Origin of the sequence: Kineococcus halophytocola, assembly GCF_041276425.1 — a bacterium.
GTDB classification, from domain to species: Bacteria; Actinomycetota; Actinomycetes; order Actinomycetales; family Kineococcaceae; genus Kineococcus; species Kineococcus halophytocola.
Genome location: NZ_JBGFTU010000008.1, coordinates 1 through 57,671 on the forward strand (window position 1 = coordinate 1; position 57,671 = coordinate 57,671).

Annotated in this window: 49 protein-coding genes and 1 rRNA gene (1 of these 50 running past the window's edge); 33 read left to right on the forward strand and 17 right to left on the reverse strand. The window is 74.4% G+C overall.

Annotated elements, in window-relative coordinates:
- The first annotated feature begins 67 nt into the window (after positions 1-67).
- Positions 68-184, forward strand: a 5S ribosomal RNA gene (gene rrf / locus AB2L27_RS08180).
- A 415-nt stretch (positions 185-599) separates the two neighbouring features.
- Here rrf and AB2L27_RS08185 read toward each other — a convergent pair.
- A complete protein-coding gene (locus AB2L27_RS08185) occupies positions 600-1,967 on the reverse strand; it encodes an ISL3 family transposase (RefSeq protein WP_370440990.1) in 1,368 nt (455 codons plus the stop codon).
- 128 nt (positions 1,968-2,095) lie between these two features.
- Between AB2L27_RS08185 and AB2L27_RS08190 the strand changes: the two genes are divergently transcribed.
- A complete protein-coding gene (locus AB2L27_RS08190) occupies positions 2,096-2,632 on the forward strand; it encodes a hypothetical protein (RefSeq protein ID WP_370440991.1) in 537 nt (178 codons plus the stop codon).
- A gap of 3 nt (positions 2,633-2,635) precedes the next feature.
- Here the strand turns inward: AB2L27_RS08190 and AB2L27_RS08195 are convergent, their stop codons facing one another.
- Positions 2,636-4,414 carry an ABC transporter ATP-binding protein gene (locus AB2L27_RS08195; protein WP_370440992.1) on the reverse strand — a complete coding sequence of 593 codons (1,779 nt, stop codon included), beginning with the start codon at positions 4,412-4,414 and terminating at the stop codon, positions 2,636-2,638.
- Positions 4,411-6,237, reverse strand: coding sequence for an ABC transporter ATP-binding protein (locus AB2L27_RS08200; protein ID WP_370440993.1), 1,827 nt, complete (start codon positions 6,235-6,237; stop codon positions 4,411-4,413). The genes AB2L27_RS08195 and AB2L27_RS08200 overlap by 4 nt, the downstream gene beginning before the upstream one ends.
- Positions 6,238-6,484: 247 nt before the next feature.
- Between AB2L27_RS08200 and AB2L27_RS08205 the strand changes: the two genes are divergently transcribed.
- The 6 genes from AB2L27_RS08205 (at position 6,485) to AB2L27_RS08230 (ending at position 13,187) form a co-directional block, all read left to right on the forward strand.
- Positions 6,485-7,186 (forward strand): GntR family transcriptional regulator, encoded by a 702-nt coding sequence (locus AB2L27_RS08205; protein WP_370440994.1) that lies wholly within the window; start codon positions 6,485-6,487, stop codon positions 7,184-7,186.
- 64 nt (positions 7,187-7,250) lie between these two features.
- Positions 7,251-8,975: a GH39 family glycosyl hydrolase gene (locus AB2L27_RS08210; RefSeq protein WP_370440995.1), complete on the forward strand. Its 1,725-nt coding sequence runs from the start codon at positions 7,251-7,253 to the stop codon at positions 8,973-8,975.
- Positions 8,972-9,805 carry an aldo/keto reductase gene (locus tag AB2L27_RS08215; protein WP_370440996.1) on the forward strand — a complete coding sequence of 278 codons (834 nt, stop codon included), beginning with the start codon at positions 8,972-8,974 and terminating at the stop codon, positions 9,803-9,805. Before AB2L27_RS08210 ends, AB2L27_RS08215 begins: the two co-directional genes overlap by 4 nt.
- 13 nt (positions 9,806-9,818) lie before the next feature.
- Positions 9,819-10,793 carry a carbohydrate ABC transporter permease gene (locus AB2L27_RS08220; RefSeq protein ID WP_370440997.1) on the forward strand — a complete coding sequence of 325 codons (975 nt, stop codon included), beginning with the start codon at positions 9,819-9,821 and terminating at the stop codon, positions 10,791-10,793.
- Positions 10,790-11,680, forward strand: coding sequence for a carbohydrate ABC transporter permease (locus AB2L27_RS08225; protein ID WP_370440998.1), 891 nt, complete (start codon positions 10,790-10,792; stop codon positions 11,678-11,680). The genes AB2L27_RS08220 and AB2L27_RS08225 overlap by 4 nt, the downstream gene beginning before the upstream one ends.
- Positions 11,681-11,753: 73 nt before the next feature.
- Complete coding sequence (locus tag AB2L27_RS08230; protein ID WP_370440999.1) at positions 11,754-13,187, forward strand: ABC transporter substrate-binding protein; 1,434 nt, start codon at positions 11,754-11,756, stop codon at positions 13,185-13,187.
- Between the two features lie 25 nt (positions 13,188-13,212).
- Here AB2L27_RS08230 and AB2L27_RS08235 read toward each other — a convergent pair whose 3' ends face one another.
- Positions 13,213-14,385, reverse strand: a complete 1,173-nt coding sequence (locus AB2L27_RS08235) for a zinc-dependent alcohol dehydrogenase (RefSeq protein WP_370441000.1) — start codon at positions 14,383-14,385, stop codon at positions 13,213-13,215.
- Positions 14,385-14,939: a hypothetical protein gene (locus tag AB2L27_RS08240; protein ID WP_370441001.1), complete on the reverse strand. Its 555-nt coding sequence runs from the start codon at positions 14,937-14,939 to the stop codon at positions 14,385-14,387. Before AB2L27_RS08240 ends, AB2L27_RS08235 begins: the two co-directional genes overlap by 1 nt.
- A 201-nt stretch (positions 14,940-15,140) precedes the next feature.
- Here AB2L27_RS08240 and AB2L27_RS08245 point away from each other — a divergent pair, with 201 nt between their 5' ends.
- From AB2L27_RS08245 to AB2L27_RS08255, 3 genes are all read left to right on the forward strand, one after another.
- Positions 15,141-15,269 carry an antitoxin gene (locus AB2L27_RS08245; RefSeq protein ID WP_370441159.1) on the forward strand — a complete coding sequence of 43 codons (129 nt, stop codon included), beginning with the start codon at positions 15,141-15,143 and terminating at the stop codon, positions 15,267-15,269.
- 130 nt (positions 15,270-15,399) lie between these two features.
- Positions 15,400-16,332, forward strand: a complete 933-nt coding sequence (locus AB2L27_RS08250; RefSeq protein WP_370441002.1) for a hypothetical protein — start codon at positions 15,400-15,402, stop codon at positions 16,330-16,332.
- 75 nt (positions 16,333-16,407) lie between these two features.
- Entirely contained in the window at positions 16,408-17,637 is a 1,230-nt protein-coding gene (locus tag AB2L27_RS08255; RefSeq protein ID WP_370441003.1) for a hypothetical protein, read from the forward strand.
- 6 nt (positions 17,638-17,643) lie between these two features.
- Here AB2L27_RS08255 and AB2L27_RS08260 read toward each other — a convergent pair whose 3' ends face one another.
- The gene (locus AB2L27_RS08260) at positions 17,644-18,321 is read right to left on the reverse strand and encodes a calcium-binding protein (protein WP_370441004.1); all 678 of its coding nucleotides are present in this window, start codon (positions 18,319-18,321) and stop codon (positions 17,644-17,646) included.
- A gap of 75 nt (positions 18,322-18,396) precedes the next feature.
- Here AB2L27_RS08260 and AB2L27_RS08265 point away from each other — a divergent pair, with 75 nt between their 5' ends.
- Positions 18,397-19,926 carry a hypothetical protein gene (locus AB2L27_RS08265; RefSeq protein ID WP_370441005.1) on the forward strand — a complete coding sequence of 510 codons (1,530 nt, stop codon included), beginning with the start codon at positions 18,397-18,399 and terminating at the stop codon, positions 19,924-19,926.
- Here AB2L27_RS08265 and AB2L27_RS08270 read toward each other — a convergent pair.
- From AB2L27_RS08270 to AB2L27_RS08280, 3 genes are read right to left on the reverse strand one after another with little or no spacing between them, the layout of a single operon-like run.
- On the reverse strand, positions 19,904-20,707 hold the full coding sequence (locus AB2L27_RS08270) for a 3-keto-alpha-glucoside-1,2-lyase-like domain-containing protein (RefSeq protein WP_370441006.1): 804 nt from the start codon (positions 20,705-20,707) through the stop codon (positions 19,904-19,906). The two genes, AB2L27_RS08265 and AB2L27_RS08270, sit on opposite strands and share 23 nt — an antisense overlap.
- Positions 20,700-22,484 (reverse strand): DUF2334 domain-containing protein, encoded by a 1,785-nt coding sequence (locus AB2L27_RS08275; RefSeq protein WP_370441007.1) that lies wholly within the window; start codon positions 22,482-22,484, stop codon positions 20,700-20,702. Before AB2L27_RS08275 ends, AB2L27_RS08270 begins: the two co-directional genes overlap by 8 nt.
- Positions 22,485-22,534: 50 nt before the next feature.
- Positions 22,535-24,301 carry an SIS domain-containing protein gene (locus AB2L27_RS08280; protein WP_370441008.1) on the reverse strand — a complete coding sequence of 589 codons (1,767 nt, stop codon included), beginning with the start codon at positions 24,299-24,301 and terminating at the stop codon, positions 22,535-22,537.
- Between the two features lie 389 nt (positions 24,302-24,690).
- Between AB2L27_RS08280 and AB2L27_RS08285 the strand changes: the two genes are divergently transcribed.
- The 3 genes from AB2L27_RS08285 to AB2L27_RS08295 are packed head-to-tail and all read left to right on the forward strand — an operon-like array spanning position 24,691 to position 27,526.
- Entirely contained in the window at positions 24,691-25,065 is a 375-nt protein-coding gene (locus AB2L27_RS08285; RefSeq protein WP_370441009.1) for a hypothetical protein, read from the forward strand.
- Entirely contained in the window at positions 25,062-26,246 is a 1,185-nt protein-coding gene (wecB, locus tag AB2L27_RS08290; RefSeq protein ID WP_370441010.1) for a non-hydrolyzing UDP-N-acetylglucosamine 2-epimerase, read from the forward strand. Before AB2L27_RS08285 ends, wecB begins: the two co-directional genes overlap by 4 nt.
- A gap of 5 nt (positions 26,247-26,251) precedes the next feature.
- Positions 26,252-27,526, forward strand: a complete 1,275-nt coding sequence (locus AB2L27_RS08295; RefSeq protein WP_370441160.1) for a glycosyltransferase family 2 protein — start codon at positions 26,252-26,254, stop codon at positions 27,524-27,526.
- A gap of 63 nt (positions 27,527-27,589) precedes the next feature.
- On the opposite strand, the gene AB2L27_RS08300 is transcribed toward AB2L27_RS08295, so the two are convergent.
- Positions 27,590-28,483, reverse strand: a complete 894-nt coding sequence (locus AB2L27_RS08300) for a LysR family transcriptional regulator (RefSeq protein ID WP_370441011.1) — start codon at positions 28,481-28,483, stop codon at positions 27,590-27,592.
- 179 nt (positions 28,484-28,662) lie between these two features.
- On the opposite strand from AB2L27_RS08300, the gene AB2L27_RS08305 reads away from it, so the two are divergent.
- From AB2L27_RS08305 to AB2L27_RS08315, 3 genes are all read left to right on the forward strand, one after another.
- Positions 28,663-29,970: an MFS transporter gene (locus tag AB2L27_RS08305; protein ID WP_370441012.1), complete on the forward strand. Its 1,308-nt coding sequence runs from the start codon at positions 28,663-28,665 to the stop codon at positions 29,968-29,970.
- A 149-nt stretch (positions 29,971-30,119) separates the two neighbouring features.
- The gene (locus tag AB2L27_RS08310; protein WP_370441013.1) at positions 30,120-31,370 is read left to right on the forward strand and encodes an RNase A-like domain-containing protein; all 1,251 of its coding nucleotides are present in this window, start codon (positions 30,120-30,122) and stop codon (positions 31,368-31,370) included.
- 71 nt (positions 31,371-31,441) lie between these two features.
- Entirely contained in the window at positions 31,442-32,245 is an 804-nt protein-coding gene (locus tag AB2L27_RS08315; RefSeq protein ID WP_370441014.1) for a hypothetical protein, read from the forward strand.
- A gap of 16 nt (positions 32,246-32,261) precedes the next feature.
- On the opposite strand, the gene AB2L27_RS08320 is transcribed toward AB2L27_RS08315, so the two are convergent.
- On the reverse strand, positions 32,262-33,527 hold the full coding sequence (locus AB2L27_RS08320) for a glycoside hydrolase family 32 protein (RefSeq protein ID WP_370441015.1): 1,266 nt from the start codon (positions 33,525-33,527) through the stop codon (positions 32,262-32,264).
- A gap of 52 nt (positions 33,528-33,579) precedes the next feature.
- Between AB2L27_RS08320 and AB2L27_RS08325 the strand changes: the two genes are divergently transcribed.
- Positions 33,580-34,326, forward strand: coding sequence for an SDR family NAD(P)-dependent oxidoreductase (locus AB2L27_RS08325; RefSeq protein WP_370441016.1), 747 nt, complete (start codon positions 33,580-33,582; stop codon positions 34,324-34,326).
- A gap of 15 nt (positions 34,327-34,341) precedes the next feature.
- Here AB2L27_RS08325 and add read toward each other — a convergent pair whose 3' ends face one another.
- Complete coding sequence (add, locus tag AB2L27_RS08330; RefSeq protein WP_370441017.1) at positions 34,342-35,364, reverse strand: adenosine deaminase; 1,023 nt, start codon at positions 35,362-35,364, stop codon at positions 34,342-34,344.
- 171 nt (positions 35,365-35,535) lie between these two features.
- Between add and AB2L27_RS08335 the strand changes: the two genes are divergently transcribed.
- Together AB2L27_RS08335 and AB2L27_RS08340 are read left to right on the forward strand one after the other, a co-directional pair.
- Complete coding sequence (locus AB2L27_RS08335; RefSeq protein WP_370441018.1) at positions 35,536-36,528, forward strand: alpha/beta hydrolase fold domain-containing protein; 993 nt, start codon at positions 35,536-35,538, stop codon at positions 36,526-36,528.
- Positions 36,529-36,579: 51 nt separating this feature from the next.
- Entirely contained in the window at positions 36,580-37,401 is an 822-nt protein-coding gene (locus tag AB2L27_RS08340; RefSeq protein WP_370441019.1) for an aldo/keto reductase, read from the forward strand.
- 1 nt (position 37,402) lies between these two features.
- Here AB2L27_RS08340 and AB2L27_RS08345 read toward each other — a convergent pair whose 3' ends face one another.
- Positions 37,403-37,771 carry an ATP-binding protein gene (locus AB2L27_RS08345; protein ID WP_370441020.1) on the reverse strand — a complete coding sequence of 123 codons (369 nt, stop codon included), beginning with the start codon at positions 37,769-37,771 and terminating at the stop codon, positions 37,403-37,405.
- 136 nt (positions 37,772-37,907) lie between these two features.
- Here AB2L27_RS08345 and AB2L27_RS08350 point away from each other — a divergent pair, with 136 nt between their 5' ends.
- Entirely contained in the window at positions 37,908-39,644 is a 1,737-nt protein-coding gene (locus AB2L27_RS08350; RefSeq protein WP_370441021.1) for a GAF domain-containing SpoIIE family protein phosphatase, read from the forward strand.
- Between the two features lie 43 nt (positions 39,645-39,687).
- Here AB2L27_RS08350 and AB2L27_RS08355 read toward each other — a convergent pair whose 3' ends face one another.
- Positions 39,688-40,137 carry a VOC family protein gene (locus AB2L27_RS08355; protein ID WP_370441022.1) on the reverse strand — a complete coding sequence of 150 codons (450 nt, stop codon included), beginning with the start codon at positions 40,135-40,137 and terminating at the stop codon, positions 39,688-39,690.
- A gap of 60 nt (positions 40,138-40,197) precedes the next feature.
- Here AB2L27_RS08355 and AB2L27_RS08360 point away from each other — a divergent pair, with 60 nt between their 5' ends.
- Entirely contained in the window at positions 40,198-41,121 is a 924-nt protein-coding gene (locus tag AB2L27_RS08360; protein WP_370441023.1) for a P1 family peptidase, read from the forward strand.
- Between the two features lie 12 nt (positions 41,122-41,133).
- Here the strand turns inward: AB2L27_RS08360 and AB2L27_RS08365 are convergent, their stop codons facing one another.
- Together AB2L27_RS08365 and AB2L27_RS08370 are read right to left on the reverse strand one after the other, a co-directional pair.
- Positions 41,134-42,996: a diguanylate cyclase domain-containing protein gene (locus AB2L27_RS08365; protein ID WP_370441024.1), complete on the reverse strand. Its 1,863-nt coding sequence runs from the start codon at positions 42,994-42,996 to the stop codon at positions 41,134-41,136.
- 164 nt (positions 42,997-43,160) lie between these two features.
- Positions 43,161-43,478, reverse strand: coding sequence for a PAS domain-containing protein (locus AB2L27_RS08370; protein WP_370441025.1), 318 nt, complete (start codon positions 43,476-43,478; stop codon positions 43,161-43,163).
- Positions 43,479-43,599: 121 nt separating this feature from the next.
- Here AB2L27_RS08370 and AB2L27_RS08375 point away from each other — a divergent pair, with 121 nt between their 5' ends.
- The 9 genes from AB2L27_RS08375 to rplI all read left to right on the forward strand — a co-directional run bounded on the left by AB2L27_RS08375 (position 43,600) and on the right by rplI (position 54,534).
- A complete protein-coding gene (locus AB2L27_RS08375) occupies positions 43,600-45,855 on the forward strand; it encodes a molybdopterin-dependent oxidoreductase (RefSeq protein WP_370441026.1) in 2,256 nt (751 codons plus the stop codon).
- Positions 45,856-45,914: 59 nt separating this feature from the next.
- Complete coding sequence (locus AB2L27_RS08380; protein ID WP_370441027.1) at positions 45,915-46,568, forward strand: GNAT family N-acetyltransferase; 654 nt, start codon at positions 45,915-45,917, stop codon at positions 46,566-46,568.
- A gap of 147 nt (positions 46,569-46,715) precedes the next feature.
- Positions 46,716-48,617, forward strand: coding sequence for a serine/threonine-protein kinase (locus AB2L27_RS08385; RefSeq protein ID WP_370441028.1), 1,902 nt, complete (start codon positions 46,716-46,718; stop codon positions 48,615-48,617).
- A gap of 235 nt (positions 48,618-48,852) precedes the next feature.
- Positions 48,853-51,219 (forward strand): transglycosylase domain-containing protein, encoded by a 2,367-nt coding sequence (locus AB2L27_RS08390; RefSeq protein WP_370441029.1) that lies wholly within the window; start codon positions 48,853-48,855, stop codon positions 51,217-51,219.
- 14 nt (positions 51,220-51,233) lie between these two features.
- Positions 51,234-52,664, forward strand: coding sequence for a glycosyltransferase 87 family protein (locus tag AB2L27_RS08395; protein WP_370441030.1), 1,431 nt, complete (start codon positions 51,234-51,236; stop codon positions 52,662-52,664).
- A gap of 227 nt (positions 52,665-52,891) precedes the next feature.
- Entirely contained in the window at positions 52,892-53,188 is a 297-nt protein-coding gene (gene rpsF, locus AB2L27_RS08400) for a 30S ribosomal protein S6 (protein WP_366170110.1), read from the forward strand.
- On the forward strand, positions 53,188-53,766 hold the full coding sequence (locus AB2L27_RS08405; protein ID WP_370441031.1) for a single-stranded DNA-binding protein: 579 nt from the start codon (positions 53,188-53,190) through the stop codon (positions 53,764-53,766). The genes rpsF and AB2L27_RS08405 overlap by 1 nt, the downstream gene beginning before the upstream one ends.
- A 64-nt stretch (positions 53,767-53,830) precedes the next feature.
- The gene (rpsR, locus tag AB2L27_RS08410) at positions 53,831-54,067 is read left to right on the forward strand and encodes a 30S ribosomal protein S18 (RefSeq protein WP_012085900.1); all 237 of its coding nucleotides are present in this window, start codon (positions 53,831-53,833) and stop codon (positions 54,065-54,067) included.
- Between the two features lie 14 nt (positions 54,068-54,081).
- On the forward strand, positions 54,082-54,534 hold the full coding sequence (gene rplI, locus AB2L27_RS08415) for a 50S ribosomal protein L9 (RefSeq protein ID WP_370441032.1): 453 nt from the start codon (positions 54,082-54,084) through the stop codon (positions 54,532-54,534).
- A 94-nt stretch (positions 54,535-54,628) separates the two neighbouring features.
- Here the strand turns inward: rplI and AB2L27_RS08420 are convergent, their stop codons facing one another.
- Complete coding sequence (locus tag AB2L27_RS08420) at positions 54,629-55,954, reverse strand: MATE family efflux transporter (protein ID WP_370441033.1); 1,326 nt, start codon at positions 55,952-55,954, stop codon at positions 54,629-54,631.
- 476 nt (positions 55,955-56,430) lie between these two features.
- On the opposite strand from AB2L27_RS08420, the gene dnaB reads away from it, so the two are divergent.
- A protein-coding gene (dnaB, locus tag AB2L27_RS08425; protein ID WP_370441161.1) for a replicative DNA helicase crosses the window boundary here: on the forward strand, positions 56,431-57,671 show its beginning. The gene runs 2,446 nt beyond the window's last position; the window shows 1,241 of its 3,687 coding nt (coding positions 1-1,241); it begins with the start codon at positions 56,431-56,433; the stop codon falls past the right edge of the window.

The following is a 57,671-nucleotide window of genomic DNA, read 5'->3' on the forward strand; positions in this document are numbered from 1 at the left end:
CGAGTGTTTCGCGTCCATTGTGTGGTTCTCGGGAGAGAACCCTTGTGTTCGATCCTGGCCTGTGTGGTCCGGTGGTCATAGCGGTGGGGAAACGCCCGGTCTCATTCCGAACCCGGAAGCTAAGCCCGCCTGCGCCGATGGTACTGCTCGGGAGACTGGGTGGGAGAGTAGGTCACCGCCGGCCACTCATCTTTGGTGAGTGAGTACGTGGTGGAGGGGAGTGGCACCGCCTGCGGGCGGGGCTGCTCCCCTCTTCTGCGTTCTCAGGGATTTCGGATGCGGCGCGACTACTAGCAGCGGTGGTTTCGTCCCGCAGTACCGGCTCATCGTCCTACCGGATGTCCTCGCGGCTATCGTCCCCCTCGTGGCCGCCTTCTTCGTCGTGCAGCAAGTCCTGACCGACTACGCCGAGCAGGTGGTCCGCTGATGGGACGGACCGTCGCACGCGCCGCCCGGCCGGAGGAGCAGGAGGAGACCGGCGCCCTGGTGGGGGCTGCCTTCTCCGCCGACCACTCGCGACGCCGCGCGTCGGACGGTCCCGGCACTGAGCGGTTCCTGCACCGGGTGGTGGCGGACGAGGACACCGGCGAAGTGGCTCTTCACGATCGAGGGTGTAGCCGGGGTCTGAACCCTCCGGCCTCCAGCAGGCTGCGGGCGATGTAGTTCGTGAGGTTGCGGAACCCCAGGGCCGACCCGCGCAGGTGCTCCAGTCGCCCGTTGATGGCCTCGGTGGGGCCGTTGCTGGTGCCAGGCCGGTCGAAGTAGGCCAGGACGTCAGCGGCGCGCTGGTTCAGCGTCCGCCCCAGTCGGCGGACCTCACGCAGTGCAGTCGGGATCCGGCCTCGCAGCGAGTCGATGAGCTCGCCCATCGCGGTCCTGCCGGCCGCGCGGTCGGGGTGGCGGTAGGCGGCGATCATGCGCTGGTAGACCGCCCAGGTCGCTTCGACCTCGACGTGGTCGTCCCCGCCGGCGCCGTGGCCGAACAAGGCCCGCAGTCGGGTCCTCTGCCGGTCGGTGAGCAGGTCGGAGCCGGTATGCAGGACCCGCCGTGCTCGATAGAGGGGGTCGTCCTTGCGGCCTCGGTGGCCGTGCAGTTCTTGCTGCCGGCGTCGGCGGACGTCGTCGTCCCCCGCGAGCGGGAGGTGCCCCCAGGCTTGCCCGGCCAGGCGCACGACGTGGAAGGGGTCCATCACCGTCACCGCGTCGGGCAGGTGCGTGGTGGCGGCGTTCTTGAAGCCGGTGAACCCTGGGGGCACCTCCCGCTTGCGGGGGACCATGGCGACGACCTCGACGGCATCGCGCCAGTCCTTCGGTCGAGCCTGCAGCCAGGTGGAGAACGCCTGCTCAGAGCGGCCTTCGACCATGTCCAGCAGCCGGGCTGGACCTGTGCCGCAGCGGATCGGGGTCAAGTCGATGATGACGGTGACGTACTTGTCGCCGAAGCGGGTGTGCCGCCAGACGTGCTCATCCACGCCGATCGCGCTGACCTCGTCGAAGCGGTGCGGGTCGGCGATGAGGACCCGTCGTCCTTCGGCCAGGACGGCGTCGTTGGCGCAGTTCCAGCTCACAGCCAGGGCCTCGGCGATGCGGGCGATGGTGAGGTGCTGGCAGACGATCGCGGTCAGCGCCCACCGCAAGCCACCCCGGGACAGCTTCGCGCGAGGTTCAGCTGCGGCGGTGGTGTCTTGACGCCAGGTGAGGCCGCAGCCGGTGCAGCGGTAGCGGCGGACCCGCACGTGCAAGATGGTGGGCCGCCACCCGAACGGGGCGTGGGCCAGGTGGCGGATCACGGTGCCGATGGGGCGGCCCTGACAGCCGCAACGGTGGCACCAGTCATCGGGCTCGAGGACCCGGCAGTCCAGAACGGCCCGGCCTGGTTCGAGGCGTTGGCCGGTGACGATCAGACCGAGGTCGTCCAGACCGGTGAAGGTCGTCAGGTCAGGGGTGGTGAAGGTAGCGTCGGGCACGTCGAGGTCTTTCAGATGGTGCTGGCGTAGGAACCTCCATCATCAGGGAGGCCTCGACCCCTACTCCGACGCGGTTCCGGTCAGCCCGCTACACCCTCGATCGTGAAGAGCCGGTTAACCTGCCTGCCGTGAACGACATCCCCGGTCTGTCCCGCAGCGCGTTCGGCTCGACGTCCTTCGGCGGCGCCGAGGAGAGCGACCGGCTCATCACCTCGGCGGACAACCTGCTGGGCAAGGCCTCCCGTGCGCTCGAGGCCGGGGACGAGGAGAAGGCCCGTCGTCTCGTCGAGCGGGCGATGGCCCTGCCCGTCGACGAGCACGAGGGCGTCCACCCCGCCTGGTGGTCGTCGCACATGGCGTTGCACACGCTCGTGGTCGACGCGATCGAGGAGTCCGAGGAGAACGACCACCGGTGGTTGTCCGCCGCGGAGGCGGTCCTGTCCGGCGACGACGGTCCCGGCGCGGTGTCGCTGCGGGGAACGCTCGGCAGCGCGGGGGAGAGCGTCGGCCTCACGCCGCACGAGGCCCGCCGGTGCACCGAGCTGGGTGCCGGGCACTCCGAGGACGACCGCTGGGACGCCCCCGCGTCGGAGATCACGGCCGCCGCCGTGCTGGACGTGCTGCGCGTCGCGCAGACCTACCGGGAACAGCTGACCGCGTCCTGACGGTCAGCCGTTCTGCGCCGTCCACGCGGCGTGCAGCCGCGAGTACGGGCCGCCGGCGTGGGCGAGTTCCCTCGCCGGGCCCACCTCCACGACGCGACCGGAGTCCACGACGACGACCGTGTCCGCGGCCTCGGCCGTCGACAACCGGTGCGCGATGGCCACCGAGGTGCGGCCGGACAGGACCCCTTCCAGCGCCCGCTGCAACCGGACCTCCGTCGCCGGGTCCACCGACGACGTCGCCTCGTCGAGGACGAGCAGGTCCGGGTCGGCGAGGTGGGCGCGGGCCAGGGCCACGAGCTGGCGCTCGCCCGCGGACAACCGTTCCCCCCGCTGGCCCACGGGAGTTCCCAGACCCTCGGGCAGACCGTCCAGCCAGGCGGTCAGGCCGAGGTCGGCGAACGCCTCCCGGACGTCGGCGTCGGTGGCTCCGGGGCGCCCGCGCCGCACGTTGTCGCCGACGGTGGTGTCGAAGAGGAAACCCTCCTGCGGGACGGCGACGACGCGGCGGTGCAGTTCGGCCGAGGGCAGGTCGCGCGCGTCGACGCCGGACAGCAGGACCTGACCCTCGACCGGGTCGACGAGCCGCGTGATGAGCCGGGACAGCGTTGTCTTGCCCGAGCCCGTCTCCCCGACGACCGCGGTGCGCGACCCGGCCGGGAAGTGCAACGTCACCCCGGCCAGGACGACCGCGGCCGACCCCGGGTAGGAGTACGCGACGTCCTGCACCCGCACGTCGACCGGCCCGTGCGGCAGTTCGCGGGGTTCGGCCGGTTCGGGCACCGAGACGGGGGTGTCGATGAGGTCCACGACGCGCCGCCAGCCGGCCAGGGCGTTCTGCAGCTCGTTGAGCACCTCGGTGGCGGCCTGCACGGGCCCGACCCACAACTGCGCCAGGAACAGGAACGCCAGCAACCGCCCCAGGGTGATGTCCCCGTCGATCCCCAGCAGCGTGCCGACGACGATGACGAGCGCCACGACCAGGCCGGAGACGAACACCCCGGAGGAGAACGTCACGGCCGTCGCGGTCTGCGCCTTCACGGCCTGCTTGCGGTGCGCCTCGATCGCGGCGTCGATCCGCGTCCACGACCGTTCCGAGGCGGCGTGCGCGCGGATCACGTCGGCGCCGACGACGGTCTCGGACACCGCGGCGAGCAGGTCGCCCATCCGGACCCGGACCGCCTGGTAGGCGCGGGTCACCGGCCGCTGCAACCGCTGCCGCGCCAGCACGAGCGGCACGAAGCAGCCGAGGACGACGAGGGCGAGCTGCCAGGAGTAGAAGAACATCACCGCCGTGGCGAGCAGCACCTGCCCGGCGGACAGCACGAGCACGAGCATCCCGGTCTGCAGGAACGTCGAGATCGTGTCGACGTCGCTCGTCACCCGGCTCACGAGGGACCCGCGGCGCTCGCCGCTCTGGGTGAGGACGGCGAGGTCGTGGACGTGGCGGAACGCCCGCACGCGCAGGCTCGCCAGCCCCGCCTCCGTCGCGCGGAACAACCGGACGTTGACGATCCACGCCGTGCCCGCCGTCACGAGGACGACGAGCGCGGCGACGGCGCACAGCAGGACGATGCGCCCGACGTCCGGGCCACCCTCGGCCTGCACGCCGGTGTCGACGGTCTGCTGCACGGCGACGGGCACGGCGAGCTTGCCGAGCGTCGTCGCGGCGGCGATGGCCAGGGTGACGCCGATGCCCTCGGCGAACTCCGGGGTGAGTTCCCGGGCCCGCGCGATGACGCCCCGGTCGACGGTGCTGGTCTGGACGCTGGTCTGGACGCTCACGCGACACCCTCCTCGGCGGCCCGGTCCGCGGCGGCGCAGGCGTAGGCGGTGACCAGTTCCCGGTACCCCTCGTCGCGGGCGGCGACCTCGTCGGCGGGCCCGCGGTCCACGACCCGGCCGTGGTCGAGGTGCACCACCTCGTCGGCCAGGGCGATGGTGGCCGGGCGGTAGGCGACGACCACGACGGTGGTGCCGGTGCCGGACTCCTCCAGGCCGTCCAGGACGGCGCGTTCGACGGCCGGGTCCAGGGCGCTGGTGGCGTCGTCGAGCACGAGCAGGCGGGGTTGGCGCACGAGCGCGCGGGCCAGGGCCAGGCGCTGGCGCTGGCCGCCGGACAACGTCGAACCCCGCTCGCCGACGAGCTCGTCGAGGCCGTGGGGGAGGGCGGCGACGAAACCGTCGGCGCGGGCCAGCCGCAGCGCCTGCCAGACCTCCTCGTCGGAGACCTCCAGGCCGAGGGCGACGTTGCCGCGGATGGAGTCGTCGAAGACGAACGTCGACTGCGGGACGAGGGCGGCGGCCCCGGCCACCTGCCCCTCGGCCAGGCGGCGGACGTCGACGCCGTCGAGGAGCACGTCCCCGGAGGTGGGGTCCACGAGCCGGACGAGCAGCCCGGCCAGGGTCGACTTGCCCGACCCGGTGCCCCCGACGACGGCGACGGTGGCGCCGGCGGCCACGTCGAGGGTGACGTCGGTGAGGACCGGCGGCGGCTCGGGGTGGGTGACCCCGGGCTCGGCGAGCGGGTCCGCGGCGGGGGCGGGGTGGCGGTAGGACAGGCCCGTCGCGGTGACGGTGAGCGGCCCACCGGCCGGCGCCGGGTGCGTGCCCCACTCCGTGCGCGCCTCCTCCTGCAGCACGTCCTGCACGCGCGTGTCGCCGGCGACGGTGCGGGGCAGGTCGGCCAGCAGCCAGCCGAAGGAGCGGACGGGGAAGGCCAGCAGGCTCAGCAGGTAGGCGATCTGGACCAGGTCCCCGACGTCGGTGGCCCCCGAGGCGACGCGCGCGGACCCCACCACCAGGACCAGCAGGGTGCCGAGGGAGGGCAGCGCCTCGATGACGGGGTCGAACGCGCCGCGCGTGCGGCCGGCGGCGACGTTGGCGTCGCGCAGGCGCTCGGCGTCGGCGCGGAAGCGGGTGACCTCGTCGTCGGCCAGGCCGAGGGTCTTGACGACCAGGGCGCCCTCGAAGCTCTCGTGGGCGGTGGCCGAGACCTCCCCGCGCAGGCGCTGCACGTTCACGACGAGGGGGGACATCCGGCGCTGGTAGACGATGTTCGAGGCCAGCAGGGCCGGCACGACGAGCAGCCCGACGGCGGCGAGGACCGGGTCGGCGGCGACCATGGCGAGGCCTGCGAACAGGATGAGCACGGCCGTGCCGAGGGCGAACGGCAGGACCATCGTGGCCTGCCACGTCGCCTCGACGTCCGAGCTCGCCGTGGCCAGCAACCGGCCCGCGGGGTGGGCGTGGTGCCAGGACAGGGGCAGGTCGAGGTAGCGGCGCGCGAGCAGGCGCCGGTACCGCGCCTGCAGCGCGAAGGTGAAGGCGCCGCCGAAGATCCGGCGCAGCAGCACCGAGCCGACGAGGACCAGGGTCACGCTCATGAGCGTGGCGCCCGCGAGCCAGACGTCGCGGGCGGTGACCGACCCCGAGCCCGTGAGGGCGGGGACGACGACGTCGCTCGTCACCCGGCCCACGAGGAAACCCGAGAGGGCGTTGCCGCCGCCGAAGATCACCGAACCGACGATCGCGATGCGGAAGGGGCGGGGCTCCTCGCGGATCCCCCGGGCCAGTGTTCGCACGCCGTCGAGGAACGTTCCACTCACTGCCTGAGCCTTTCACAGGGAAAGCGCTTCCGCTCCGGCGACGAGGTCGCGGTCCGGGTGCGCGGTCGGGCGAGGAGGTCGAATGAACCCCTTGACCATCGATCGTGCACGATCTACGGTCGATGACATCACGAACGGCTCGACGAGGAGCAGGCGCCGACGGCGACGCCCGAGGAGGTGAGGACCGTGCCGCACCCCGCAGGACCCCTGGTCACGACCACGACCACCCTCAGGAAGGCTGTCTACGATGACGTCCGTGGAGCAGACGAGGACCCGGCGGGCACCGGCGCCCAGCCGCCAGATGCTCGCCGACCACGTCTACGACGCCGTGCTGGACCTCCTCATCGACGGCGAGCTCAAGGCCGGCGCGGCCCTGGGCATCGACGGCCTGGCCCGCGAGTTCGGCGTCTCCCAGACCCCCGTGCGCGAGGCTCTGGCCCGGCTGGAGTCCACCGGGCTCGTGCGGCGCACCGCGCTCAAGGGGTACCGGGTGGCGCCCGTGGCGACCCCGGAGGAACTCGTCCGCCTCATGCAGGCCCGGCTCGTCCTGGAGCCGGCGCTCGCGGAGATGGCGGCCACCCGCCTCACCCTGCAGGTCCTGGGCGATCTCGAGCAGGCCGTGCGCGACCTGGCCACCGCCCCGCTGGGGCCCTCGTTCCACGAGTTCCGCGAGTACTGGGCGGCCGACGAACGCTTCCACCGCATCATCGCCGAGGCCACCGGCAACGAGTTCCTCCTGTCGGCCTACCGGGCCCTCGGCGGTCAGATCCAGCGCTTCCGCCTCTTTGGCGGCGGGGGCGTCACCGACTCCGAGCACTGCGTCGCCGAGCACACCCGCGTCCTCGACGGCCTGCGCACCGGCGACCCCGCCACCGCCCGGGCGGCGATGGCCGCCCACATCACCGAGGCGCGCGAGCGCGCCCTCGGGGCGTACGACGCCCCCGCCTGAACCACCCCCTCACCCCGAGCGTCCGGTCGTCCCGCGCGGCTGGACCCTGCCCGGAAGGCGAACCATGAGCACCGGCACCACGCACAACCCCGGACTGTCCTCCGACACCAACCACTTCCCCCGCTCGGCGCCGAGCGACCCGGCCGCCCCGCACGTGGAGTCCGCCACCGTCGTCGTCGACGCGGCCAGCGACCGCGGACCGCTCACCCGGCTGTGGGAGAGCATCGGCTACGACGAGATCAACTGGACGTACACCCCGACCGGGCGGACGTTGCTGAACACCTTCGGCGAGCTGTCCCCGCGACCGTTCCTCGTCCGCCCGCACTACGTGTTCTGCTCCGGCACCGGTTTCGGCCTCCCGCACTGGGGCAGCGGGAACGTCTACCACGAGGACGCCGACGGGAACCCGTCCTACGACTTCACCATCGCCGACCAGACCTACGACGCCATCGTCGGGGCCGGCCACCACGTCCTCATGGAGATCGCCTTCACCCCGCGCGACCTCCTGCCGCCGGAGGCCGACGAGCTCGCCGTCGTCCCGAGCCCCACCGTCTACAGCAACTACGAGGCCGGGGCCTGGGCCTACCCGCCGAGGGACTACGAGAAGTGGCGCGGGCTCGTCGCCGCCCACGTGCAGCACTGCGTCGAGCGCTACGGCGTCGCCGAGGTGCGCGAGTGGCTGTTCGAGCTGTGGAACGAACCGGACATCTTCTACTGGAAGGGCACCCCGGAGCAGTTCTGCGACCTGTACCGGGTCACCGCCGAGGCCGTGCGCAGCGTCCTGCCCGACGCGAAGGTCGGTGGCCCCGCGGTGACCGGCGGCGGGGTGGAGTTCCTGCGGACCTTCCTGACGTACACCTCCGAGCACGACGTCGCCCTCGACTTCGTCTCCTTCCACACCAAGGGGTCGGCGTTCACCCCCTGGCGCGTCTACGGGCCCACGGGCGGGCCGGCGCCGGAGAAGCAGAACCCCTCGACGCACAAGATGCTCTACGAGATCCGCCGCATGCAGCGCGTCGTCGCGGAGTTCCCGCAGTACCACGGTCTGCCCGCCGTCGTCGACGAGTGCGACGCCGGTGTCCCGGCGCACTACAGCGTCTACGACAACGCGAACTTCCAGTTCCAGAACACCGAGTACTACCCGGTGTTCCAGGTGAAGCTGTTCAAGAAGATCCTCGACCTCAACGAGACCGAGACCGTCACCGTCGAGCAGGCGACGTCCTGGAGCTTCTACTTCGAGGGGGAGCGGTACTTCGAGGGGACCCGCGCGTTCCTCACCGCCGGGGGGATCGAGAAACCCCTGCTCAACGCCTACCGCATGGTCTCCCGCCTCGGTGGCCGGCGCCTGACCGCGACCTCGGACGCCATGAGCCCGCCGGCGGACCTCGACGCCGGCGACGGGCGCAGCATGGGCGAGGAGGTCGACACCCTGGCCTCGGCCGACGCCGCGGGCCGCGTCGGCGTCCTGCTCTGGCGGCACACCGACGACCAGTACCACGAGGACACCCGGTCCACCCCCGTCGCGCTGCGCGTGGAGAACCTGCCCGACGGCACGTACTCGCTGCACCACCACCGCATCGACGCCACCCACAGCAACGCCCACACCGCGTGGCGGGACCTCGGCAGCCCGCAGGACCCGACGCCGGAGCAACTGGCCGCCGTCAAGGCCCGGCAGGGCCTGGAGGAGCTCGAACCCGCCCGCGACGTCACCGTCAGCGGCGGCACGTTCGCGGCCACCGTCGAGCTCCCGCTGCCGTCGGTCTCCCTCCTCGTGCTGGAACCGCGGTGACCGCCCCGGAACTGGACGCCGTCCGGCTGCTGGACGGCGTCGCGGTCCCGCAGCTCGGGGTCGGGGTGTTCCAGGTCCCGCCGCAGGACGCGCAGCGCGTCGTCGAGGACGCCCTCGACCTGGGCTACCGGCACGTCGACACCGCGGCCGCGTACGTCAACGAGGCCGGGGTCGGGGCGGCCCTGGCCGCCAGCGGCCTGCCCCGCGAGGACGTGTTCGTCACCTCCAAGCTGCGCAACGGCGACCAGGGGTACGACTCGGCCCTGCGCGCCTACGACGACACGTGCGCCCGGCTGGGCCTGGACCAGCTCGACCTGTACCTGGTGCACTGGCCGAACCCGGCCGCCGGCCGCTACGCCGACAGCTGGCGGGCCCTGCGGCGGCTGCACGACGAGGGACGGGTCCGGGCGGTGGGTGTCTCGAACTTCCTCGTCGAGCACCTCGACGCCCTGGACGGGGTCCCGGCGGTCAACCAGGTCGAACTGCACCCCACGTACCAGCAGCGCGACCTCGTCGCGGCCTGCCGGGACCGCGGGATCGTCGTGGAGGCGTACTCCCCGCTGGGGCAGGGCGCCGACCTCGCCGACCCCGTCGTCGTCGGCACCGCCGAACGTCACGGCGTCACCCCCGCCCAGGTGGTCCTGGCCTGGCACCTGCAGTCCGGGCACGTCGTCATCCCCAAGTCCAGCCGCCGGGAGCGGCTGGCCGAGAACCTGGCCGCCGCCGAGCTGGTCCTCACCGAGGACGAGCTGGCCGCGGTGGGCTCCCTGGACCGGGGCCACCGGACCGGCGGGGACCCGGCCACCTTCTCGCTCAGCCAGATCCGGTAGGGAGGAGAACCCGATGGCGAGAACGATCAGCCCACCCCCGGCCGTGGCCCCCACGGACCTCGCGACCTCAGGACGCCGCCGGCGCGGGATCGACACCCGCCGCCAGACCCTCTGGATCTGGGCGTTCCTCACCCCCACCGTCGTCCTGTACGGCCTGTACACGCTGTACCCCATCGTGGCCAGCTACTGGTACTCCCTGGTGGAGTGGAACGGGTTCTCCTCCGGTCAGCGGTTCGTCGGCATCAGCAACTACCAGGCGGTCCTGGCCGACCCGGCGTTCTGGTCGTCGGTGCGGATCACCCTGGTCTTCATGCTGCTGGTCGCCCCGGCCCGCATCCTGCTGAGCCTGCTGCTGGCCATGCTGCTCAACTCCCCGAAGCTGCCGCTGCGGAACCTGTTCCGCACCGTCTACTTCCTGCCCGTCGTCACCACGACCGCCATCGTCGGGGTCGTCATGCAGTTCGTCTTCGACCCCGCCAGCGGACCGTTCACCGCCTTCCTCAAGGCCCTCGGCGCCGACAGCGGGATCGACTTCCTCGGCGACTCCGGGACGGCGCTGGCCACGGCCGCCGCGGTGTACGTCTGGAAGTTCTTCGGCATCACGATGGTCTACTGGCTCGCCGCGCTGCAGACGATCCCGGCCGACCTGTACGAGGCGGCCCGCATCGACGGCGCCGGGGCGTTCGGCATCTTCCGGTACCTCACGCTGCCGCTGCTCATGCCGTTCCTGCTCATCATCACCGTCCTGACCGTCGAGGACACGTTCCACGCCTTCGACCTCATGCAGACGATGACCGGTGGCGGGCCGTTCTTCTCCACCGAGATCATCGAGATCTACATCTACCGCTGGGCGTTCAGCGCCTCCATCCCGCAGCTCGGCTTCGCCTCCGCGGCCGCCGTCCTGTTCGGGCTGTTCGTCATGGTCGTCGGGGCGCTGCAGGCGTGGGCGCTCGTCGTGGCCCGTCGCGGCCGGAAGGAGCTCTCGTGACCACGCTCACCCGTCCCGCTCCGACCCCGACCCCGGCCGGGGACTCCCTCGGCCGCCGGGTGGCGCGCCGTGCCCCCTGGTGGGGGGTCCTGGTGCTGCTGGCCGTCCTGGCCGTGGTGTGGGTCTACCCCTTCGTGTGGATGGTCTCGGCCTCCCTGAAGAGCTCCCTGGAGGTCTTCACGGCCGGGCTCGGGCTCGTGCCGGAGGAGTTCGCCTGGGAGAACTACTCCCGCGCCTGGACCGACGCGAACTTCGGCCGCTACATGGTGAACACCGTGATCCTCACGGTCTCGACCGTCGCCATCGTCGTCGTCCGCTGCGCGCTCGCCGGGTACGTCCTGGGCCGGTACCGGTTCCGCGGCCAGAAGCTCGTCCTCGGGATCCTCGTCGCGACCCTGTTCGTCCCGACCGGCTACACGATCATCCCCATCGTCAAGCTGTCGATGGAGCTGGGGCTGCTGAACTCCCTCACCGGGATGGTCCTGGCGCTGTCCGGGGCGGCGAACGTGTCCGCCATCCTCATCTACGCCGGGTACTTCCGGCAGCTGCCCAAGGAGCTGGAGGAGGCGGCGACGGTCGACGGGGCCGGTTTCGGGCGCGTGTTCTTCCAGATCATGCTGCCGCTGTCCATGCCCGTCACCGCCACCGTGGCGCTGCTGACGTTCCTCGCCACCTGGAACGCGTTCTTCCTGCCCCTCGTCTTCTCCTTCAGCGACCCGGACCTGCGGACCCTGTCGGTCGGCATGCAGGCCTTCGTGGGGGAGAACGCCACCGACTGGTCCGGCATGGCCGCCGCCGGTGTCATCTCGATCCTGCCCATCGTCGCGCTGTTCCTCTTCCTCCAGCGGTACTTCGTGGAGGGCATCGCCGGAGCCGTCAAGTCCTGAACCACGCGATACCCCACGCGACACCCGACGCGACACCCCACCCGCACGACCACTCTCGACGAGGAGAACCGTCATGCCCCAGATCTCGCGCCGTTCGCTGCTCGCCGGCGGCGGTGGCCTGTCCGCCCTGGCCCTGCTCACCGCCTGCGGAGGCGGCAGCGGCGGCGGCCCCGGAGCCGCCGCGTCCCTGCGGTGGTGGGACCACTTCAGCGCCCTGCAGAAGTTCCACGCGCAGTGGGCGCAGGAGCAGTCCCAGGAGCTCGGGGTCGCCATCGAGTACACCTACAACGACGTCACCCGCTCCACCGAGGCCCTGCAGCTGGCCAACCAGAGCCGGCAACTGCCCGACATCTACAGCAACGTCGTCGGGTTGCCGCTGCCTGCGCTGGTCGAGGAGGGGTGGCTGCACGAGATCACGCTGTCCGACCAGGCCCGGGCAGCGCTGCCGGAGGGGGCCTACGCCGAGGGCATCACGACGATCGACGGCAAGCTCTACGGCCTGCCCCTGTTCGCCTACCAGCAGTACGCGGCGGCGCACTGGTTCAACGTCGACGTCGTCAGCGCCGCGGGGCTGGACCCCGAGGCGCCCCCGGCGTCCTACGACGAGTACCGGGCCAACCTGGAGAAGATCAAGGGGTCCGGCGACGTGGCCCCCATGGTGCTGGCCCTGGGCGGGGTGGCCCGCATGCGCGAGCAGATCGACGACCTGGCCCAGGCCGCCGGGTTCCCCGGGTTCCAGGGGGCGACGTACACGACGGGGGAGTTCGCCTACGACGACGACACCTACGTCAACGCGATCGAGTTCTGGAAGGAGCTGAACGACTCCGGGCTCATCCTCCCCGGCAGCGGCAGCCTCACCGTCGCCGACGCCCGCACCCGCTGGGCCTCCGGTGTGGCCGCCTACTTCCCCGACGGGCCCTGGTGCGCCGGTGGGGCCAGGAACGTCGTCCCCTCCTTCGTCGACACGATGGGGGTCGGACCGATCCTCACCCCCGACGGGTCGGAACCGACGACGTACCGCGGGACGCCGGCGGCGCAGTTCTTCATCGCCGGGAACACCGCGAACCCCGAGCAGGCGAACGCCGTCATCGAGTCCATGACGACGACGGAGTACCAGAAGGGCCTGGCCGCCGGCATGGACCAGCCGCCCTTCGACCTGTCGGTCGTGCAGTCCGCCGACGTCGTCGAACCGTACAAGCAGTTGTGCAGCTGGTTCGCCGACACCGTCAAGCGGGCACCGGAACCCATCGTCCGCAACCCCGCGATCGCGCAGGTGCAGGCCGCCCAGAAGCCCGTCAGCCCGCACCTGGGCGACATCGTCCAGGGGTACCTGGGCGGGGACGTCACCGACCTGCGCAGCGCGCTGCGCGACCTCAACGCCCGCTCGAACGCCGACCGGGACCAGGCCATCGCCGCCGCCACCGCGGCCGGGGCGCAGGTGTCCACGGCCGACTACGCCTTCCCGGACTGGCAGCCCGGGCAGGACTGGGAGCGCCCGGCGTCGTGATCGGAGCCGTGGCCGGAGCCGGGGGTCAGGAGGGGGAGAAGACGGCGCGCAGGCAGCCGTCCTCCTTCTCCTTGAAGATCCGGTAACCCTCCACCGCGTCCTCCAGCGGCATCCGGTGGGTGGCCAGGAACGAGGTCCGCAGCTCGCCGTCGGCCAGGTGGCGCAGCAGGCGCGGGACGTACCGCTGCCCGTGCTGCTGCGCCGCCCGGATCGTCAGCCCCTTGTTGAGGACGACGCCCGTGGGGAAGGAGTCGGTGAGCCCGTAGACGCCGAGCACCGCCACCACGCCGCCCTTGCGGCAGGCCAGGACGGCCTCGCGCAGCGGGGTGGCCCGGTCGGTCTCGGCGCGCACGGCCTGCTTGGCGCGGTCCACGACGCTCTGCAGCCCCGTGCCGTGGCCCTCCATCCCGACGGCCTCCACGACCGCGTCCGGTCCCCGGCCCCCGGTGGTCTCGCGCAACGCCTCCTGCACGCTGTCCGTGTCGGAGTAGTCGATCGTCTCGGCGCCCACGTGGTCGCGGGCGGCAGCCAGCCGTTCGGGCAGGCGGTCGACGACGATGACGCGCTCGGCCCCCAGGATCTTCGCGCCGGCCGCGGCCATGAGGCCGACGGCGCCGGCACCGAACACGGCGACGGTGTCGCCGGGGGAGACGTCGCAGAAGTCGGCGCCCATGAACCCCGTCGGGACGGCGTCGGAGACGAACAGCGCGGACAGGTCGTCCACGCCGTCGGGGACGGGGAAGCAGTTCACGTCGGCGAAGGGGACGCGCACGAACTGCGCGTGCGAGCCGGCGTAGCCGCCGAAGGGGTGGGTGTAGCCGTAGATGCCGGCCGAGGGGTAGCCGAGCAGGGGTTGCTGCGCCGCGGCGTTCGGGTTCGTCGTGTCGCACAGGGAGTACATCTGCCGGTCGCAGTACCAGCAGTTCCCGCAGGCGATGAAGGACGGGACGACGACGCGGTCCCCGACCTTCCGCTCGTGCACCTCCGGGCCGGCCTCGACGATCGTCCCCAGGAACTCGTGGCCGAACACGTCGCCCTCGCGCATGCCCGGCAGGTAGCCGTCGATGAAGTGCAGGTCCGAGCCGCACGTCGTCGTCAGGGACACCTCCAGGACGACGTCGCGGGGGTTGAGGACGTGGGGGTCGGGGACGGTCTCGACGGCGAGGTCGTTGACGCCGTTCCACACGAGGGCGCGCATCAGCGGTCCTCCTCCCGGGTCGTGGGCTGGGGGCCGAGGGTCGGGATCTCGCCGGTCTGCAGCAGGGCCCGCAACCGGTAGAGGACCGTGAACTCGGCGGTGCCGCCGGGCAGCTGCGACCGCGCGCGGACCTGCGAGCGCGTCCCGTCCGGCGTGGGGGTGACGGTGAACTCGGCCCACACCTCGACGGCCCGTGCGGTCCCGCCCTCGGTGTCGTCCTCGGGTTCGGCGACGTCCTCGGGGGTGGTCCGGGCGAAGGTGAGGCCGTCGACGGACTCCGAGAGCGTCGTGACGACGTGGTCGGCACCGAGGGCCCAGGTGTACCGGGACCCCTCGGCCGACACCGTGCCGACGTCCCCGAGCAGTCGCGACAGCACCTCGGGGTCGCGCAGCGCGGCGAGCACGCGTTCGGCCGGGCGTTCCACCGTGAGCGTCTGGGAGGACGACGCCGGTCCCGTCCCACCGCCGTCACCGTCGTCGCTGCGGTGGACGTGGGCCAGGGCGCGGGTGGCCGCGTCGCGGGCGCCGGCCAGGACGGTGCGGGGCAGGGCCACGGGATCCTCCAGGGGCGGGTCGGGACGGCGGACCGGCGCCGGTCCGCACCGGTTCCGACGCTACGACCTGCGGGGGGCGGCCGCAGCGCGGAGTTCGGGCTGCGGGGTTCGGGGTGCGGTCCGGCCGGGACGGCCCAGACTCGAGACCGTCAGCACCTGACCGACGAGGACGAGGAGAGCACCGTGCCCGACCTGGGGAACATGGGCGAGAAGGCCAGCGACGCCGCCATCGACAAGGCCGGTGACGCCGTGGACGACAAGACCGGTCACCAGCACGAGGAGCAGGTCGACAAGGCCCAGCAGGCCGCCGACGACAAGATCGGCCAGTGAGGACGTCCCGCTGACGACCCGCTGACGACCCGGTGTCCACGGACCCGGCGCACCGCCGGGCCTGTGGACAACTGCGGGGGTCGTCCGCGCGGCGGCCCTACGGTGAGGTTCCGCCGACGAAGGGGGACCCGTGGCCGAGCAGCGCACCGTGCGCGAGGTGGACCGCAGTTTCGCGCAGTGGCTGGCCGGGCAGTTCCCGCACCTGGGGGCCGAGGACCTCGCCGCGCACCTGCGCACCTGGCGCGAGTCGCGCCGCGACCTGCTGCGCGCCCGCGGTGAGGAGGGCACCGACCGCGTCGTCACCGCCCTCGACCCGGCCGACGTGACGACGCTCGTGCGCCACGCCCACCGGCGGGCCGAGCTCGACGGCCTGGACCGCCGGGCGGAGTCCGGCGACGTGTGCGGCCTGTGGACCCGGTACGTCACCTTCCTGCAGGAACAGCACGCCTGGACCGGCGAGGACGCCGGTCGCGACGCGCTCCGGTCGGCCCTGGCGGGTTCCCGTCGCACCGGTCTGCTGGGACGCGGGGCGCACACCGCCCGGCTGAGCCTGCCGGTGGAACTCGGCCCGCTGCGCCGCACGCCCGTGGTGCGCGGGGCCGAGGAGGTGCTGCGGGGCAGGGCCGCCGGCGACCCCCGGCTGCTGGCGCAGCTCACCGACCTGGGGTTCCTGGGGGCCGACGGCCGGCGCGGTCCGCTGTGGCCCACGTGGGACGCCCCGCGCGAGGTGGACGCCGCCTTCGCCCGGCGCCGTCTGGTGGTCGCCGAACTCACCCGCCTCCTGCGTCCCGCACCGGCCGCGGCCCGCGCGCTGGCGCTGGCCACGTCCCACGTCCCCGCCGAGGCGGCGGCCGGGGGGCGCCGCTGGCGGGACCTCGTCGCCGCGGGGCGGGTGGACGAGCTCGTGGCCACCGGGGTCGTCCCCGGCCGCAGCCCCTGGCGGGTGGCCCGCGGCCTGCAGCTGTCCGTCCACGTCGCCCTCACGCGGCTGGCCGACGACGGCACCCTCGACCTGGACGACGTCCCCGACCTCGACGACGTGCCCGTCCCCGTGGCGAGCTGACCGTTCGCGCGATCCTCACGCCACGGGCCCCGGCACCGGTGGAGGTGACCGGGGCCGGGGTGGCAGGCTGACGGGGTGGACGACTCCCTCGACGCGCTGCCCGACGAGACCTCCGGCCCCCACGCCCTGGGCCGGCAGGCGATGGCCGACCTCCGGGAGCCGTTCACCGCCTGGCTGGAGGAGAACGTGCACGTCGACGAGGAGGTCGGTCCCGAGGCGGTCGTGGAGGCCCTCACCGTCGGGGCCGGTGGCCTGCTGACGCTGCGGCCGCAGGCCCGGCTCACGCGCCTGACCCCCGAGGACGTCGACGTGCTCATCACGCAGGTGGTGCCGGCGATGGTCGAGGACGTCGGCACCGACGACCCCGAGGAGATGGCCGCGGACCTGCTGGCCGTCTGGTGGCAGTTGCTGACCTTCCTGGGGGAGACGGGCCGCTGGCAGGGCACCGCCGGCGACCTCGAGACCGACCTCGTGCTCGTCGCCGGTGAGCCGCCGGAGCTGGCCGAGGTGCTCGCGGCCGCGGCCGGGGACGTGGAGGAGGGCGAGGAGGACCAGACCGTCCTGGCCTCCTTCCCGGTGCGGGCCGCGCAGGCCGTCCTCGCCCACGTCGGCGACGGGCTGGAGGTGCCCGACGACGCCGAGCTGGCCGGTGACGACGTCACCGCCGTCCTCGCCGCCTTCGAGCACCCCGTCCCCGTCACCGTTGACGCCGAGGGTGAACCGCAGGCGCTGGAGGACGTGCCGTGGCTGCGCCAGGTCGTCCTGCTCATGCTCGACCTGGACCTGCTCGACGGGGAGGACGAGACGCTGCTCGTCCCCGGCGTCGAGGCCGACGGCTGGCTCGAGCCCACCCCCGAACCGCGCGAGCTGCGCCGTCAGCTCGTCGGGCGCTTCGTGCTGGAGGACCCGGCGACCCTCGACGAGGGGTTCTCCGTCGCCGAGGCCGTCCTGCCGACCGTCCTGGCCTCGGCGATGACGGGTGAGCCCTTCGACGACACCACCCTCGACGCCCTGGTCGGGGACGGCGCCGTCCTCGGCCCGGCCGCCGGGGTGGCCGTGGAGGAGCTGAAGGAGCGGCTGTCCGACCTCGGGGTCCTCGGGATCCTGTCCGAGCGGGCGCCGTGGACGATCGCGCGCGGGTTCTGGCCCGCGATCGCCGCCACCGTGGGCGAGGAGGAGGACGACGACCTGCTCGGTGGCCTGTTCGGGGACTCCGAACCCCACTGGCTCGAAGGCGTCATGGGCCAGCTCGGGCTCGGGGACGAGCAGGTCCGGCAGATCCGCGGGCTGCTCGGGGGCCGCTGAGGGGCCTCAGGGCAGCGGGGTGGCGGTGAGGTCACCGAACTCCACCTCGGCGTCCTCGCTGTACACACCCACCGACCCGCCCGGGTACGGGGAGTCGGTGTCGGTGAACTCGACCACCGCGGCGCCGTCGACGTCGACCGTGACCGTGGCGCCGACCTGGCGCACCACGACGTCGTGCGCGCGTCCGCCCTCCGCCGGAGAGGGCCCCGTCGCGAGGAACCGCTGGGCCCCGGGCCACCGGGGATCGGCTTTGCCCAGTTCCCAGCCGTTCGGCTTGAGGACGAAGTAGTAGAAGCGCTGCGGGCCCTCGTAGTGCCACACGACCCAGCCGACCTCCCACGGGTTCGGGGCCGTCCCCGTCCGCAGCTGCCGCAGCGTGTGCATCCGCACGCTGAACCGCACGTCGCGGTACGACCCGACCGAGACCACCAGCCCCGCGTGCGTCACCCCGGCCCTGGCCGCCGGGCGCGGGGACAGGGTGATCGACGACCCGTCGGAGGTGGTGCGGCCCTCGCCGTCGAAGACCGCGCGCCACGGCCCGTGCCGCGACCCGTCGACCCAGCGGTCCGGCCGACCGGACCACCACGTCCAGCCGCCGGCCACGCCCAGGGCGAGCACGGCCACCAGGGCGACGGCGACGGGTGTCCGCGGCCGTCGCCGGGAGGCAGGACGCGACCCGAGCACCGGCGGATCGTTCCACGCGCGTGCCAGACTGTCACCGGACGCGGGCACGTGACCCGCCGACGGGGGGAGGGCCCCGTGGACCGCAGGACCGCACTGGGGCTCGCCGCGCTCGCGGGCCCGGCGGTGTGGGCCGTCACCGGGTGCGCCGGCGACCGGCCCACGGACGGGCGGGGGTCGGACCGGGCGGCGGCCCCGGTGGGTGCCGGCCGGCTGGAGTTCGACGTCCGCGACGCCGGCGGCCGCGTGCTGACCTGGGAGGAGTTCCGCGCCCGGCAGTCCAACGGGGCCGGGGACGACGGTGCCTCCGACCTGCTCGTCGACGCGACCACCTTGCAGGTGGTCACGCCGTGGCCGCTGGAGGAGGGCGCCGGGACGTTCGCCCTGGACCGTCCGGCCGGGGACGTCTCGCTCGCCCTGGCCTGGCCCACCGCCGACGGGTACCACCAGCTGCTGCTGGACCTGCCCGCCCCGGGTCGTCACGAGTTCTCCGAGACCGCCGCCGAGCAGGCCGCCGCCGAGCTCGAGCGGCACGTGGCCGGCCGCGACGGGTACGTGCCCTCGGCGCCGGTGCAGGAGGTGCGGTCGCGCGCCGCGCTCCTGCTCCGGCGGTGCCGGGCCGAGACCGACCCCGCTCGCCGCGGAGGGCTCGCGGTGGAGGCGTTCGAGGCGTTCACGCGGGCCCAGCTCCTGGTCCAGGAGGAGTCCGGGCGCCGGCGCGCCGCGGCCGGTTCCCCCGTCCTCGGGGTGACGTTCGACGACCCCTCCCGGCACGACGCCCTGCCCGCCGTCCGCGCCCTCGACCCCGGTGGTGACGTCCAGGTCCGGCTGGTGTTCGACGCGGCCGAGGGGCCGCACGGGTACCGCGCGGACGTCGAGGCCGCCCGGGCGGCCGGGGTCGCGGTCGTGGGGCAGTTCCTCGACTCCTCCCAGTCCGCCGGCGTCGGTGAACGGGAGTGGCGGCAGCGGGTCGCCGACTACGTGCGGGTCCTGCCGGGCGTGACGACGTGGGAGGTCGGCAACGAGGTCAACGGGGCGTGGGCGGGCCCGGCCGCGGCGGCCCGCACCCGCTGGGCCGCGCGGTACGTGAAGGAGAACTCCGCGGCGCGGACCCTGGTCACGCTGTACTGGCAGATGGGGGAGGGGGAACCGGACGAGCAGGTCTTCACCTGGGCCGCGGCGAACCTGCCCGACGCCGCTGACATCGACGACGTCGGGTTGTCGGTCTACCCCGAGGAGCACCCGCTCGGGGTGTCGCTCGACCGGGTGCTGCGAACCCTGCGCCGCGCCTACCCCGACCAGCGGTTGCTGATCACCGAGCTCGGGTACGGCGCCGAGGACCTCCGGCCGATCTGGTGGTGGGGCGCCCCGGACGACACCGCCGCCGGTCGCCTGCAGGTGGCCCGGTTCTACTCCGCGGCCGTCAACGGCCTCGGCGACGGGGGCACGTTCTGGTGGTACTTCCTGCAGGAGGCGTTGCCACCGTCCCCCTTGCACGACGCCCTGCGCCGTCCCGGCGCGGGGACCGGGGTGGCCCCGGCGGCGTGGCGGGTCCCGCGGCGGACGCGCCGTCTCCGGGACGACGTCAGGACAGGTCCGCAGGCCTGATCCGCACCCGGGAGAACTCGACCCGCGCGTCCTCGGAGTACAACCCGACAGCGCCGCGCAGCTGGGGGTCGTCGTCGGTGAAGGTGACCACGGGGGCGGTGTCGACCCACACGTCGATCGTGGCCCCCAGCTGGCGGACCCGGACGTCGTGGGCCCGGCCCGCGTCGGCCGGGCGGGGCCCGGTGGCCAGGAACCGCTGCCCGCCGGGCTCGGCGGGGTCGACCTTCCCCAGCTCCCACCCGTTGGGTTTCACGGCGAAGTAGTAGAACCGCGTGCTCGTCACGGCCCCGGTGCGGACCCCGGGGCGGAGGTCGGCCTCGCGCAGGTGCCACACGAGCCAGCCCACCTCCCAGGGGTTGGGCGGTGACCCCGTCCGGGACTGCGCGACCGTGCGCACCCGGGCGCTCAGGTCCACGTCGCCGTACACGGCGGTCGAGACGACCAGCCCGGCGTGCGTCTCGCCGGGCTCGGTGGCGGCCTTCGGGTCCAGGGTGGTGGTGGACCCGTCGGACACCGTCTGCCCCTGCCCGTCGAACACGGCGATCCAGTCCCCGTGGACGGATCCGTCGACCCAGCGGCGCGGGGGGTCTGAACACCACCACCGGGCCGCGACGGTGCCGAGCGCCGCCACCGCCGCGAGCACCACCACGACCACCACCGTGACCACCACGAGGGACCGGCGCCGACGACGGCGCCGGCGCGGGGGAGGCGGCGGCACGACCCGCAGTTCGGTGCCACCCCCGCCCCCGCACACCCCGCCGGGCACGGCGGGGTCAGACACTGCCGGCGGCCACGAAGGTGTAGCCCAGCGCCTTGATGCCGGTGACGACCTCGCGCAGGTGACCCGTGCCGAGGTAGGGGTGGTAGAAGAAGCTGGCGAAACCGTCGCGGACCACGAGGTTCGCCTCGGCCGTCGCGACGAGGTCTGCGGGCAGCCGCGCCGGGTGGGTGTTGAACGGCTCGGGTTCGACGTTGCCGACGCACTCGGGGACGACCTTGGTGCCGTACAGGTCCCGCACCGGGTAGGGGAAGTACTGCCCGTTCAGCCGGGTGGTGTCCACCCCTCCCGTCAAGAGCCCCCCGAAGTACAGGCCGCGTTCGTAGCGGGTCGAGAACCGGGCCGCGACGGCGCGGTAGTCGGTGGGACTGCCGGCGTAGTGCGGGAACTCGAAGATCGTCGGCGTGCCGAGCCCGGCGGCGGAGAACTGCATGCGCGCGGCGTCCAGGCGCGCGGTGCACCAGGCCGTGGAGTCGGGGGGGACCGGACCGTCGTAGACGACGCGGTCGGTGGCGTCGACGTGGGCCAGGAAGAACTCGAAGTCGTTGGCGCTCACACCGTCGTAGGGGTTGGGGGTGGTGCCGAACTGGTGGGTCCACCCGTGCATGAGCAGGGTCCCGCCCTTGGACCTGGCGTACTTCAGCGCCGAGACGACCGCCGGGCGCTGGGTCATCGTGTAGTCCTGCGGGGCACCCCCGCTGAACACCCCCTGCGGGTCCACGTACCGGGTGTAGACGGCCACCGAGAAGGGGACCCGCTGGGAGGAGAGGTAGTCCACGACGGCGCGCAGCTCGGCGGGGTCGGCGTCGGGACCGACGTCCTCGATGCGGACCAGCGCCCGGTGCCGGGTGGGGGTGGCCGGGGCCAGGGCGTCGAACAGCAGGTCGGCGAAGGCGAGGTAGCGGTCCCCGTGGTCGACGTAGGCGAAAGGGACCTCGCCGAGGTAGGTGAAGTTCCCCGCGCGGACTGCCCAGGGGAAGGTGCTGCCGTCGGGACGGTTCGCGGTGGCCAGGACGGTGGCCCTGGTGGGGTCGACGACCGTGACGTCCATGATGCCGGACTGGTTGACGGTGTCCCGGCGCAACGTCTTCCCCTTGTAGGTGACGGCCGCGACGGCGCTGGTGTCGAACTGGTTCCACGTCCAGCCCGTGCGCGCGGTGAAACCCGGGTCGGCGGCCGTGAGCCGCCAGATGTTGTCGTAGACCCAGATGACCGGCTTGGTGGTGGCGAGGACGTCGGTGAGGAAGGCCGCGGGGAGATCCTCGTCGTAGGTGGACCCGATGTACACCAGGGCCGAGTACGACGACAGCGTCCCGGCGGTGTACGTCCGCGCGGGGATCGCGGTCCAGCCGCCGAAGTGCGAGACGAGGTTGGCGGTCTGCTGCGCGTACAGCTCCCCCAGCCAGCCCCACGAGCCGCTGTCGTCGTACACGACGAGGGTGGTCGTCGCGGTGCTCAGACCGGTCCCCGTGGCGGCACCGACCTCGGCGGACCGCAGGGAGGCGCGGGGCGGTGCGGGTGGCGCGGGCAGCTGGCTCGTGGCCGGGGTCCGGTCCGCGCGACCGCCGCCGCGGGGCCTGCGCTCTCGCGGTGGCGGGGGCGCGGGCAACGTGGCGGCCCGGTCGAGCGAGTGCCCCCGTCCGCGACGACGGGGACCGGCCGCGGTGGCGGGCGGGGGCAGCGTGAGGCCGAGGGCGGCGGCCAGGCCGGTGGCCCCGGCCGCGCGCAGGGCGTCGCGACGCCCCCAGGCCGGCCGGTGCAGCGGGTTGTCGTGGGACACGGGGTCCTCCTCGGTCTCGGGCGGTGCGGGAACCGTCCTGCGGGGGCGGGTCAGACGGTGACGGGGGTGGCGGGGGTGGCGGGGGTGGCGGCCGGGGCGGCCAGGTGGTGCGCGAGCCGGCGCAGGGCCACGGTGGACTCCAGGGGACCCCAGGGGTGGGGACCGGAGCGCAGGACGGGGAACGCGCACCCCCCGTCGCGGCCGACGCGCAGCACGTCGGCGCCCCGGGCCGAGACCTCGTGGACGACGGGGTCCGGGGCGGGTGCTCCGTCCTCCACGACGACGACCGGCGTACCGGGCCCGACGAGCGCGAGGAGGCCGTGCTCCAGTTCTCCCGAGGGGTGGCACTGGACCCAGTGGTGGGTGAGCTCACCGAGGTCCAGCGCCGCCTGGGCGGCGTGGGGCAGCGCGGCACCTCGGCCGACGACCAGCAGGCCCGGGCGGGTGGCGAGCCGGGCGGCCAGGCGCGGGGCCAGGTCGTGGGCGACGACGTCGGCGGTGTCCGCCGCGAGGTGCAGCGCCTCGGGGACGGCGAGGAGTTCCTCGAGCAGCGGCGACAGGACCGCCCGGGGCCAGCGCGCCCGGCTGACGGCCGCGGACAGCCCCAGGAACACCCCGGCCAGGACCTGCGCGGTGAACGTCTCCGACGCGTCCGCCGTCGGCCCCGGCCCGCCGAGGTCCAGGACGGCGTCCGCACGCCGGGCCAGCGGCGAGCCGGGTGCGTCCGTCACCACCAGCAGCGGGCCCCGGCCGCCGCGGTGCGCGGCGTCGGCGTCGAGGGCGCTCAGGACGGCGGCGGTCTCCCCCGAGGGGGAGCAGGCGATCGTGGTTTCCCCCGGGCGGGTCGACTCGGGGTCGTGCTCGGAGGCCGCGGTCACCACGCAGTCGATCCCGCCGAACCGCCGCAGGACCCGGGCCGCGGCGTCCGCGGCGTTCCGCGCTGAACCGCAGGCCAGGAAGCGGACCCGTTCGGGAACGGGCAGACCGAGCCGCTCCCAGACGGTTCCCGACCGCACGGCCGGGAACCACTCGCCGATCTGCCGGGCGACCGCACCGGCCTGCGCTTCAGCCGGGTCGCCGGGCGCGGGCGGCCGCGGTGGTCGTGCCGTCCTCGTGCGGGGCCGGTGCACGGGGCGTTCGTGGTGGTCGAACCACCGGACCCCGCCGTCGTGGCCGTCGTGGCCGTCGTGGAACTCGACGAGGTCGTCGTCGTGCAGGAAACCCACCGCGTCGCAGCACCCGGCGAGCGCGGCGAACTCGCTGGACGCCACCGGACCGGCGGCGTCGAACCCGACGACGAGCGGGCAACCGCGCGCCGTCAGGACCAGGCGGTCGTGACCGGCGGCCAGGACCGCCAGGGCCCACGACCCCCGCAGGCGTCCGGTGCTGATGCGCACGGCGGCGGACAGGTCCCAGCCGAGGGCGAGTTCCTCCTCGACGAGGTGGGCGACGACCTCGCCGCCGTCACCGGACCTGAGCCGGTGCCCACGGGCCCGCAGCAGTGCCGAGATCTCCGGGGCGTTCTCGACGGTGCCCTCGTGCACCACGGCGACCTTCGACGTGCAGTCCACCGGCAGGGGTGCGTCCTGCCCGGGAACCCCGTCGTCCCCGGTGCCCGACGTTCCACGGGCGCGGGCGATCCCGAAGGGTCCCGGGGACGGGTGCGTGAGCCGTCCCCTCCCGTGCCGCACCACGCGGTCGGGACCGAGCAGGACGACACCGCTGCCGTCGCATCCCTGGTCCCCCAGGCGGTGCAGGCCTCCGGACAGGACGTCGAGCAGGTCCCGGGGTCGCCGCGCGGCGACGAACGCACCCACGTGTCCACCCACGGAACACCTCCAGGAAGGCGCCTTCCCCGCGCCGACGGCGCGGGACGACCGGGACGGGCGGGAACCTCAGGTGTTCTCGGGGACGTTCCGGCAGGCTCACGGTGGACCCGTCGGCGGCGCTTGTCCAGCAGTTCGGGAGATTCGGTGGAGGGTGCCGGGACGTGCGACGGCGGTGCTTCGAATGGTTGCAGGACACTGTTGTCGGGCTGCGCGAAACTGTCCGTGACGGAGTAATCACTGGAACAGGAGAAACCTCCGTCCACCGCCCTCGATCCCCTCTTTTTCGGTCGTTTCCCTCCCGTTGCCGCCCCGGGTGCGGCACCCTTCGGCAGGCAGCCGTCCCACGATCTCCGCGAGGAGTTCCGATGCTCCCTCTCGTGCCCCCCACGACAGCCGGGCCGTTGCCCGGCGACCACCAGCCGCTCCAGACGTCCCAGACCGCGGCAGGCGTCACCGACCCGTTCCCGCACCCCGCGGACCTGGTGTCCCAGCACCTGCTCCCCGGCGTCGGGTTCCTCTTCGCGGTCTACCTCACGGCCCTCCTGGCTCTCGTCCTGCTGACCGCCGCCGTCAAGGTGCACCTCCGGACCCGTCCCGCGGTCCGTCCGGGCGCGCACGCCGCAGGAACCGGCCACGGCCGGCTCCACCGCGCGTCCCGCCGGGGGAGCGTGGTGCTGCCGCCCCAGGAACCCACCACGCCGGTCACCACGCCGGTCACCGCGCCGGCCACCGCGACCGGAGGTGCGTCGTGACGGGGCAGCGCGCCCACCGGGTCCTCCTCGTCATCGGCACCCGTCCCGAGGCCGTGAAGTTCGCCCCCCTCGTGCGGGCCATGACGGCCGACCACCGGTTCGACCCCGTCGTCGTCACCACCGGGCAGCACCGGGAGATGCTCGACCAGGTGCTCTCGGCCCTGGACGTCGTCCCCGACGTCCGGCTCGACGTCATGCGGGAGCGCCAGGACCTGCACCGGCTGACGTCACGCCTGTCGGCCGAGCTCGGGACCGTCGTGACCGGGGGAGCGTTCGACGCTCTCGTCGTCCAGGGGGACACCACGACGGCGCTGTGCGGTGCCCTCGCGGGGTTCTACGCGGGGATCCCCGTCGCGCACGTGGAGGCGGGGTTGCGTTCCGGGGTCCCGACCGACCCGTTCCCCGAGGAGCAGAACCGCCGCCTGGTCTCGCGGCTCGCCCGCTGGCACCTGGCCCCCACGTTGCCCGCCGGGACCAACCTGCTGCGCGAGGGGATCTGCGCCGACGACATCGAGATCACCGGGAACACCGTCGTGGACAACCTGCTGTGGGTCGTCGGCCGCGGGCTCGGCCGCTCGGCCTTCGGCGACGGCGGGCCCGCCCGGGCGCGCAGCGGACCGCGGATCGTGCTCACCCTGCACCGCAGGGAGAACCAGGGGCCGGTCATGGCCCGTCTGGCGCGGGCCGTCGCCCAGGTCGCCGAGGAGTGCGACGCCGAGGTCGTGCTGCCCCTGCACCGCAGCCCGGCCGTGCGCGACGCCGTCCTGCCCGTCCTGGGGGAGCACCCCCACGTGCGGCTCACCGAACCCCTCGACTACCTCGACTTCACCGCGACGCTCGCCGCGGCCGACCTCGCGCTCACCGACTCCGGCGGCGTGCAGGAGGAAGCTCCCTCGCTCGACGTCCCGGTCCTGGTCCTGCGCAACACGACCGAGCGCATGGAGGCCGTCCGGGCCGGGGCCGCCCTCCTCGTCGGGACCGACCCCCAGGAGGTGCGACGCCGGACGCTGGACCTCCTCGCCGACCCGGAGAGGGTGCAGCGCATGAGGTCCGTCCCGAACCCGTTCGGGGACGGGCGGGCCGCGGAACGGATCCTCGAGCGCCTGGCCCGCGACCTCGGTCCGCGCGCCGTCGCGCGGGAGGTGCCCGGGGCCGCCACCCTCGCCGGTTCCCCGCCGTGAGCGCGATGGTCCCCGTCAGCGTCACGATCGTGCTCTTCCTGCTGCACAGCCTGACCATGTTCGTGCTGTCCGGGAGGGACCGGCCGCCGGCGGGCGAACCGCCCGACCTGCTCTTCGTGGTGCTCATCCCCTGCCTGGACGAGGGGGTCGTCATCGACCGGACCCTGCACCGGTTGCGGGCGCTGGACGTGCCGAACGTCCGGGTCCTGGTCGTCGACGACGGCAGCGCGGACACCACCGCCGACCTCGTCGCGGCCCACGCGGCGGACGATCCGCGCATCGGGTTGCTGACCCGGCGGCTCCCCCTGGCCCGGCAGGGCAAGGGGCGGGCGCTGAACGACGCGTTCACCCGGCTCGTCGGTTCCCCGCTGGTCGCCGGCCACCGCGAGGAGGACGTGGTCGTCGTGGTGCTCGACGCCGACGGCCGGCCCGAGGCGAACATGTTCACCGAGGCGGGCAGGCACTTCGCCGACCCGCGCTGCGGGGCCGTGCAGGTCGGGGTCCGGATGTACAACGTGGCCGAGTCGCTGCTGGCCCGGATGCAGGACTTCGAGTTCGTCGTGTTCACCGAGGTCTACCAGCGCGGGCGGATGCGGACGGGGTCGGTGGGGCTGGGCGGCAACGGGCAGTTCGCCCGGCTGAAGGCGCTGCGCGACCTCGGGGGCGACCCGTGGACCGAGTGCCTCACGGAGGACCTCGACCTCGGCATCCGCCTGCAGGTCCTCGGTTGGCAGAACCGCTTCGCCCGCACCACCTACGTGGCGCAGCAGGCCGTCGTCTCCCCGCGCCGGCTGCTGAGGCAGCGGACCCGCTGGTTCCAGGGGCACCTGCAGTGCCTGCGGCGCATCCCGCTCATCATCCGCTCACCCTTGACGCTGGTCAGCAGCCTGGACCTGGTGCACCACCTCCTCGCTCCGCTGGTCATCCTGCTCACGAGCTCGCTGCCGGTCCTGCTGTCGATCTGGGCGGTCCTGTACGCCCTGGACTCCTCGCACCCGCTGACGCACCTGGACCTGGTCCCCTGGTTCGTCTGGGTCGGTGCCTACGCGATCACCTTCGGGCTGGCCCCCCTGCTGGGCTACGTCTACTGGCGGACCACGCGGCTGCCGGCCTGGCGGGTCCTGCTCCTCGCCCACGTCTACGTCCTCTACGCCTGGCTCTGGTACGTCGCGGGGTGGTGGGCGGTGGTCCGGACCGCGCGGGGCCGCAGCGGATGGGCCAAGACGGCACGCACCCGCAGCGCGGAGACCCTCGTGGTGGAGCAGCGCGCCGCGGCGTGAGCGGATCGTGCCCGGACCCCGGCGCAGCGGCACCGCACCCCCGTCACCGGGGGTGCGGTGCCCTCAGCCGCTCTGGGACAGCCCCGACGGCCCGCTGGACAGCACGGCGGCGGCCAGCGCCCGCGACGCCGGCCGGTCGCGCGTCTTGGGGTTGCTCAGCAGGACGAGGTCGATCTGCCCCAGCTCGGGCAGCTTGTGCTGGGCGCCGAGGGTCACGAGCTGCGGGGGCACCAGGGAGCTGGCCAGGCAGGAGACCCCGATGCCGGCGGCCACGGCCGCGATGAGCCCGTTGACCCCGCGGCACACGCACGCCGACCGGTAGCCGATGCCGACGCGGTCGAGGGCCTGGTGCATCGCCGTGCCGCTCAGCGACGGTGAGGGGTAGACGGCCAGCGGCACCGGCTGGGTGAGGTCGAGCCGGGTCGAGGGGTTGCCCACCCACACGAGCCGCTCGCGCTTGACGAGCTGCCCCTCACCCGACCCGCGCGGCCGCTTGCCGATGAAGATGTCGAGGCGGTCGTTCTCCAGCCGCCGGTGCAGCGTCCCGGACTGGTCGACGGTCAGTTCCAGGTCCACGCGCGGGTTCTCCGACCGGAAGTCGCGCAGGATCCGCGGCAACCGCGTCAGGGCCAGGTCGTCGGACATCCCGATCCGCAGCCGGCCCACCGGCCGGGCCCCGGTGAAGTAGGCCGCGGTCTGCTCGTGCGCGGCCAGGATCGAGCGCGCGAAACCGATCATGGCCTCGCCGTCGGGGGTCAGCGTCACCGAGTGCGTGTCGCGGTGGATGAGCTGACGGCCCACCGAGTCCTCCAGCTTGCGGACGTGCTGGCTCACCGTGGACTGCCGGACGCCGAGGCGGGCGGCGGCCTGGGTGAACGAGTGCGTCTGCGCCACCGCGAGGAAGGTCCGCAGCTGGACGGGTTCGAACGTCCCCGTCGGTCCTGGTCCGGCGCTCACGCCCACCGCCCCGTCGCGTGTTCATCACGAGCCGTGATGACTGATAAGCCTTCGACTGGTCTGCAGCTTACCGCCCGGGTCACCGATGATGGTCACGCAGCGTCAGTGGCCCGGGAGCACCACCGGGGGCCACCACCCCAGGTCAGCACCCGCGAGGACACCACGAGAGGCACCCGTTCGTGACACCGGCAGCCGCCGAAGCCAGCACCGGACCGACCCCCACCCCCTCCCGCCGTCCCCATCGCCCCCGCCGTCCCCGCAGCACGTTCGCCGCGCTCCGGGTGCGCAACTTCCGCATCTACGTCACCGGCCAGGCCTTCGCCAGCACCGGGGTCTGGGTGCAGAACATCGCCCTGGACTGGCTCACCCTCGAACTCACCGGTTCCCCGGCCGCCGTCGGCGTCGCGATGGCCCTGCAGTTCCTGCCCATCCTGCTGTTCGGGATGCACGGCGGCATGATCGCCGACCGCTACCCCAAGCGGACCATCCTGCTCGTCACGCAGCTGTGCAGCGCCTCCGTCGCCACCACCCTCGCGGTCCTCACGATCTCCGGGAGCATCACCGTCGGCACGATCTACGCCCTGGCCCTCGTCGGCGGGTTCGTCGTCGCCCTCGACAACCCGACCCGGCAGGCGTTCGTCGGCGAGGTCGTCCCCGCGCAGCACGTGCGCAACGCGGTCGCCCTGAACGCCGCGGTGTTCCAGACGACACGCCTCGTCGGCCCCGCCGTGTCCAGCATCCTCATCGGGACCGTCGGGTCCGGGTGGGCCTTCGCCGTCAACGCGCTGCTCTACGTCGGCCCCACCGTCACCCTCGCCTCGATGCGGACCTCCGAACTGCACCGCACGGTCCCGCTGCCGCGGCAGCGGGGGCAGCTGCGCTCGGCCCTGCGCTACGTCCGCGAGCGTCCCCACGTCGGCTGGACCATCGCCCTCGTCGGCGTCGTCGGCACCTTCGGGCTGAACTTCCCCGTCGTGCTCACCGCCATGGCCTCCGAGACGTTCCACGCCGGGGCCGGGACGTACGGCACGTTCAACATCGTCCTCGCCGTCGGGTCCATCGCCGGCGCGCTCATCGCGGGCGGGCGCAGCCACACCCGGCTGCGGCTCACCCTCCTGCTCGGCGCGGCCTTCGGGGCGGCCCAGACCCTCGCGGCGTTCGCGCCGAACCTGGCGACGTTCACGGTGATCCTCGTCCTCATGGGCGTGACGAACCTCGCCTTCCAGGCCATCGCGAACTCCTCCGTGCAGTTGTGGGTCGAGCCGGAGTTCCGCGGCCGCGTCATGGGGCTGTACGTCCTGGTGTTCATGGGCGGCACCCCGATCGGCGGGCCGCTCATCGGCTGGATCACCGAGCACGTCGGCGTCCGCGCCGGGATGGCCGTGTGCGGGATCGTGCCGCTGCTCGCGGCCGTGGCGCTCGCCGGCGTCCTCACCGCGCGACCGGCCCTGGCGCGGCGCCGGGACGCGGCGGCGCTCGCGGGCTGACCGCCCCCGGCCGCGGGGCCGGCCTCCACGGTGGCACCGGACCGGGACCGGATCTCGACGCCGCGTGATGGTGGCGGGCGTCCTGTGGACGACGGACGTCGTCGCGGGCGCGCCGTGGCTAGTTTCCCACCCACCAGGAGGAGGTGGGTGTGGACGAGTTGTCGACGTTGTCGGTCGTGGCCGCCGACGCGGCCGCCTCCGCGGCGCGGGCCGCGGCCGAGGGGACCGCGGACGTCGCCGCCGACGTCGAACGCGCCGTGGCCTCGCTCGGCGGCTGGTACGGCGTCGCCCGCGACGGGTTCGCCGACCGGGTGCTCGACCTCGACCGGCACCTGCGGACGCTGCAGTCCACCGCCCGGGCGGGAGCCCACCTCGTCGCGGAGTACTCCCGCGAGCTCGGGATGCTCCAGGGCCAGCTCGCCCGCGTGGACGCGGGCCGGGCCCAGGTGCGCTCGCGGATCGACGCGGGCGTGGGGGACCTCACGACCTGGCACGCGGACTGGGCCGAGCTCGACCGGTGGGACGCGAGCCGCCGGATCGTGCTCGAGGAGTTCGACACCCTCACGCAGACCTTCGCCGCCCGGGTGTTCGCCGTCGTGGACCAGGTGCCCCACCGGCCCCGCCGGCCCGGTGAGCACGTCGACGACGCCGCCCGGACCGTCGGCAGGGCCGCGCTCGACGCGACGTTCCTCGCCGCGGGGTGGACGTGGGACCGGCCCGGGTGGGCGGCCGCCGTGAGCAGCGTGCCGGCCGCGGCGCTGGACGCCGTCACCCACCCGGTGCGCACGCTGGCCGACACCGTCGCCTGGGACGACTGGCGCGACGGGCGCTACGGCGCGGCCGGCGCGACCCTGGGCATGGCGTTCGTCGGCCGGGGGGTGGGGGGCAGGTCCCTCGGGAAGACGCTGCCGGAGGGGCACCCGCTGAGGAGGCACCTCGACGAGAGCGGGGATCCGGAGCCGCAGAGCGTCGACGAGCTCTACGGCGGCGTGGACCTCGGGCGCAGCGAGGTGTTCTTCTCCGCGCACACGCTGGGGCGGCACGTGGACGTGGACGACGAGTTCCTCCAGCGGAGGTTGGTGACGGGGGAGGTGGAGGGCGGGGTGGCAGGGCGCAGACCTCCGAGGTTCGCCTCGCGATTCGCAGACCGGGAGACGGCGGAGGTGGTCATCTCCGACGCGGTGCGCGCTTTCCGGCCGGAGATCGAGGAGGCCATCGACGCAGGTGAGCGAGAGTGCGCCTTCGACGCGCCAGCACCGGAGGGTGCAGGAGTCATCTGGACGATGGATACCGGTGGTCGGTTCAAGACCGTGCCGGTCCAGGCTGTACACGTGGAGTTGCGTGAAGCGCAAGACGGGTCGTGGTACGTCATGACGGCGTACCTGAAGGAGAAGATGTGAGATCGAACCTGGTGCAGTCCGCGTACGGAGACTTTGACTGGGGACTCTGCCCTCGAGAGCGGTTGGAGCACTTGCTCGCGGGCAGAGCGGTCGACCACGCCCGAGAACGGGACGAGTGGGGCTGGTTCCTCGAGGACGCACGCACCGGGGACTACGAGCAGGAGATCTCCCGGGGCAGCGGCGTCTACACGGTGGGCCCGCCCGAAGGCACGTCCTGGATCCGGTGGGCCGAGTGGGTCGAGCATCGGCTGACGGAGGTCGCCGCGGACGAGTCGACGGTCTACGACCTACCGCCGTTCCTGTACTGCTGGCGTTCGTGCACCGCGGAACTCGACCCCGGTGCGGAGGACCTCGTCCGGGCGGCGCTGTCGACCGTCGAACCGCCGGAGGGGACCTCCGTGCGGGACTACCTCGTGGTCGAGGCCCCCGGCACCGTCGGGGTGGTCGAGCGTCCCGGTGAGGACCCGGCGCACCCCCACCGCACGTCCACGCGCTGGCTCGGCGTCGTCGTGGAGCGGACCGACGAGACACGGGTCCTGCGGGTGAACGCCGTGGATCCCCAGGTGGACGAACGCTTCCCCGAGTGGGGTTCCCGGTGGCCCGTGCTGACGGCGGCCCTGGGGGGCTGGTTCAGCGACGCGGCGCTGGGGGTGGACGACCCGTGGTACCAGCAGGCCACGATGCTGGAGTCCGAGAGCGACGAACGGCTCGCCGAGCTCGTGCGCGAGGGACGGGAACTGCTGCTCCTGGACGACGAGGACCTGTGGGCGTTCGTGTCGTCGGCGGGGTCGTGCGTCCAGCCGCCCCACCTGCGGTGGTGGTTCGAGTGGATGTTCTGGCGCATCGAGACGTTCGACTGGAAGCGCCGCGCCTGACGGGTGGGGGGCGACGTCAGCGCGCGAGGACCGCGGCCCGGGCCGACCCGGACGTGCGCACCTCCCGGTACGGCCCGGCGGGGAACACCAGCTGCGTCACCGCGACCGGCCCGGCGAGGACCTCGACCGAGCAGCGGTCCAGCAGGACGGAGAACCCCGTCAGGTCCGCGGGCAGAGGTGTGCGGTCGACCCGGGCGAACTCCTCGTGGAAGTCCACGAGCCCCGAGGAGCGCCGGTCGACGACGAGCTCACCGCCCTCGACGGCCAGTCGGAGCACGTCGCCACCGGCGGCGAACTCCCACGCGGCGGTGGTGCCGGCCGAGAACGCGCACCGCACGAGGGCGGCGGGCGGGAGGTCTTCGACGGGGCGGGAGAAGGCCGACAGCACCTCGGGGGAGAACGTCTGCACGAGCGTCGGCTCGCCGTCCACCGTCGCCAGGGACAGGTCGCGCGGGGCGGTCATGGCCCCGCGCCACGGGGCCGTCGGGGTCAGGCCCGCGTACGTCGGCTGCGCCATCCAGCCGAGCAGGACCCGCCGGTCGTCCGGGGCGTCGGTCCACGTCGCGACCGCGTACACGTCCGGGCCGGCGTCGAACGGCCGCGGCGGGCCGCCGCGGAACCGCGCGCCGTCGAACGTCCCCACCCGGTACTGCACGCGGGAGCCGGTCGCGTCCTGCACGCTCAGCAGCAGGACCCAGTGCTCTTGCCCACCGGGCCCGTCCAGGGGCAGCGGGAACAGGTCGGGGCACTCCCAGATCCCGACCCCGGGTTCGTCGTGGAAGGCGCCGACCTCCGTCCAGGTCCGCAGGTCCGGCGAGGCGTGCACGAGCAGGGTCCGCTCGTCGGCCTCGACGCTCACCATCCGCCAGGAGTCGCCGCACCGGAAGACCTTGGGGTCGCGGAACCCCGTCGACCCGCGGTCCAGCACGGGGTTCGCCGGGTCCTTGGTGAACGTCGAGCCGTCCTCGCTCCAGGCCAGCGACTGCGCCTGCCTCCCGTCGTCGTAGGCGCTCGTGTAGACGGCGACGACGCGGCCCTCGTGCACGACCGCGCTGCCGGAGAAGACCGCCTCGTCCCCCTCGTGGGGGATCGCGACGGGGTGGTGCTCCCAGCTGAGCAGGTCGCGGGACGTCGCGTGGCCCCACGACATGTTCCCCCAGACCGCGCCGGAGGGGTTGTTCTGGAAGAACAGGTGCCACACCCCGTCGCGGTGCAGCAGGCCGTTGGGGTCGTTGAGCCAGGTGTCCTGCGCGGTGAAGTGCGCCAGCGGCCGGAAGTCCACCCGGGCGAACCTACCCGTGCACCGGGGCGGCGTCGGGGGCAGGATCGGTGGGGTGAACGCCTCCCGGGTGCCCGGCCGCTTCGCGGGCCGGGACGTCGTCGTCACCGGCGCCGCGCACGGCATCGGCCGCGCCTGCGCGCTGCGCCTGGCCGCCGAGGGCGCGCGCGTCGCCGTCCTGGACCGCGACCTCGCGGCCGCGCAGGCCCTGGTGCCGGAGCTGGCCGGCACCGGTCACCGGGCCCGGGCCGTCGACGTCCTGGACGACACCTCCGTGCGGGCGGCGTTCGACGGCCTCACCGTGCACGCGCTCGTCCACGTCGTCGGCCTCGCGCTCACCCGGGGCGGGGTCGAGGAGGCCGGTGACGAGGAGTGGCTGGCTGACCTCGACCTCAACCTGCTCGGCGCGGTCCGCTGCGCGCGGGCCGCGCTGCCCCGGCTGCGCGAGCACGCCTCCTCGGCCGTCGTGCTCGTCAGCTCCATCAACGCCCTCGCCGGCCTGGGCTGCGAGCCCTACGCGGCGGGCAAGGCCGGGCTGGGGACGCTCGCGCTGAACCTCACCCGCACCCACGCCCGGTACGGGGTCCGGACGAACGTCGTCGCGCCCGGCACCGTCCGCACCCGGGTCTGGGACGGGCAGCCGGGGATGCCGGACGCGTGGGCGGACTGGTACCCGCTGGGCCGGGTCGGCGAACCCGAGGACGTCGCGGCCGCGGCCGCGTTCCTCGCCTCCGACGACGCGGCCTGGATCACCGGGCACGTCCTCCCGGTCGACGGCGGGTTCCTCGCCAACGTCCGCTGACCCGCCGTCCGCCCGTCACAGCGGCGGGGCGACGAGCGCCTCGTAGGCGTCGAGCTCGGCCAGGAACTCCTCCTTGACGTCAGCGGGCGCCCAGGAGATGTCGATGGCGTTGCGCTGCAACTGGATGAGCTCGTCCGGGCCGAGGTCGGCCGCCCGGGTGAGGGTGATGAGGTTCTCCGTGACGTACCCGCCGAAGTAGGCGGGGTCGTCGGAGTTCACGGTCACCTTCACCCCGCGGCGCAGCAGGTCGGCGATGACGGGCGCCTTGCTGTCGTCGGTGACGAAGGAGTTCGAGATCGGGCAGCACGTCAGGCCCGTCCCCCGTTCCTGCAGCAGCGCCAGCAGCCGGGGGTCCTCCACCACGTTCGTGCCGTGGTCGACGCGGTCGACGGCGATGTCCTCCAGCGCCTGCCGCAGGTGCTCCAGGGTGTCCTCCTGGTCGATGTCGCAGTGCACCGTCACCTTGAACCCCGCCGCGCGGGCGCGGGCGAACAGGTGCGCGAACTTCGCCGGCGGGTGGCCGCGCTCGTCGGAGTCCAGGCCGATGCCGACGATCTGCTCCCCGAACCCCAGCATCTGCTCCACGACCTCCTCGGCGCTCTCCACGGGCAGGTCGCGGACGAGGCACAGGATGAGCCCGGCGCTGAGCCCCAGCTCGCGCCGGGCCTGCTCCACCGCGTCGTGGTACCCGAGCACCACGTCCTCGAACGCCACCCCGCGGGCGACGTGCACCTGCGGGTCGAAGAACACCTCGGCGTGCCGGACGTTCTGCTCGGCCGCCTTCCGGAAGTAGGCCATCGCCAGGTCGCGGAAGTCCGCGCGGGTCACGAGCACGTCCATCGCCGGGTAGTAGACGGCGAGGAAGGAGGCCAGGGAGTCGAACCGGTACGTCGCCCGCACCTCCTCGACGGTGCTCTGACCGATGTCGACGCCGTTGCGCCGGGCCAGGTCGAGCTTGAGCTCCGGTTCGAGGGTGCCCTCCAGGTGCAGGTGCAGCTCGACCTTGGGCAGCGCGGCGGTGAAGGCGTCGAGGTCCATGCGGCAATCCTGTCCCCCCGCCGTCCGGGACGTCGGCGGGGGCGGATCGGCGGGGGCAGGTCGGCGGGTCGGGTCGGCGGGCAACACGACCGCAACACGACGGGCACACGACGGCAACCCACCCGGCCCCGCCGCCGGGCACGCTGGGGGACCCGCACCGAGGAGGCCCCCGTGACCGCGTGCCCCGTGCTCGACCCCCGCCTCACCGACCCGCAGGCCGCGCAGGTCCACGCCGCCCGCGCCCTCCTCGACGCCTCCCTCGTCCCGCGCCACCTCGCCGGGCTGGCCGTCGCCCGCGCCCGGGCCCGCCGCACCGCCGAGGCCGGGCCGGACCTCGACGTGCACCGCCGCGACCTCGTCGTGCGCGGGGGCGCCGGTCCGCGCCCGGCCCGCCTGTACGTCCCGGCCGGGCCGGAGCCGGCGGCGACCGTGCTGTTCCTGCACGGTGGCGGCTGGGCGCTCGGCGACCTCGACACCGACGACCTGCTGTGCCGCCGGCTCGCGGCGGCGGCCGGGGTCGCGGTCCTCAGCCTGTCCTACCGGCTGGCCCCGGAGCACCCCTGGCCCGCGGCGCTGGACGACGCCTGCGCCGTGCTGGAGGCGCTCGCCGCCGGCCGGGTGCCCGGCCCGACCGGGCCGCTCGTCGTGGCCGGTCACGGCGCCGGCGGGCAGCTCGCCGCCGTCCTGGCCCTGAGCGCCCGCACGGGCCGGGTGCCGCCGCTGGTCCACCAGCTGCTGCTCTGCCCGCTGCTGGACGACGACCTGGACCGCGACTCCCACCGCCGCTACGGGCAGGGGCTGGGGCTGAGCGTGGACGACCTCGCCTGGTTCTGGCGCATGTACGTCCCCGACCGCGCCGCCCGGCACCGACCCGACGTCGCCCCGGCCCGGGCGCGGGACGTGAGCGGGGTCGTCCCCACGACGGTCGTCGTCGCCGGGGCCGACCCCGTGCGCGACGAGGGCCTGGCCTACGCCGCGACGCTGCGGTCCGCCGGGGTCGACGTGCGGGAGGTGCTCGTGGAGGGCGTGCCGCACGACGTCCTCACCACCCCCGGGGTGCCGGCCGGGGAACGGGTCGTGCGCGCGGCCGCCGAGCACCTCACCGCGACGCTGTCCGCGCCCCGCGTGCTGGACCTGCGCGAGGGCGTCGCGCAGCCGCGCTGAGCCCGCGCGCTCCACCGCGCCGGGCGCTGGGCCCGCCCGTAGGGTTCCGGGGTGACTGTTCCCAGCATCCAGCTCCACGACGGCGTCAGCATCCCCCAACTGGGTTTCGGGGTCTGGCAGGTCCCCCCGGAGCAGACCGCCGAGGTCGTGCTCCAGGCCCTGCAGGCCGGGTACCGCCACATCGACACCGCGGCCGGGTACGGCAACGAGGCGGGTGTCGGTGACGCGTTGCGCGCCAGCGGGATCCCCCGCGAGGAGGTGTTCATCACCACCAAGCTCGCGAACGACGAGCACGGCCGGGACAAGACCCTCGCCGCGTTCGAGGCGTCGATGGACCGTCTGGCCCTGGAGTACCTGGACCTGTACCTCATCCACTGGCCCCAGCAGGCCGACGACTACGTCGAGACGTGGCAGGCGTTCGAGGAGATCAAGGCCTCCGGGCGCGTCCGCACGATCGGCGTCTCGAACTTCCAGAAGACCCACCTGCGCAAGCTCCTCGACGAGACCGGCACCGTCCCGACGGTGAACCAGGTCGAGGTGCACCCCTACCTGGTCCAGGAGGACCTGCGCTCGTTCAACGCCGAGCACGGCATCGCGACCGAGGCGTGGAGCCCGCTGGCCCAGCGGCTCTCGCTCGTGGAGGACCCCGTGGTCACCGGCATCGCCGAGGAGACGGGCCGGACCCCCGCCCAGGTCGTCCTGCGCTGGCACCTGCAGCAGGGGAACATCGTCATCCCCAAGTCGGTGACGCCCGAGCGCATCGTGTCGAACTTCGACGTGACCGGGTTCGAGCTGTCCGGTGAGCAGGTCGAGGCGCTGACCGGTCTGAACCGCGACGAGCGGACCGGGCCGGACCCCGACGTCTTCGGCTGAGCTAGTCCAGCGGCAGTTCGAACCAGACGGTCTTGCCGGCCCCGGCCGGTTCCAGGCCCCACCGGTGGGCGAGGGTGTCGACGAGCGCGACACCCCGTCCACCGGTCGCCGTCGGCGGGACGTGGCGCACGAGGGGCTTGCCCGCCCCGCCGTCGCTGACCGAGACGCGCACCGACCCCTCGAGCTGTCGCAGCCGGACCTCGATGGGCTCGCCGCCGTGGCGGACGGCGTTCGTGACCAGCTCGGTGGTCAGCAGCTCCAGCGTCTGCCGGACCTGGGTGGGGAGGGTGACGGCGCCGAACTGCTCGCGCAACCACGACCGGGTGCGCCGAGCAGCCGACGGATCGGCTCGCAGCTCCAGACGCGTCATGCCACCTCGTTCGTCCCCCGGTCCGTGCTCGTCCCGGGTCCAACTCTGGCACCCGCACGCGCCGGGGCAACCCGGACCCACCCCGCGACCCGCCGGAAGGGGTGCCGAGACCGTCCCCGGCGGGGATGATGCACCGGTGCGGACGGAGGCGACGGCGGAGCAGACCCCGGAGGGGCTGGGGGCGACCACCCTCCTGCCCGCCCACCCCGACGTCGACCTGGACCGCTTCGCCCGGCTGGGCACCCTGGCCCTGGGCGTGCCGGTGGCGCTGGTGTCGATGGTCAGCCGCGACGGCCAGGTCCTGCCCGGGGCGGTGGGCCTGCCCGAGCCGTGGCAGACGGACCGCCGGACCCCGCTCACGCACTCCCTGTGCCGGCACGTGGTGACCACCGGCGCCGTCTTCGCCGTCGAGGACGCCCGCCTGGACCCGCTCACCGCCGACTCCCTGGCCATCCCCGACCTCGGCGTCGTCGCCTACGCCGGCGCCCCGCTGCGGCTGCCTGACCCGGGCACGGGGCTGGCCGCGGCCGGTGCCCCCGTGGTGGGGGTGCTGTGCGCCATCGACGGCGCGCCGCGCCGCTGGACGCGGGAGCAGCTCAGCGTGCTGGAGGACCTGGCCGCCGCCTGCTCGGCCGAGCTCGGGCTGCGCGTGCTGGAGGAGCGCAACCGCCTGCTGCTGCGCCTGGGTGACGCCCTCGTGGGGGCGCGCACCGTCGAGGAGGTCAGCGCCACCGTCGCCCGCGTGACCAGCTCGGAGCTGGGCGGTGCCTGGAGCGGTCTGCTCCTGCCCGACGGGCACGGCCGGCTCCGCTTCACGACGATGGCAACGCTGCCGCCGGAGACGCTGCCCGCCTGGCAGACCATCGACCTCGACGCCCCCGTCCCCTCCGCCGCCGCCGCCCGCGAGCGCCGCCCCCTGCTGTTCGCCTCGATCGGGGACCTGCGCGCGGCGTACCCGCTGGTGGAGACGAAGGCCCTCATGCCCGACTTCGGCGCCTCGGCCTACCTGCCCCTGCTCGTGCAGGACCGGCTCGTGGGGGTGCTGTGCCTGGTGTGGGCCTCGGAGCGGCAGACGCTGGAGGCCGAGGCCGACGTGTGGAGCGCGCTGGCGCGGTTCACGGCGCAGGCGCTGGACCGGGCCATGCTCGACGCCGAGCGCCGTTCGCGCGCCCAGGTGCTGCAGCAGTCGCTGCTGCCGCGGCTGCCGGAGTCGACGGGTCGGCTGCAGGTGCGGGGGCGGTACGTCCCGGCCACCCGGGAGGAGCAGATCGGGGGCGACTGGTACGACGTCGTCGTCGGGCCGCAGGGGGCGGTGACGCTGGTGCTGGGCGACGTCGTCGGGCACGACATGGCGGCGGCGGCCACGATGGCGCAGGTCCGGGGGTTGCTGCGGGCCTTCGTCTGGGACCGCGGGCCGTCCCCGACGGGGCCGGTGCAGCGGCTGGACCGGGCGCTGCCCGGGCTGGGGGTCGACGCCCTCGCCACGCTCGTCGTGGCGTGCGTGGAGGAGGGCCCGGACGGGTTCGCGCTGCGCTGGACCAACGCCGGGCACCCGCCGCCGGTGCTGCTGCACCCCGACGGGCGCACGGACCTGCTGGTCGGGGTGCCGGACCTGCTCGTCGGGCTCGTCCCCGACGCCCCGCGGCACGAGCACGTGGTGCCCCTCCCGCCGGGCTCGACGCTCGTGCTCTACACCGACGGGCTCATCGAGCAGCGCGGCCGCAGCCTGGCCGGGGGCATCGAGAGGGTGCGCGAGTCGTTGCGGGGCAACCGGTCGACGGACCTGGACGTGCTGCTGGACGCCCTGCTGGAGGAGCTGGTCGGGAACCGGGGCGAGGACGACTGCGCCCTCCTCGCCGTCCGGTTCCCCTGACGGTCACGGGTCCGCACGGGGTCCGCGCGAGACCCGCGCGGGGTCACAGGACGGCGGTCAGCTCCAGGTTGACGTCGTCGGGGTCCTGCAGGGACAGGACCGCGAGGCCCTGGTCGAGGTCGAGGACCTCGCCGTGCTCGATCCCGCGGGCCGAGAGCCGGTCGGCGGCGTCCTGCAGGTCCGCGCGCGAGCCGACCCGCAGGCTGAGGTGGTCCAGGCCGACGCGGGTGGAGACGAACCGGTCGCCGGCCCCGGCCACGGGCCGCAGCCCGAGGAGCTGGTCGCCGAGGGCGAACACGCAGCCGCCGTAGAACCTCTCCCGGTCCTCGCGGACCCCGGGGTCGGCGGCCTCGGCGCTGAAGTCGACGGCCGGCTCGAGGCCGAAGACGTCCTGGTAGAAGGCCTTGGACCGGGCGATGTCGGTCACGGTGAGGCGGACGTGGTGGATGCCGGTGGGTCGGGCGGCGGGTGCGCCCCCGGGGGAGGTGGTCATGCGCTCAACCTCCTCCGGGCGGGGCCGGTCCGCACGCCGGGACCGGGCTAGCGTGCGGTCGTGACCGGATCCCTCACCGACGTCGCCGGGCTGCAGGTCGGGCAGGTGACCCGCCGCGGGGACGGCTGGCTGACGGGCGTCACCGTCGTCCTGCCGCCCCCGGGCACCGTCGGCGGCGTCGACGTCCGCGGCGGCGGCCCGGGCACCCACGAGACCGACGCGCTGGACCCCCGCACGCTCGTCCCCACCGTGGACGCCGTCGTGCTCACCGGCGGGTCGGCCTACGGCCTCGTGAGCGCCCACGGCGTGCAGCGCTTCCTCGCCGGGCGCGGGCGCGGCTTCCCCGTCGGGACCGCGCCCGGGGAGGTCGTGCCGATCGTCCCGGCGGCCGCCGTCTTCGACCTCGGCCGCGGCGGCGTGTTCGGGAACCACCCGACCGAGGAGATGGGCTTCCAGGCCGCGGCCGTCGCCACGACGGGACCGGTCGGGCGCGGTGTCGTCGGCGCGGGCACGGGGGCCGTGGTCGGGGGCCGCTGGAAGGGCGGGGTCGGGACCGCCTCGGCGCGGGTTCCGGTGCCGGCCGGGGAGGCCGGCGCCGAGGTCGTGGTGGCGGCGCTCGCGGTCGTCAACGCCGTCGGGGTGCCGGTGGGGGGCCCTGCCGAGCGCGGCCCCGCGTCCCCGCTGAACACGACGCTGGTCGTCGTGGCCACCGACGCCGCGCTGGACCCGGCGGAGACGTCGCGGACGGCGACGGCGGCGCACGCGGGGCTGGCGCGGGCCCTGGACCCGGTGCACACGCTCGCCGACGGGGACACCGTGTTCGCGCTGGCGACGGGGGCGGTGCCGCTGGCCGCCGACCGGCCCGCGCGGGTCGGGCAGCTCGTGGCGCTGCAGCAGGTGGCGGCCGACGTCGTGCGCGCCGCCGTGCTGGACGGGGTGGCGTCCGCGGAGCCGGTGGGGGACTGGGCCCGCTTCCCGGGCTGAGCCCGCGGTGCCTCAGGCCCCGGCGGTGCGCAGGTCGATCGTGCGGGTCGAGGGCGCGGCCGACCGCACGCGGCCCTTGCCCGACCCCTTGGCCGCGTACATCGCCTGGTCGGCCTGCTGCAGCACGCGGGCCGCGTCCTGGGAGGCGTCGGCCATCGCCAGGCCCACGCTGATCCCGACCCGGAACTCCCAGCCGGCGACGGGGAACGGGTCGGCCATCGCGGCGACGACGCGCTCGGCGACGTCCGCGGCGCTCGCCTCGTCGGGCAGGCCGGGGCAGACGACGGCGAACTCGTCCCCGCCGAGGCGGGCCACCGTGTCGCCGGGTCGGACGGCGGCGCTGAGGCGGGCGGCGACGTCGATGAGGACGTGGTCGCCCGCGGCGTGGCCGCCGGTGTCGTTGACGGGCTTGAAGTCGTCGAGGTCGCAGTACAGCAGGGCCACCCGGTCGCCGCTGCGGGCGGCGGCCGACAGCGCGTGCCGCAGCCGGTCCTCCAGCAGCGTCCGGTTCGGCAGGCCGGTCAGCGGGTCGTGCAGCGCGGCCTCGCGCAGCCGGCGCTGCACCAGCCGGCGCTGGGTGACGTCGGCGACCTGGACGACGGCCCCCACCTCCCCGGGCCGGCCGTCGTCGCCGGGGGTGGGCCAGGCCGCGGCGGCCAGCTCCAGCCACACCTGCCCATCGCCGTGCTGCAGCTCGGTGTGCCAGTGCGCCTGCCGCCCCCGGCCGACCTCCAGGGCCATCTCGGACACGGCGGTGACGAAGGTCTCGCGGTGGTCGGGGTGGACCTGCTCGGACCAGTCCGAGCCGACGGGGACGGTGGTGCCGAGCATCGACTCCAGGCGCTCGTTGACGCGCGCGACGACGGCCGACCCGTCCGGTCGCAGCCGCAGCAGCGCCACCCCGAGCAGGGCGTCGTCGAACGTGCGGCGGAAGACCTCCTCGCGCCGTTCGGCCGTGACGGCGGCGCGCTCGCGGGAGCACACGACCAGCGACATGACGAGGGCGACGGCGCCGGAGACGAACAGCAGGGCCTGCAGGGCGAGGGAGCCCTGGGGCCCCTCGCCGTAGGGGCCCAGGCCCCGGGCCGTGCCGGTGGTGGCGACGACGGCGACGACGAGCTGGCAGGTCAGGGCGCGGCCCACGCCGAGACGGGCTGCGCCCCACAGGATCGACACGATGACGAGGAAGGCCCACGGGCCGCGGGCCGGGTTCTGGAAGACCGCGGCGGAGACGGCCGCGGACAGCGTCAGCACGAGGGCCCACTCCGAGGTCGCAGCGCGCGAGCGCCGCCGGTCGGCCGTGCGCGGCACCCACGAGGAGGGGGGCAGCAGGAGCAGGGGGGCCACGAGCAGGATGCCCAGCAGCTGGGCCAGGGCGTACGGGCCGCCGGCAGCGGGGTCGGCGGTCTGCACGAGCAGCGTCGCTGCGCCGACCCCGGCGCCGGCCCCGGCGGTGAAGCGCCAGGCGTCCCGTCCCCGCCGCAGGCGCGCGGACTCCCCTCGGCCGAGCGCGGAGATCAGCGCGGCGCCGACCCCGCACTGCAGCGCCTGCGCGCTGGCGAAGACGGGGACCTGGACGCCTCCCACCGGCAGCAGGTGGGTGGCCAGCGCCGACCCGACGAGCGTCCCGGCGACGCACCACCACCGCCGGGCCGGTCGCCGGGCGGCCAGCCCGAGCGCCGCCCCCGCCGCCGGCCACCAGAGGACCCCGGTGAGGTCGTGCGTGTGGGCCAGGGCCGGCATGAGCGACGTGAGGAGGGTGACGAGGAGGGCTGTGGTGACTGCGAGCCGGAGGCCGCCGCCGCGCACGGGGGCGGGCGGGCGGGTGGTCCGGGCGGCCTCACCCGTCCGGCCCTGCGGGGCTCTCACGATCATGACCACCTCCTCGGCAGGTGGGGCGCGGTCCTTGAGTGCTCCGTCCGGGTGATTGCTGATCGTGTCTTAATCGTCACCGAACGTGCTCTCATCGGACCACCGCGGGGTGCGGACGGCCGGCAGCCGCGGGGTCGGCGTGTCGCCGAGCACCACCGGGACGAGCGCTACCGGGGCGCGCGGCCCCCGGCCGCCTGGGCCCGTGCGCGGCGCTCGGCCTCCAGGAACCGGTCGTGCGCGGCGTGCGCCGTCACCCGCGACGTGACGTCGACCTGGTACCCGGCGACGTGGGTGACGTCCCCGCCGCCGTGCCGGACCGGGGCCAGCAGCAGCTCGTTCCAGAAGACCGACCCGTCCGCGCGCCGGTTCAGCAGCGTCTCGCGCACCGGCTCCCCCGCCGCGTCGAGGGCCGCCTGGTCGTAGCCGACGAGACCGGGCAGGACGCTCGCGTCGAGCGCGGGTGGACCGTCGGGGACGGAGGACATCGGGACCCCTCCGGGTGGCCGGGAGGGGGCGGACGCCCCTCCTCGATGGTGCCCCCGGTCACCCGTCCGGCGCAGCCGGACCGTCCGGCCGGTGCAGCGCCCGGTGCCCGACACTGGGGCCGTGAGCATCCCGCACTCCTCGCACTGGGGGGCCTTCTCCGCCGTCGCCGCCGACGGTGGCGTCCAGGTCCTGCCGCACCCCGACGACCCCGACCCCTCCGCGCTGCTCGGCAACGTCGCCGTCGCCGCGACCCCCACGGCGCGGGTGCTGCGCCCGCACGTGCGCCGCGGCTGGTGGGAGGACGGTCCCGGACCGGACGAGCGCCGCGGCCGCGACGAGTTCCTGCCCGTGGAGTGGGACGAGCTGCTGGACCGCGTCGCCGCCGAGTACCGGCGGGTCCTGGACGCCCACGGTCCCCGCGGGGTCTACGCCGGGTCCTACGGCTGGGCCAGCGCCGGGCGGTTCCACCACGCCCAGAGCCAGCTGCACCGGTTCTCCCACGTCCTCGGCGGCGCGGTGCGCTCGTCGTGGACGTACAGCCACGGGGTCGGGGAGGTCCTCATGCCCCGCGTCGTCGGCAGCCAGGAACCGCTCATCTCCCCGACGTCCTGGACGAGCATCGAGGAGCACACCGACCTCGTCCTCGCGTTCGGCGGCCTGCCGGCCAAGAACTCCGAGGTCGCCAGCGGCGGGATCAGCCGGCACGAGGTCGCCGGCCGGCTGCGGCGCGCCCGCGAGCGCGGCGCGGAGTTCGTCCTCGTCTCCCCGCTGCGCGACGACCTCGCCGCCGAGCTGGGGGCGCAGTGGCTCGACGTCGTGCCGGGCACCGACGCCGCCCTGCTGCTGGCGATGTGCCACGTCCTGGAGGCCGAAGGTCTGCACGACGCCGCGTTCCTGCGCCGTTGCACCGCGGGCTCGGAGGAGTTCCTCGCCACCCTGGGGGAGTTCACGCCCGAGTGGGCCGAAGGGGTCACCGGGGTTTCCGCGGCGACCGTCCGCGACCTGGCCCGCCGGGCCGTCCGCGGCCGGACGATGGTCACGGTGAGCTGGTCGGTGGCCCGCACCCGGTTCGGGGAGCAACCGCTGTGGGCGGCCGTCGCGTTCGCCGCGATGATCGGCCAGATCGGGCTGCCCGGCGGGGGTTTCGGCCACGGCTACGCCTCCACCGGCGGGGTCGGCAAGCGGGCCGGTTCCTACCCGCTGCCGACGTTCCCGCAGTTCGCCGACCCGCTGCGCGTGCGCATCCCGGTGGCCCGCATCGCCGACGCCCTGCTGCACCCGGGGCGGGAGTACGACGTCGACGGCCGCCGCGAGACGTACCCGCACCTGCGGCTCGTGCACTGGGCCGGGGGGAACCCGTTCCACCACCACCAGGACCTGAGCCGGTTGCAGCGCGCGTTCCGCGCCGCCGAGACCGTCGTGGTCCACGAACCGTTCTGGACGGCCACGGCCCGGCACGCCGACGTCGTGTTCGCCTCCACGACCACGCTGGAGCGCGAGGACATCGGCGCCGCCCGCTACGACGACCGGCTCATCGCCATGGGCCGGGTCCACGAACCCCTCGGGCAGGCCCGCGACGACTACGACGTCCTGGCCGGGTTGTCCCGGCGGCTGGACACCGGCGAGCGTTTCACCGAGGGCCGCACGGGCCCGGAGTGGGTGGAGCACCTGTGGGAGGAGTGGCGCACCGGACCGGCGGCGCGCGCCGGGATCACCGCGCCGCCGTACGCGGAGTTCCTCGCCGCGGGGGAGTTCGTGCTGCCGCCCGAACCCACCGAGAAGGTGATGTTCGCCAGCTTCCGCGCCGACCCGGACACGTACCCGCTGCGGACCCCCAGCGGCCGGGTGGAACTGCACTCGCCGACGATCGCCGGTTTCGGCTACGACGACTGCCCCGGCCACCCGGTGTGGCTGGCACCGGAGGAGGTCCCCGACGCGGAGTTCCCCCTGCACCTGGTGGCGAACAACCCCGCCACCCGGCTGCACAGCCAGCTCGACCACGGCGCCACGTCGCAGGCCGGGAAGGTCGCCGGGCGCGAACCGGTCCGGATGCACCCCGCCGACGCCGCCGCCCGGGGCCTGCGCGCCGGGCAGGTCGTCGTGCTGCGCAGCCGCCGCGGCAGCTGCCTGGGCGGGCTCGTCGTCTCCGACGCGCTGCGCCCGGGGGTGGTGCAGATGTCCACCGGCGCCTGGTTCGACCCCGTCGCCGGCGCGGCGGCGGGCGTCACCTGCGGGCACGGCAACGTCAACGTCCTCACCCGCGACGTCGGGTCCTCGCGGCTGGCCCAGGCCTGCACGGGACAGCACGCGACCGTGCAGGTGAGCGCGTTCGAGGGGGACCCGCCCCGGGTCACGGTGTTCGACCAGCCGTCCTGACGGTCCTCGACGGGCGAAACCCGGTGGCGGCCACCCGGCCGCCCGGGCAGCCTCGGGAGGTGCTGCCCGTCGACCTGCACCCGTTCACCGCCCTGCGCCTGACCGTGCCCGACCCCGGTGGGGACGTGGAGCTGCGCACGGGCGACCTCGACGGCGTCGTGGAGCTGTCCCGCGTCGCCGCGCGCGGGATCCACGCCGAGGACGCGATGCCCTTCGCGTTCCCCTGGAGCGACTGCGCCCCGGACGAACGGGCCCGCCGCACCTTCCGCTGGCAGCTCGGCGGGTGGGCCTCGTGGACCCCGCAGGACTGGCGCCTGGACTTCGTCGTGCGCCGCGCCGGGGTGGTCGTCGGCACGCAGTCGCTGGAGGCGCGCGACTTCGGGGTGCTGGGGGAGGTGGGAACCGGGTCGTGGCTGGGCCGGGAGCACCAGGGCCGGGGGACGGGCACGCTCATGCGCGCCGCCGTCCTGCACCTGGCCTTCGCCGGGCTGGGGGCGGTGCGCGCCCGCAGCGACGCCTTCGAGGACAACCCCGCCTCGCTGCGGGTCTCGGACCGGCTCGGCTACCGCGACGCCGGCCGGCGCACCCTCGTCCGGCAGGACCGGCCCGCGGTGAGCCGGCGGCTGCACCTCGACGTGGCCGACTGGTCGGCCCGGCCCCGTCCCGCCGTGCACGTCGAGGGTCTGGAACCGGTGCTGGCGGCGCTCACGTAGCGTGCTGGGCTGCGAACTGCAAGTCCTGGCGCGGGGACTGGGCCGAACGGGTCGGCGGACGGCTCCCGGTGGGGCATCATGGGCCTCCGAACACGGCGCGTCGCCCGGTAGGGCGCGCTGCGCCACCGAGGTGCGGAGGTGCCGCAGGTGACCACCGAGGGATGGCCTGACGACAGGCTCACCTCGTCCGACGTCCCGTCGCTCGTGCGCCACCACGCCGGGCCGGCCGAGGACCCCGACCGCTACGAGCTGCTGGGGGAGGCCGAGGGCGCCGACGAGGCGTGGCACGTGCTCGACCACCGCGCCGCCACGGGCGAGGCCCTGTTCACCCTCGCCGCCCTGCGCCCGGCCCCCGACCTGGAGGTCCGGCACGTCCCCGGCGGGGAGGGGGCGGAGCCCGCGGGCGAGGTCACCCCCGCCGAGGAGCTGTGGCGCGAACGCGCCGCGGGCCTGGCCCGGGTCCGGCACGCCCGGCTGGCCGGGGTCGTCACCACCTTCCCCGGCCCGGCGCCGCACCCGCCCGGTCAGGCCGGCACCGACGGACCCGAGTGGAACTACGCCGTCCTGGAGCAGGCCGCCGGCCGTTCCGTCGCCGACTGGCTGCGCGACGACCCCGGTGCCGGGGTCGAGGAGCGGTTCACCGTCCTGGCCACTGCCGCGAGCGTCCTGTCCGAACTGCACCGCGGGTCCGAGGACTCCCCGCCGCTGGTGCACGGGGACATCACGCCCCGCTCGGTCCGCCTCGGCGGGTTCTGGCCCGCCGACGGGGTCCGCCTCGCCGGGGCCAGCCTCGGCGGCCTGCGCCGCGGGCCGCTGCACCACCCGCACACCGTCTACACCGCGCCGGAGGTCCGCGCCGGCGGACTGCCCTCCGCGGCCGCCGACGTCTTCGGCTTCGGCGCCACGGCGCTGTTCCTGCTGACCGGGGCGCCGCCGGTCACCTCGGCCGACGGCGTGGTCGAGGCTTCCCTCGTGCGGCGCCAGCTCGCCGCCGCCCCCCTCACCGCGGCCCACCCGGGTCTGGCCGACCTGCTGCTGCAGGCCCTGTCGCCGGACCCGGCCCAGCGGCCCGACCGGCTGCCCGCGTGGGTCAACGGGATGCGGGCCTTCGTCGAACCCCGCCCCACCCTCGACGCCGGCGCCGGCCGGTCCGCGCCGGCCGAGCACGTCCTGGTGGCCCCGCCGCCCCCCACCCGGTCCCTGCCCAAGCGGCCCGTCGTGGTCGTCGTGGGTGCGCTCCTGCTCGCCACCGCCGGCACCGCGGTGGCCATCACGGCCGTCCAGCAGGGCAGGCTGCGCGACGTCCCCAACCCGGTCGCCATCGTCCAGCCGCCGCAGGAGTCGGAGCCCGCGCCCGCCACGTCGGTGCCCGGGCCCGCCCCGAGCGCGGCGGGCACCACGGCGGGACGCTCCGGCGGCACCGCCCAGGGACCGTCGGCGCGGCGCAGCACCCCGGCCCCGGCCCGGACGACCGGCCAGGAGGACCGGCGGGACCCCTCGCAGGCCCCGTCGCAGGCCCCGGCGCAGGAGCCCTCCGCCGGTGCGGTCCCCGGGTCCGGCCTCCCCTCGGGGACCGGTGCGCCCGGGCTCGTCCCGCCCACCGCCCCGCCCGCGCAGACCCCCACGGCCTCGGCCGCCCCGCCCCTGACCGGCCCGACCCCGCCGGCGGGCACCCCTCCCACCAGCCCGCCGACCAGGACGCCGACCGGCACGCCGACCCTGCCCACGCCGTCGACGAGCCCGCCCACGACCCGGCCCACCCCCAGCGTCCCCTCGACGATCCGTCCGCCCACCCGCAGGCCCGTCGTGCCCCCGCCCGCCGTGACCCCCGCGAACCCCACGCCCCCGGCGGTCACCCCGGGCACCCCCACAGCGACGCCGACCGGGACCCCCACGACGACGCCGACGACGACGCCGACGACGACGCCGACGGGGACACCGACGGGGGCCCCCGCGCGGCCGTCCTCGACCCCTCCCGGCCCCCCGGGCACCCCGCCCGGGGACGCACCCGGCGGGCCGCTGCGACCGCGGACCGGTCCGACGCCCTGAGCCCGGCGCAGTGAGGTCGGACCGGCCTGGAAAGGCCCCGTCGGCCGACTGACCGGTCGTGCCGCACCGCCACCGGGTCACCGCGGCGAGCCCGGTGGCGAGGCTGTGGAGGTGTCGTGCGAACCGCCGCGGGCCCCGGTGGGCGTCCAGTGGCCCGCACCCGCCGACGCATACTGGAGCGGCAGCTGCCGATGGAAGGCTGCCCCCCACCCGATCGCCGGAGGACCAGACCCCAGTGGCTTCGCGACGCCCAGACCCCGTCCCGCCGCACCGCCCCGCCGCCCGGAAGGGGGCCGGTGGCGCCCGCCCGACCGGCCGCCGGCCGCGCCGCCGCAAGGTCCTGGGCTGGGTGCTCGGCCTCGTCGTCGCCGGCGTCGTGCTGGCCGTGGGCGGCTTCGCCGCCGCCTACGCCTTCGTGCAGGTCCCGGACCCCAACAAGCTCGCCGACGCGCAGACGAGCACCGTCTACTTCTCCGACGGCACGACCGAGCTGGGCACCTTCGCGGCGCGCAACCGCGAGAACGTCACGCTGGACCAGGTCCCCGACCACGTCCAGAAGGCCGTGCTGGCCGCCGAGGACCGCGGCTTCTACGAGAACCGCGGCGTGTCCCCCACGGGCATCGCCCGCGCCGTGTGGACGAACCTCAGCGACGGGACGACCCAGGGCGGGTCGACGCTGACCCAGCAGTACGTGAAGAACTACTACCTGAGCGACCAGCAGTCCTACTCGCGCAAGGCCAAGGAGTTCTTCATCGCGCTGAAGATCGACCAGCAGCAGTCCAAGGACGAGACGCTGCAGAACTACCTCAACACCGTGTACTTCGGTCGCGGCGCGTGGGGGATCCAGGCCGCGGCCCAGGCCTACTTCGGGGTCGACGCCGCCCAGCTCGACGTCTCCCAGGGTGCGCTGCTCGCCGCGCTGCTCAAGGGCCCCAGCAACTACGACCCGCGCAAGGGCCCGCAGCAGACCGAAGCCGCCACGGTCCGCGTCGGGTACGTCCTCGACGGGATGGTCTCCGAAGGCTGGCTGTCCCCGGACGAGCGCGCCGCGGCCGGTCTGCCGGAGACGGTCGAGCCCACCCCGGACAACCAGTGGCGGGGCCCGAACGGGTTCCTGCTGAAGACGGTCGAGGACGAGCTGACCGGCAAGGTCGGCCTGTCCGAGGACGACGTCGAGGCGGGCGGTCTGAGGATCGTCACGACCTTCGACGCGAAGGCGCAGGCCGCCGCCGTCCAGGCCGTCCAGGACCAGCTCCCCTCCAAGCTGCCCGAGGGCTTCCACGCGGCGCTGTCGGCCATCGACCCCAGGACCGGTGGCGTCACCGCCATGTACGGCGGGGCGGACTACCTCGCCAACCAGTTCAACGACGTCACGCAGGCCCGGGCGCAGCCGGGCTCGACGTTCAAGCCGTTCGCGCTCGTCGCGGCGCTGGAGGACGGCATCTCGCTGCGGACGACGTTCAACGGCTCCAGCCCCCAGTCGGTCGACGGCAACCCCTTCTCCAACTTCGGGCGGGAGCAGTTCGGCCGCATCGACCTGGTGACCGCGACCGAGCACTCGGTCAACACCGTCTACGCCCAGCTCAACGACCGGGTCACCCCCGCCAAGACCCGTGACGTCGCCGTGGCCGCGGGCTACCCCGAGGACGACAAGACGGGCACGGCCGGGCCGCAGTACATCGCCAACGTGCTCGGCACGTCCTCCCCGCACCCCATCGACGTCACCCAGGCCTACGCGACGTTCGCCGCCCAGGGGCAGCGCACGGCGTGGCACACCATCGCCAGCATCGACGACTCCACCGGGACGCGGACCTACACCGCCTCGCCCACGACGCAGCAGGCGTTCCCGAGCGACGTCGCGGCCGACGCCACCTACGCGATGGAGCAGGTCGTGAACTCCGGCACCGGCGCCTACGCCAAGCGGCTGAACCGGCCCGCGGCCGGCAAGACGGGGACGACGAACGACAACCTCGCGGCCTGGTTCGCCGGGTACACCCCGGACTTGGCCGCCACCGTCGCCCTGTTCCAGACCACCCCGGACGGGACGAAGAACGTCTCCCTGGACCTCGGCGGCCGGGAGGTCACCGGCGGGTCCTACCCGGTCCGCATCTGGACCTCCTTCATGCGCGCCGCGCTCGAGGGCACACCCAAGACCGACTTCCCCGACCGGGCGAACGTCGGCTCCTCGCGCGGCTCGTCCTCGTCCTCCTCGTCGGGGTCCTCGTCCACCTCCTCCTCGCGCCCGGCCCCGAGCCGGACGTCCACCGGGACGGCGACCCAGACCCCCACCGACAGCCCCACCGGTGACCCGACCGACGACCCGGCTGACGACCCGGCCGACGGGCCGACCGACGGGGCGAGCGACGGGGCGAGCGACGGGCCGACCGCTACCCCGACCGGCACGCCCTCGCGGAGCCCCGGCGGCGCCACCGGCACCCCGACCTCCGGCGCCGCCGCGCCGGGCCGCTCGACCGCGACCAGCCGCCCCGGCGCTACGGCCACCGGCGCCGCCGACGCCCGCAGCCAGGGTCAGGGCACGGGCCAGGACCGCGGTGGGGCCAGCGCGCCGGCCCCGGCCACCACCCTGGCGGACGAGGGGTAGGGGAAGCTGCAGGGGTGAGCCCGCAGACCCCCGACCACCCCCCGGAGGCGCAGGCGCCCCCCGCGCCGCCCCCCGTGTCGCCCACGACGGTGGACCCGCTGGCCCGGGCCGGCAGCGAGGTCCTCGGCGGTCCCGCCGGCCGCCGCCTCGGCGGTGAGGGTCCCTGGTGGGCGCGGGCGCTGCCCGTCTCGGTGCTGCTCGCCGCCCTCGCCGTGGCGCTGGGCGCCGTCACCAAGCACCACTGCCGCGCGCAGGGCTGGAACAGCCCCGACCAGTTCGTGCACGCCTGCTACTCCGACCTGCCGGTCGTCTACACCTCCTCCGGGCTCGCCACCGGCGCCGGCCCCTTCTCCGGGGGCGTGAGCCTGAGCCAGCCGCCGCTGACGGCGCTGCTGTCCTGGCTGGTGGCCCGCGTCGTGCCGCACGAGGTGAGCGTCGCGGCGCAACGGTCCTACTTCGACACCGCCGCCGTGCTGCTCCTGCTCGCCGCCCTCGTCGTGGTCCTCGTCGTGCACGCGCTGGCGGGCCGGCGCCGCGGCTGGGACACCGTGCTGCTGGCCGCCAGCCCCGTCCTCGTCCTGTCCTCGCTGCTGTCGTTCGACCTCGCCGCCCTGGCCCTGGCCCTGGCCGGCCTGGCCTGCTGGGGACGGCGGCACCCGGTCGCGGCCGGTGTCCTGCTCGGCCTGGCGCTCGCGGCCCGGCCGTACCCGCTGCTGCTGCTGGTCGCGCTCGCCGTGCTCGCGGTGCGCACCGGACGGCGCCGCGCGGCCGGGCTGAGCGTCGGGACGGCGCTGGCGGTGTGGGCGCTGGTGAACCTGCCGGTGGCGCTGCTGGCGCCGGCGGCCTGGGCCGCGCCCCTGCGCTCGTTCCTGGACCAGCGCGCGGGGTACGGCTCGTTGTGGCTGCTGCCCCAGCTCGTCCAGCAGGCCGTCGGCGTGCAGGGGGCCTCGGGGCTGCCCGGGCGGGCGGTCGTGGTCCTGACGCTGGCCGCCTGGGTGGTCTGGGTGCTGCTCGTCGCCGTCTTCGTCCTGTGGGCGCCGCGGCGCCCGCGCCTGGCGCAGGTCGCGTTCCTGCTCCTGGCCGGCGTCGTCGTCCTGGGGGCCTCCGTCCCGCCGCAGGCCTCGCTGTGGCTGCTGCCGCTGGCGGTGCTCGCGGTGCCCCGCTGGCGCGAGCACGTCCTGTGGTGGGCGGCCGAGGCTGCCTACTCCGGGGCGGTGTGGCTCTACATCGCGGGGCAGACGAACACCGACCGCGCCCTGCCGCCGGAGCTGTACGCGGCGTTCCTGCTGGCCCGGGCGGCCGCGGTGGCCTGGCTGGTCGTCCGCGTCGTGCGCCAGGTGCGGCACCCGGCCGAGGACCCCGTGCGCGCCACCGGCGGTCTGGACGACCCTGCGGGCGGTGACCTCGACCGGGCCCCCGACGCGCTCGTCGTCCGGGTGGCGTGACGTCCCGGGCTCCACAGGGGCCCTGCGGCCCCCGGCCTGTGGACGGGCGGCCGTGCGAGTGGGGGCGGGGTGGACCGCGGCGGCACAGTGGACGCCGTGGGGCCGGTAGACTCGTCGGGTTCCCCTCCACGTCGTGGCTCGTCCACGCACGCGGGCGGGGGCAGACACGCACCGAGACCCTCCTGCCACGGAGAGACCGTGGCCGCTGAGACCGAAGGAGGTGGGGAATGAGCGCGCGTCAGTACGAGCTCATGGTGATCCTCGACGCGGAGCTGGAAGAGCGGACCGTCGGTCCCTCGCTCGACCGCTTCCTCAACGTGGTTCGCCAGGGTGGTGGCGAGGTCGGCAAGGTCGACATCTGGGGCCGCCGCCGGCTCTCCTACGACATCAAGAAGAAGTCCGAGGGCATCTACGCCGTCGTCGAGCTCAACACCGAGCCCGCCGTCGCGCAGGAACTCGACCGTCAGCTGAACCTCAACGAGAGCGTTCTGCGGACCAAGCTGCTGCGAGCCGAGGCTGCCTGATGGCGGGTGAAACCGTCATCACGCTGATCGGGAACCTCACCAACGACCCCGAGCTGCGCTTCACCCCCTCCGGCGCGGCGGTGGCCAACTTCACGGTCGCCTCCACGCCCCGCACGTTCGACCGCCAGTCGAACGAGTGGAAGGACGGCGAGACGCTGTTCATGCGCTGCGCGATCTGGCGGGAGGCGGCCGAGAACGTCGCCGAGTCGCTGACGCGGGGCACGCGGGTCGTGGTGACCGGTCGGCTGCAGTCGCGCACCTTCGACACGAAGGAAGGCGAGAAGCGCACCGTCATCGAGATGCAGGTCGACGAGATCGGCCCCTCGCTCCGCTACGCAACGGCGAAGGTCAACAAGACCTCCCGCGGCGGCTCCGGCGGCGGTGGTTTCGGTGGCGGCGGCGGGTTCTCCGGCGGCGGCAGCGGTGGCAACGGCGGCGGTGGCGGCGGCTGGGGCGGCGGCTCCGGCGGTGGCGCCCCGCAGCAGCAGGACGACCCCTGGGCCACCGGCCCGTCCGGCGGCAGCCAGGGCGGCGGCGGTGGTTGGGGCGGCGCGTCGAACGACGACCCGCCCTTCTGACAGCTCTGAACACCATTCCATCCCAGGTCTGACGCCTGGGCTCTCACGAGAGGGGAGCACCACGATGGCCAAGGTGCCCGTGCGCAAGCCCAAGAAGAAGCAGAACCCGCTGAAGGCCGCCAAGATCGAGGCGGTCGACTACAAGGACACCGCGCTGCTGCGCAAGTTCATCTCCGACCGCGGCAAGATCCGCGCGCGTCGGGTGACGGGCGTGTCCGTCCAGGAGCAGCGTCAGATCGCCAAGGCGATCAAGAACGCTCGCGAGATGGCGCTGCTGCCCTACAGCAGCTCCGCGCGCTGAGAAGGGGTCACGAGATGAAGCTCATCCTCACCCACGAGGTCACCGGCCTCGGGACCCCCGGCGACGTCGTCGAGGTCAAGGACGGCTACGGCCGCAACTTCCTGCTGCCCCGCAACCTGGCCACCCCGTGGACCAAGGGCGCGGAGAAGCAGATCGACGCGATCCGCAAGGCCCGCAAGGCCCGTGAGATCGCCTCGCTCGACGACGCCAAGGCCGTCAAGCAGTCGCTCGAAGCCCGCACGGTGGCCTTCGCCGCCCGGGCCGGCCAGGGTGGGCGCCTCTTCGGCGCCATCACCCCGGCCGACGTGGCCCAGGCGGTCTCGGCCGCCGGTGGCCCCTCGATCGACAAGCGCAAGGTCGAGATCCCGCAGCCGATCAAGACGACCGGCACGCACAAGGCTCTCGTCCGCCTGCACGCGGACGTCTCCGCGACGGTGACCATCGACGTCGTCGAGGCCACCGCCTGAGCAGGTCCTGCTGAACGACCGGAGGCCGGTCGCACCCACGGGTGCGGCCGGCCTCCGTCGTCCCCGGGGCCGGGGCCGGGGCCGGGGGCCCGGGTCAGGGGCGGGTGCCGGCGCCGGTGACCATCCAGACGTCCCGGCGTTCGCGCCGGACCAGCGTCACCAGGCGCGCGAGGGTGTAGAGCCCGGCGAAGGCGGCCCACAACCCGACCAGTCCCCACCGTCCCGGCGGGGCCAGCCACAGCACGGCGAGCGCGGCCGGGACGTAGCAGGCCAGGGTGAGGACCCCCGCCCGCGCGAGGTAGGGGCCGTCGCCGGCGCCGATGAGGACGCCGTCCAGGACGAACACCCACCCGGCCGCCGGCAGGCACACCGCCAGGACCACGAGGGCCGCCACGAGGAAGTCGCGGACCTCGCCCTCGGGGGCGAAGAAGCCGGCGAGCAGCGGGCTGGTGACCCCGATGAGCAGCCCGAGACCGGCCCCGACGGCCACCCCCCACTGGACCATCCGCCGGATCGTCGCCCGCACGTCCGCGACGTCACCGGCGCCCAGGGCGCGCCCGACGAGGGCCTGCGCGGCGATGGCGAGGGCGTCCAGGGCGAGGGCGGTGGTCGTCCACACGGTGTTCGCGACCTGGTGCGCGGCGATGCCCGCATCGCCCTGGGCGGCGGCGACGAACGTCGTCAGCAGGGCCGCCACGCGCAGGGTCACCGTGCGCACGAGCAGCGGGACGCCGTCGCGGGCGTTGCGCAGGACGCCGAGGGGGTGGGGCCTGACCCGGGCCCCGGTGCGCCGGACGCCGCGCGCGACGACGGCGGCCAGGGCGAGGGCCATGAGCAGCTGGGTCACGGCCGTCCCGGCGGCCGACCCGGCGATGCCCCACCCGAGGCCGTGGACCAGCAGCAGGTTCAGGCCGGCGTTGAGGACGGCCCCGGCGGAGGCGACCACGAGCGGGGTGCGGGTGTCCTGCAGCCCGCGCAGGACACCGGTGGCGGCCAGCACGACGAGCATCCCCGGCAGGCCGGGCAGGCTCCAGTGCAGGTAGGTCAGGGCGTGGGGCCGGGCCTGCCCGCTGACGCCCAGCAGGTCCACGGCCGGCCCCGAGCCCAGCCGCAGCGCGACGGCGACCACGACACCCAGGCCCAGGGCCAGCCACAGGCCGTCCACGCCCTGGGCCAGGGCACCGCGCAGGTCCCCGGTGCCCAGGCGGCGGGCCACGGCCGCCGTCGTGCCGTAGGCGAGGAAGACGAAGACGCTGACGGCCGTCGCCAGGACGGCCCCGGCGATGCCGAGACCGGCCAGCGGGAGGGTCCCGAGGCGGGCCACGATCGCCGAGTCGGCGAGCAGGAACAGCGGTTCGGCGACGAGGGCGCCGAGCGCCGGGACGGCCAACCGGAGGATCTCGGCATCACGGTCGGTCACCTTGAGGCCTCTTGACACAGCGTTACCCAACCGCAACAGAACCGACTTCTCCTCGTCCGGACGAACGTTCTCGTCTCCACAGCTGGTGGACAACCTGTGGGTGGCATCGTCGCAGGTCAGCGGTGTCCAACCCGTCTGCGTCCCCCGGTCCCGGCGACTTGTCCCCAGCCTTGTCCACCCCCTGTGCACAACGGTCCCCAGTTGATCCACAGCCTGTCCACCGCCCTGTGCACAGGGACATTTGACCGGCGCACGGCTCGTCGGTCACTGTGCCCGTGGACGTGTCGGAGCCGTCCGCTAGACCTGCGGGCAGAGACCGTCGCGGGGACGTCTCCGAGGGAAGAGGGTCTGCTGCCGTGACCACGTACGACGAGCCTCCGGTCGACGTCGGCCCCCCCGACGACGGTGATCGCGGAGGCCGCGGGGGTCGTGGCCAGGGCCGCGGGCGGGAGTCCCGGGGCGAGTCGTTCGACCGGATGCCCCCGCAGGACATCGCCGCCGAGCAGGGCGTGCTCGGCGGGATGATGCTCTCCAAGGACGCCATCGCCGACGTCGTCGAGGTCATCAAGAGCCAGGACTTCTACCGCCCGGCCCACGAGCTGATCTACGACGCGATCCTCGACCTGTACTCCCGCGGTGAGCCGGCCGACCCCGTCACCGTCTCGGCCGAGCTGACGAACAAGGGCGAGCTGACCCGCGTCGGCGGGACGCCCTACCTGCACGACCTCATCTCCACCGTCCCCACCGCGGCCAACGCCGCCTTCTACGCGCGCATCGTCGCCGAGCGCGCGGTGCTGCGCCGCCTCGTCGAGGCCGGCACCCGCATCGTGCAGATGGGCTACGGCTCCGACGGCATGGACGTCGAGGCCGTCGTCAACAGCGCGCAGGCCGAGATGTACGCGGTCACCGAGAAGCGGACCAAGGAGGACTACGCCGTCCTCGGGGACGTCATCGAGGGCACCATCGACGAGATCGAGGCCAGTTCCCACCGCGGGGAGGGGATGGTCGGCGTCCCGACCGGCTTCGCCGACCTCGACAGCCTCACCAACGGCCTGCACCCGGGGCAGATGATCGTCATCGCGGCGCGGCCGGCGGTCGGCAAGGCCCTGGCTCTCGACACGCCGCTGCCGACGCCGACCGGGTGGACGACGATGGGCGAGGTCGCCGTCGGCGACGAGCTCGTCGGTGCCGACGGCCGCCCGACGACGGTCGTGGCCACCACCGAGGTCATGGTCGACCGCCCCTGCTACGAGGTGAGCTTCTCCGACGGCACCGTGATCGTCGCGGATGAGCAGCACCAGTGGTTCACCACGACTCGTGCATCCAGGAGGGCTGCCGCAGGGGCCTCCGGCTCGGTGCGCACGACCGGCGAGATCGCGGCGAGTCTCCGTGTGACGACCGGCGATCAACGGCTCAACCACTCGGTGCCCCTCGCCGCTCCGCTCGCGCTGGCCGAGCGTGAGCTCCTCGTCCCTCCCTACGTCCTCGGGGCGTGGTTGGGTGACGGCCACAGCGCTTCGGCACGCATCACCACCGCGGACCCGGAGCTCGTCGTGCACCTCGAATCCGAAGGACTCGAGGTGAAGCCGGTGGGCAGTCTCTCGTACTCCATGGGCCTGCCCAAGGTGACGGTGGTGGCTCGAACGTGCGTCGTCTGTGGTGGCACGTTCATCCCGCGCACCTCGGAGATCAAGACCTGTGGTCGCAGCTGCGGGGG

Coding starts and splice junctions, on each gene's coding strand:
- AB2L27_RS08205 (WP_370440994.1), top strand. CDS start 6,485: ATGACGTCCGTGGAGCAGACGAGGACCCGGCGGGCACCGGCGCCCAGC.
- AB2L27_RS08210 (WP_370440995.1), top strand. CDS start 7,251: ATGAGCACCGGCACCACGCACAACCCCGGACTGTCCTCCGACACCAAC.
- rpsF (WP_366170110.1), top strand. CDS start 52,892: ATGAGCGCGCGTCAGTACGAGCTCATGGTGATCCTCGACGCGGAGCTG.
- rpsR (WP_012085900.1), top strand. CDS start 53,831: ATGGCCAAGGTGCCCGTGCGCAAGCCCAAGAAGAAGCAGAACCCGCTG.
- AB2L27_RS08245 (WP_370441159.1), top strand. CDS start 15,141: ATGGGCGAGAAGGCCAGCGACGCCGCCATCGACAAGGCCGGTGACGCC.
- AB2L27_RS08295 (WP_370441160.1), top strand. CDS start 26,252: ATGGTCCCCGTCAGCGTCACGATCGTGCTCTTCCTGCTGCACAGCCTG.
- rplI (WP_370441032.1), top strand. CDS start 54,082: ATGAAGCTCATCCTCACCCACGAGGTCACCGGCCTCGGGACCCCCGGC.
- AB2L27_RS08365 (WP_370441024.1), bottom strand. CDS start 42,996: ATGATCGTGAGAGCCCCGCAGGGCCGGACGGGTGAGGCCGCCCGGACC.
- AB2L27_RS08355 (WP_370441022.1), bottom strand. CDS start 40,137: ATGACCACCTCCCCCGGGGGCGCACCCGCCGCCCGACCCACCGGCATC.
- add (WP_370441017.1), bottom strand. CDS start 35,364: ATGGACCTCGACGCCTTCACCGCCGCGCTGCCCAAGGTCGAGCTGCAC.
- AB2L27_RS08405 (WP_370441031.1), top strand. CDS start 53,188: ATGGCGGGTGAAACCGTCATCACGCTGATCGGGAACCTCACCAACGAC.
- AB2L27_RS08235 (WP_370441000.1), bottom strand. CDS start 14,385: ATGCGCGCCCTCGTGTGGAACGGCGTCAACGACCTCGCCGTCGAGACC.
- AB2L27_RS08345 (WP_370441020.1), bottom strand. CDS start 37,771: ATGACGCGTCTGGAGCTGCGAGCCGATCCGTCGGCTGCTCGGCGCACC.
- AB2L27_RS08220 (WP_370440997.1), top strand. CDS start 9,819: ATGGCGAGAACGATCAGCCCACCCCCGGCCGTGGCCCCCACGGACCTC.
- AB2L27_RS08370 (WP_370441025.1), bottom strand. CDS start 43,478: ATGTCCTCCGTCCCCGACGGTCCACCCGCGCTCGACGCGAGCGTCCTG.
- AB2L27_RS08230 (WP_370440999.1), top strand. CDS start 11,754: ATGCCCCAGATCTCGCGCCGTTCGCTGCTCGCCGGCGGCGGTGGCCTG.